The sequence below is a fragment of the Mucilaginibacter gotjawali genome (assembly GCF_002355435.1).
Classification (GTDB): Bacteria; Bacteroidota; Bacteroidia; order Sphingobacteriales; family Sphingobacteriaceae; genus Mucilaginibacter; species Mucilaginibacter gotjawali.
On the sequence record NZ_AP017313.1, the window covers coordinates 228,329 to 285,999 of the forward strand.

General features: G+C 42.4%; 47 protein-coding genes and 3 pseudogenes (2 of these 50 running past the window's edge). 27 read left to right on the plus strand and 23 right to left on the minus strand.

From position 1 onward, the window contains the following. Positions 1-559, plus strand: the end of a protein-coding gene (locus tag MgSA37_RS01175; protein WP_096349453.1) for a putative sensor domain DACNV-containing protein. It extends 587 nt beyond the left edge of the window; only the last 559 of its 1,146 coding nucleotides appear in the window; its start codon lies beyond the left edge, outside the window; it ends in the stop codon at positions 557-559. A 74-nt stretch (positions 560-633) separates the two neighbouring features. On the opposite strand, the gene MgSA37_RS01180 is transcribed toward MgSA37_RS01175, so the two are convergent. Further along, positions 634-999, minus strand: coding sequence for a hypothetical protein (locus MgSA37_RS01180; protein WP_096349454.1), 366 nt, complete (start codon positions 997-999; stop codon positions 634-636). Positions 1,000-1,098: 99 nt separating this feature from the next. On the opposite strand from MgSA37_RS01180, the gene MgSA37_RS01185 reads away from it, so the two are divergent. Next, positions 1,099-1,935, plus strand: coding sequence for a class I SAM-dependent methyltransferase (locus MgSA37_RS01185; RefSeq protein WP_096349455.1), 837 nt, complete (start codon positions 1,099-1,101; stop codon positions 1,933-1,935). Between the two features lie 646 nt (positions 1,936-2,581). On the opposite strand, the gene MgSA37_RS01190 is transcribed toward MgSA37_RS01185, so the two are convergent. The 3 genes from MgSA37_RS01190 to MgSA37_RS01200 all read right to left on the minus strand — a co-directional run bounded on the left by MgSA37_RS01190 (position 2,582) and on the right by MgSA37_RS01200 (position 4,023). Further along, positions 2,582-3,037, minus strand: coding sequence for a hypothetical protein (locus tag MgSA37_RS01190; RefSeq protein ID WP_096349456.1), 456 nt, complete (start codon positions 3,035-3,037; stop codon positions 2,582-2,584). Next, entirely contained in the window at positions 3,037-3,249 is a 213-nt protein-coding gene (locus MgSA37_RS01195; RefSeq protein WP_096349457.1) for a hypothetical protein, read from the minus strand. The genes MgSA37_RS01190 and MgSA37_RS01195 overlap by 1 nt, the downstream gene beginning before the upstream one ends. Before the next feature lie 285 nt (positions 3,250-3,534). After that, on the minus strand, positions 3,535-4,023 hold the full coding sequence (locus MgSA37_RS01200) for a hypothetical protein (RefSeq protein WP_096349458.1): 489 nt from the start codon (positions 4,021-4,023) through the stop codon (positions 3,535-3,537). 48 nt (positions 4,024-4,071) lie between these two features. Here MgSA37_RS01200 and MgSA37_RS01205 point away from each other — a divergent pair, with 48 nt between their 5' ends. The 4 genes from MgSA37_RS01205 to MgSA37_RS01220 all read left to right on the plus strand — a co-directional run bounded on the left by MgSA37_RS01205 (position 4,072) and on the right by MgSA37_RS01220 (position 6,226). Further along, the gene (locus MgSA37_RS01205; protein ID WP_096349459.1) at positions 4,072-4,452 is read left to right on the plus strand and encodes a BLUF domain-containing protein; all 381 of its coding nucleotides are present in this window, start codon (positions 4,072-4,074) and stop codon (positions 4,450-4,452) included. A gap of 236 nt (positions 4,453-4,688) precedes the next feature. Then, the gene (locus MgSA37_RS29500) at positions 4,689-5,156 is read left to right on the plus strand and encodes a response regulator transcription factor (RefSeq protein WP_096349460.1); all 468 of its coding nucleotides are present in this window, start codon (positions 4,689-4,691) and stop codon (positions 5,154-5,156) included. 119 nt (positions 5,157-5,275) lie between these two features. After that, positions 5,276-5,815 carry a DUF4199 domain-containing protein gene (locus MgSA37_RS01215; RefSeq protein WP_096349461.1) on the plus strand — a complete coding sequence of 180 codons (540 nt, stop codon included), beginning with the start codon at positions 5,276-5,278 and terminating at the stop codon, positions 5,813-5,815. A gap of 30 nt (positions 5,816-5,845) precedes the next feature. Further along, complete coding sequence (locus MgSA37_RS01220; protein WP_096349462.1) at positions 5,846-6,226, plus strand: VOC family protein; 381 nt, start codon at positions 5,846-5,848, stop codon at positions 6,224-6,226. A gap of 123 nt (positions 6,227-6,349) precedes the next feature. Here the strand turns inward: MgSA37_RS01220 and MgSA37_RS01225 are convergent, their stop codons facing one another. Next, positions 6,350-6,943, minus strand: a complete 594-nt coding sequence (locus MgSA37_RS01225; protein ID WP_096349463.1) for a hypothetical protein — start codon at positions 6,941-6,943, stop codon at positions 6,350-6,352. A 552-nt stretch (positions 6,944-7,495) separates the two neighbouring features. Here MgSA37_RS01225 and MgSA37_RS01230 point away from each other — a divergent pair. Together MgSA37_RS01230 and MgSA37_RS01235 are read left to right on the plus strand one after the other, a co-directional pair. After that, positions 7,496-8,122: a hypothetical protein gene (locus MgSA37_RS01230; RefSeq protein ID WP_096349464.1), complete on the plus strand. Its 627-nt coding sequence runs from the start codon at positions 7,496-7,498 to the stop codon at positions 8,120-8,122. 224 nt (positions 8,123-8,346) lie between these two features. After that, entirely contained in the window at positions 8,347-10,500 is a 2,154-nt protein-coding gene (locus tag MgSA37_RS01235) for a carboxy terminal-processing peptidase (RefSeq protein WP_096357179.1), read from the plus strand. A gap of 196 nt (positions 10,501-10,696) precedes the next feature. Here the strand turns inward: MgSA37_RS01235 and MgSA37_RS01240 are convergent, their stop codons facing one another. After that, the gene (locus tag MgSA37_RS01240) at positions 10,697-12,289 is read right to left on the minus strand and encodes a toll/interleukin-1 receptor domain-containing protein (protein WP_096349465.1); all 1,593 of its coding nucleotides are present in this window, start codon (positions 12,287-12,289) and stop codon (positions 10,697-10,699) included. A gap of 139 nt (positions 12,290-12,428) precedes the next feature. Here MgSA37_RS01240 and MgSA37_RS01245 point away from each other — a divergent pair, with 139 nt between their 5' ends. The 3 genes and pseudogenes from MgSA37_RS01245 to MgSA37_RS01255 form a co-directional block, all read left to right on the plus strand. Beyond that, positions 12,429-13,220 carry a DUF1835 domain-containing protein gene (locus MgSA37_RS01245; protein ID WP_096349466.1) on the plus strand — a complete coding sequence of 264 codons (792 nt, stop codon included), beginning with the start codon at positions 12,429-12,431 and terminating at the stop codon, positions 13,218-13,220. A 60-nt stretch (positions 13,221-13,280) separates the two neighbouring features. Continuing rightward, the gene (locus MgSA37_RS01250; RefSeq protein WP_096349467.1) at positions 13,281-14,264 is read left to right on the plus strand and encodes a carboxypeptidase-like regulatory domain-containing protein; all 984 of its coding nucleotides are present in this window, start codon (positions 13,281-13,283) and stop codon (positions 14,262-14,264) included. Positions 14,265-14,468: 204 nt separating this feature from the next. Beyond that, positions 14,469-15,410 (plus strand): annotated as a pseudogene (locus MgSA37_RS01255) (IS256 family transposase, variant Zn-binding type); the annotation flags it as partial. Positions 15,411-15,603: 193 nt separating this feature from the next. On the opposite strand, the gene MgSA37_RS01260 reads toward MgSA37_RS01255, so the two are convergent. Continuing rightward, on the minus strand, positions 15,604-17,202 hold the full coding sequence (locus MgSA37_RS01260) for a glycoside hydrolase family 10 protein (RefSeq protein WP_096349469.1): 1,599 nt from the start codon (positions 17,200-17,202) through the stop codon (positions 15,604-15,606). A gap of 329 nt (positions 17,203-17,531) precedes the next feature. Here MgSA37_RS01260 and MgSA37_RS01265 point away from each other — a divergent pair, with 329 nt between their 5' ends. Beyond that, positions 17,532-18,443, plus strand: coding sequence for a kinetochore Spc7 family protein (locus tag MgSA37_RS01265; RefSeq protein ID WP_096349470.1), 912 nt, complete (start codon positions 17,532-17,534; stop codon positions 18,441-18,443). 101 nt (positions 18,444-18,544) lie between these two features. Here the strand turns inward: MgSA37_RS01265 and MgSA37_RS01270 are convergent, their stop codons facing one another. From MgSA37_RS01270 to MgSA37_RS01285, 4 genes are all read right to left on the minus strand, one after another. Next, entirely contained in the window at positions 18,545-22,249 is a 3,705-nt protein-coding gene (locus tag MgSA37_RS01270) for a sensor histidine kinase (protein WP_157750372.1), read from the minus strand. Between the two features lie 103 nt (positions 22,250-22,352). Then, entirely contained in the window at positions 22,353-23,234 is an 882-nt protein-coding gene (gene fabD, locus MgSA37_RS01275; protein WP_096349472.1) for an ACP S-malonyltransferase, read from the minus strand. 153 nt (positions 23,235-23,387) lie between these two features. Further along, positions 23,388-24,029 (minus strand): GTP cyclohydrolase I FolE, encoded by a 642-nt coding sequence (gene folE / locus MgSA37_RS01280; RefSeq protein WP_096349473.1) that lies wholly within the window; start codon positions 24,027-24,029, stop codon positions 23,388-23,390. A 9-nt stretch (positions 24,030-24,038) separates the two neighbouring features. Further along, the gene (locus MgSA37_RS01285) at positions 24,039-24,455 is read right to left on the minus strand and encodes a 6-pyruvoyl trahydropterin synthase family protein (RefSeq protein ID WP_096357181.1); all 417 of its coding nucleotides are present in this window, start codon (positions 24,453-24,455) and stop codon (positions 24,039-24,041) included. Between the two features lie 76 nt (positions 24,456-24,531). Between MgSA37_RS01285 and mqnB the strand changes: the two are divergent. The 5 genes and pseudogenes from mqnB to MgSA37_RS01305 form a co-directional block, all read left to right on the plus strand. Continuing rightward, positions 24,532-25,134: pseudogene (gene mqnB, locus MgSA37_RS28515) on the plus strand (futalosine hydrolase); the annotation flags it as partial. Between the two features lie 141 nt (positions 25,135-25,275). Continuing rightward, entirely contained in the window at positions 25,276-26,136 is an 861-nt protein-coding gene (locus tag MgSA37_RS28520; protein WP_172885382.1) for a menaquinone biosynthesis family protein, read from the plus strand. 148 nt (positions 26,137-26,284) lie between these two features. Further along, positions 26,285-27,004 (plus strand): tRNA pseudouridine(55) synthase TruB, encoded by a 720-nt coding sequence (gene truB, locus MgSA37_RS01295; RefSeq protein ID WP_096349475.1) that lies wholly within the window; start codon positions 26,285-26,287, stop codon positions 27,002-27,004. Between the two features lie 8 nt (positions 27,005-27,012). Further along, on the plus strand, positions 27,013-27,945 hold the full coding sequence (locus tag MgSA37_RS01300) for a bifunctional riboflavin kinase/FAD synthetase (RefSeq protein ID WP_096349476.1): 933 nt from the start codon (positions 27,013-27,015) through the stop codon (positions 27,943-27,945). Positions 27,946-28,108: 163 nt separating this feature from the next. Next, a complete protein-coding gene (locus tag MgSA37_RS01305) occupies positions 28,109-28,522 on the plus strand; it encodes a hypothetical protein (RefSeq protein WP_096349477.1) in 414 nt (137 codons plus the stop codon). Positions 28,523-28,524: 2 nt separating this feature from the next. Here MgSA37_RS01305 and MgSA37_RS01310 read toward each other — a convergent pair whose 3' ends face one another. Then, positions 28,525-29,148 (minus strand): LysE family translocator, encoded by a 624-nt coding sequence (locus MgSA37_RS01310; protein WP_096349478.1) that lies wholly within the window; start codon positions 29,146-29,148, stop codon positions 28,525-28,527. Between the two features lie 100 nt (positions 29,149-29,248). Between MgSA37_RS01310 and MgSA37_RS01315 the strand changes: the two genes are divergently transcribed. Together MgSA37_RS01315 and MgSA37_RS01320 are read left to right on the plus strand one after the other, a co-directional pair. After that, positions 29,249-30,181 (plus strand): cobalamin-binding protein, encoded by a 933-nt coding sequence (locus MgSA37_RS01315; protein ID WP_232010760.1) that lies wholly within the window; start codon positions 29,249-29,251, stop codon positions 30,179-30,181. 86 nt (positions 30,182-30,267) lie between these two features. Then, positions 30,268-30,498 carry a hypothetical protein gene (locus MgSA37_RS01320; protein WP_096349479.1) on the plus strand — a complete coding sequence of 77 codons (231 nt, stop codon included), beginning with the start codon at positions 30,268-30,270 and terminating at the stop codon, positions 30,496-30,498. Positions 30,499-30,502: 4 nt separating this feature from the next. Here the strand turns inward: MgSA37_RS01320 and MgSA37_RS01325 are convergent, their stop codons facing one another. The 3 genes and pseudogenes from MgSA37_RS01325 to MgSA37_RS01335 all read right to left on the minus strand — a co-directional run bounded on the left by MgSA37_RS01325 (position 30,503) and on the right by MgSA37_RS01335 (position 35,748). Beyond that, entirely contained in the window at positions 30,503-32,218 is a 1,716-nt protein-coding gene (locus tag MgSA37_RS01325) for an OmpA family protein (RefSeq protein WP_096349480.1), read from the minus strand. Between the two features lie 4 nt (positions 32,219-32,222). After that, positions 32,223-33,208, minus strand: a pseudogene (locus tag MgSA37_RS29630) (PorP/SprF family type IX secretion system membrane protein). Further along, the gene (locus MgSA37_RS01335) at positions 33,205-35,748 is read right to left on the minus strand and encodes a T9SS type B sorting domain-containing protein (RefSeq protein WP_096349481.1); all 2,544 of its coding nucleotides are present in this window, start codon (positions 35,746-35,748) and stop codon (positions 33,205-33,207) included. Before MgSA37_RS01335 ends, MgSA37_RS29630 begins: the two are co-directional and overlap by 4 nt. Positions 35,749-36,201: 453 nt before the next feature. On the opposite strand from MgSA37_RS01335, the gene MgSA37_RS01340 reads away from it, so the two are divergent. Further along, positions 36,202-37,686: an IS1182 family transposase gene (locus tag MgSA37_RS01340; protein ID WP_096349482.1), complete on the plus strand. Its 1,485-nt coding sequence runs from the start codon at positions 36,202-36,204 to the stop codon at positions 37,684-37,686. A 281-nt stretch (positions 37,687-37,967) separates the two neighbouring features. On the opposite strand, the gene MgSA37_RS01345 is transcribed toward MgSA37_RS01340, so the two are convergent. The 3 genes from MgSA37_RS01345 to MgSA37_RS01355 all read right to left on the minus strand — a co-directional run bounded on the left by MgSA37_RS01345 (position 37,968) and on the right by MgSA37_RS01355 (position 43,841). Then, positions 37,968-41,093 (minus strand): AsmA family protein, encoded by a 3,126-nt coding sequence (locus MgSA37_RS01345; protein WP_096349483.1) that lies wholly within the window; start codon positions 41,091-41,093, stop codon positions 37,968-37,970. 238 nt (positions 41,094-41,331) lie between these two features. Next, complete coding sequence (locus MgSA37_RS01350) at positions 41,332-41,934, minus strand: GIN domain-containing protein (RefSeq protein ID WP_096349484.1); 603 nt, start codon at positions 41,932-41,934, stop codon at positions 41,332-41,334. Between the two features lie 374 nt (positions 41,935-42,308). After that, a complete protein-coding gene (locus MgSA37_RS01355; RefSeq protein ID WP_096349485.1) occupies positions 42,309-43,841 on the minus strand; it encodes a serine hydrolase in 1,533 nt (510 codons plus the stop codon). Between the two features lie 219 nt (positions 43,842-44,060). Between MgSA37_RS01355 and MgSA37_RS01360 the strand changes: the two genes are divergently transcribed. Then, the gene (locus tag MgSA37_RS01360) at positions 44,061-46,241 is read left to right on the plus strand and encodes a S9 family peptidase (protein WP_096349486.1); all 2,181 of its coding nucleotides are present in this window, start codon (positions 44,061-44,063) and stop codon (positions 46,239-46,241) included. A gap of 224 nt (positions 46,242-46,465) precedes the next feature. On the opposite strand, the gene MgSA37_RS01365 is transcribed toward MgSA37_RS01360, so the two are convergent. Continuing rightward, the gene (locus tag MgSA37_RS01365; RefSeq protein ID WP_096349487.1) at positions 46,466-46,891 is read right to left on the minus strand and encodes a single-stranded DNA-binding protein; all 426 of its coding nucleotides are present in this window, start codon (positions 46,889-46,891) and stop codon (positions 46,466-46,468) included. A 23-nt stretch (positions 46,892-46,914) separates the two neighbouring features. Continuing rightward, on the minus strand, positions 46,915-47,961 hold the full coding sequence (gene mutY / locus MgSA37_RS01370) for an A/G-specific adenine glycosylase (RefSeq protein ID WP_096349488.1): 1,047 nt from the start codon (positions 47,959-47,961) through the stop codon (positions 46,915-46,917). A gap of 174 nt (positions 47,962-48,135) precedes the next feature. On the opposite strand from mutY, the gene MgSA37_RS01375 reads away from it, so the two are divergent. From MgSA37_RS01375 to radA, 6 genes are all read left to right on the plus strand, one after another. Next, positions 48,136-48,429, plus strand: coding sequence for an HU family DNA-binding protein (locus MgSA37_RS01375; protein WP_096349489.1), 294 nt, complete (start codon positions 48,136-48,138; stop codon positions 48,427-48,429). A 10-nt stretch (positions 48,430-48,439) separates the two neighbouring features. Next, positions 48,440-49,312, plus strand: a complete 873-nt coding sequence (locus MgSA37_RS01380) for a tetratricopeptide repeat protein (RefSeq protein ID WP_096349490.1) — start codon at positions 48,440-48,442, stop codon at positions 49,310-49,312. 217 nt (positions 49,313-49,529) lie between these two features. Continuing rightward, a complete protein-coding gene (locus MgSA37_RS01385; RefSeq protein WP_096349491.1) occupies positions 49,530-51,080 on the plus strand; it encodes an Rne/Rng family ribonuclease in 1,551 nt (516 codons plus the stop codon). A 9-nt stretch (positions 51,081-51,089) separates the two neighbouring features. Then, positions 51,090-51,269 (plus strand): hypothetical protein, encoded by a 180-nt coding sequence (locus tag MgSA37_RS28960; RefSeq protein WP_157750373.1) that lies wholly within the window; start codon positions 51,090-51,092, stop codon positions 51,267-51,269. A gap of 16 nt (positions 51,270-51,285) precedes the next feature. Continuing rightward, on the plus strand, positions 51,286-51,756 hold the full coding sequence (locus MgSA37_RS01390; protein WP_157750374.1) for a hypothetical protein: 471 nt from the start codon (positions 51,286-51,288) through the stop codon (positions 51,754-51,756). A gap of 165 nt (positions 51,757-51,921) precedes the next feature. Then, positions 51,922-53,391, plus strand: a complete 1,470-nt coding sequence (radA, locus tag MgSA37_RS01395; RefSeq protein WP_096357185.1) for a DNA repair protein RadA — start codon at positions 51,922-51,924, stop codon at positions 53,389-53,391. Positions 53,392-53,522: 131 nt separating this feature from the next. Here the strand turns inward: radA and MgSA37_RS01400 are convergent, their stop codons facing one another. The 3 genes from MgSA37_RS01400 to MgSA37_RS01415 all read right to left on the minus strand — a co-directional run. Then, complete coding sequence (locus MgSA37_RS01400) at positions 53,523-53,978, minus strand: nuclear transport factor 2 family protein (protein WP_096349493.1); 456 nt, start codon at positions 53,976-53,978, stop codon at positions 53,523-53,525. A 743-nt stretch (positions 53,979-54,721) separates the two neighbouring features. After that, positions 54,722-56,149: a chromosomal replication initiator protein DnaA gene (dnaA, locus tag MgSA37_RS01410; RefSeq protein ID WP_096349495.1), complete on the minus strand. Its 1,428-nt coding sequence runs from the start codon at positions 56,147-56,149 to the stop codon at positions 54,722-54,724. Between the two features lie 387 nt (positions 56,150-56,536). Next, positions 56,537-57,671: the 3' portion of an acyl-CoA mutase large subunit family protein gene (locus MgSA37_RS01415; RefSeq protein WP_096349496.1), read on the minus strand. It continues 413 nt past the right edge of the window; the window shows 1,135 of its 1,548 coding nt (coding positions 414-1,548); its start codon lies off the right edge, out of view; the stop codon is at positions 56,537-56,539.

Here is a 57,671-nt window from a genome sequence, read left to right on the forward strand (position 1 = left end):
CGATTCGGTAAATATGCTGGTACAATTGGCTGCTTCTATGCGGGCCCATGGGCACGGTGGCATATTGCTGGTAGTGCCAAAGGATAACGATACCTGGCGCGACTCGATCATTCACCCCATCACCTATCCCGTTACCCCCGCTTTTGATGAGCTCAGAAAATTGATGGAACAAAAAGTTAGCGGCCCCGACCTGGTACACTGGCAGGAGGAAGTTAACCGTACCGTTGAAAATGTAGCGGGCCTTACTGCGGTGGATGGGGCAACCATCATTAACGACGAAATGGAATTGCTTGCCTTCGGCGCTAAAATAGGGCTGTCATCAAATGGGGGCTCCGTTGAACAAATGCTGGTGACTGAACCCGTAATAGGCAACATCGGCGTAATTATTCATCCCTCACAAAATGGGGGTACCAGGCACCTCTCGGCGGCGCAATTTGTGTTTAACCAACGCGAGGCCATCGCCCTGGTTTCATCCCAGGACGGAAGGTTTACCGTGTTTTCATGGTCGCCATGCGAGGGGATCGTGCATGCGCATCATGTAGATGCCCTGTTGCTGTAGGTTAGTTCATGGTTGATGGTTCATAGTTCATGGAAGTAGTTTCCTTGCTATGTTTGATCAACTACCCGCCCCGGTCATATCCCGGCAAACATGGTTTGTGCCATAGCGCCAATAAAAGGAATTGGCTTTTCTTCGCCGTTGATGGCGCCAATGAACCCTATTATCCAAAGAACAAAAAACGCCACGTTTATCAGCCAAAGGAGAGATACTAATGAAAAGAAGCCTCCTGACAGCCACATAGCGCCCAATACAAACCCCAGTCCATACCTTACGATCATAAAAATCAGGTGTAATAGCAAAGTTTGCCGTAATTGGTAACTGCCTAAAGCGGTTTTATTACCCTGGTGAAATCCGAAATAGGCGATGAGCCAGCCTACAATAGTAAGATAACTGATGATACCGGCGGTTTTACCGTTCTCCTGGTTTACTAATGGTTCCATAAAATTAAGATTTACTGGTTGAGAAATTAAATTTAAGGTAATTCATTGAAAACAAGTAAATTGTGCCAAAATATTTAACAAATAAGCTATTTATATTATATGGCCGAAAATACCCTCATTAGCAGCGGGATAGATGCATTTTATGCCGGCGCTGCCGAAGATAAACGATTAACCTATGGCCTCGGCCCTTTGGAGTTGGAACGGAACCAGGAACTGATCGCCAGCCGCATACCGGCAAATGGCGGCGTCATTGTAGACGTGGGCGGCGGCCCGGGCGTTTATGCCGAATGGCTGGCTGGCTTGGGGCATACGGTTTATTTGATCGACCCGGTACATAAACATATCCAGCAGGCCCAAAAACGGGCTGCTAAGCTTAAAAAGCCGTTTAAAGCAACATTGGGCGAAGCGAGGCAGCTGGACTTTCCGGATAATTCTGCCGATGTGTTGATCCTGCACGGCCCTTTATACCATTTACAAAAAAAGGCCGACAGGTTGAAGGCTCTTTACGAAGCTTACCGCGTACTTAAACCCAATGGCGTTTTGCTGGCCTTTGCCATCAACCATACCGTATCCACATTAACAGGCTTATTAAACGGAATGATCCACGACCCGCAGTTTTACGCCATGTGCCAGAGCGAACTGCAAACCGGCATCCACAACCCGCCGGCCAGCTGGCCCGGCATTTTGCCCGAGGCCTTTTTCCATAAACCGGATGAGCTGCTGGATGAAGTAAAGGAAGCCGGCTTTGCCAGCCTGGAGCTGTTTGCCGTGGAGGGAATGATCTGGCTCGACAGTAAATACTTTGAAAGCCGCTCCAACCCCCAAAAGAAGGCCGCCATGATGAACCTGCTTAAAACCAACGAACAAAACCGCGAGCTGCTGGCATTTAGCCCCCACATGATGGTTTGCGGAAGGAAAAGCGCGGGAAACGCGTGAACCACCCGATACAGATGAATAAACGTGGGACACCTGGTACGCAAATAAATTCTGTATTTTGCTTGGATTTTTAAAGAAAAATCCTTATAAAAAGAGCATTTAATTCATTTGTTGGGTATCCCACTGGGTTAGCTACTACCAAGTATAGAAATCGGACATCAAATTCTGTCATGGAAACCTCGGGAAGACATTGAATATTGCATTTAATGTCAGGGTTTCACCGGCTCATATTAACCGCGCCTATATCGCCCCGCGTAGAAGTATAACGCCCTTTCAGGGCTCGCCGGGTGTACCGATACCCGCCGGACTTCGCCCGGCGTTGACGTATAAGGCCCTTTCAGGGCTGATGTAAAAAAAAGTAAGTCCTGAAAGGACGTAATATACCAACGATGGGTGCAGCCCATCGCATAACGACAGGAATAACCCACCTGCCCCCGCCAGTTCAAGTGTCTTTCACTTGAACTTACCATATTTTGAGCGTCCCGCTCAACCCAACAAACTATTCCGATTTACGTAAATATAATTCTATAAAAGGCCTCAAATCATTTTTAAACCAATCCGGATTTTGGCTGCGCAATTCCAGCTTTTTAGTTGCCTTACTATATTCAGCTACGGTAAAAAAATCATTTTCTTCGGTTGCGTTAATTTAAATTAAATTATCAATAGCATCGAAATTAGTTTTAAGCAGCGGAAGGGTATTGTTATACATTTCGGTAATGGTTTCGGGCGTTACCAGGTGCAGGCCACTTTCATACCTTATTTTTGCCCTATCAAGACATAACTGTAAACTATCGGTAAAAAACAGGATAACATTCAGCTGGTTTTCGTTATTGAACTTTTTGGCTGCCAAAGCATATTCATACTGGTGGGGATAGCCCAGGTTCAGTTCAAGGGCAATATCTTCATTGCGGATCAGTTTCCGCCTTATAATCTCGCGCACCCTGTAAATGGAATATTCATTGTAATCGGCAAAACCTTTCGCCTTATACTTAAAACGCATTTCATCTTCGTTCAGGATATCAAGGTCCTCATCGATATACTCAAAACCCTTAGTGCTTTTACCGATACCCGGCGGCCCGGCAATAATTTGAATCGCCGACATTAATGAACAGGTACAATCCTTCCGTCAGCATACTCGGCTATCATTACCCCGTCTTTTTTATAAACAAGCGGTTGCCCTATCGAAAACAGGTAAGCCTTCGCCTCCTTCTGTTTTTGAATTTGCCATTCCTTCTCTTCTTCAAAAGTCATTTTAAAAGGCGATTTGGTCATCGTCCCTTTTCGCATCAACTGTTCTTCGGGTGTTTCAATCATAACAAGATGAATTTACACAAAAATAACGAAATCCCGGCAATCAAAATAATTTTGCATTTGGCATTCCCTGCCGGCGGACGCAATCCGTATTCATTAACAACTGGTTTATAATGGGTGGAAAATGTGGCGTTAAATTGAAGTATTACGGTTTGACGAAACAGACCTGCAATGCGGGTAAAAGCTTTTTCGTGCTTTTGTGCACCCTATAAAATCAAATGATAAAATGAACCCGCTTCCTTTTACCGACTTCAAGCTATTGGAATAAAAAATTCACCCGTGCAAAAATCATAAAGGCAGGTGAAATACTGATTGCGCCGGGTAGCGCCTTTCACTTTTCCCGCACAGCACTATAGCCTCCCTTTCAGGGCTGTTAGGTTGCGCACAAACCCGCCGGACTTCGCCCTGCGTTGACGTATAAGGCCCTTTCAGGGCTGATGTAAAAAAAAGTAAGTCCTGAAAGGACGTAATATACCAACGATGGGTGCAGCCCATCGCATAGCAAACGGGTAACCCAGCTACCCAGCCACAAGACGTATCCTTCACTTCAATTTTCCATATTTTAAGGGTCCCGGTGTATGGCTTTGTTGCAGGGCGTTGTACGTGTAGCAAACGCAACATTTTGCCTTGATGAATTTGGCCTTTGATAATTCCCTCTTTCATCGGGTCTGTCGACCAGGCCTTGTAGCATGAAACCCACGCGCCGCAGCCGGCTAATGAACTTTTTCCGGCTCCCTTTTCCGCAAAAGCCCCTGTATATAAAGTGAGGCAGATCATTTGTTATTAACAACAATTGCATTACATTCAGCTACTTATTTTTTAATCATGAGTCTGTACTACCTTATTTACTCAAGCATACCCACCAGGATTTTAAATGATGCAGAGCTGGAGCAATTACTAGCCACTTCGCGGGCGGAGAATAAAAATCACCGGGTAACTGGTATGCTGGTTTGCCTGGCAGACAGCTATATACAATTAATAGAGGGGGCAGAAGAAGCGATTAAGCGACTTTACCAAAACATTGTTAAAGATGCCAGGCATGAGCAGGTGGTCACGTTAATGGAAGGGCCGGTCAGCGTGCGGTTTTTTCCGGATTGGGCAATGGGCTTCGATAAGGACAAATACACCTTATCAGATTATTCAAACACCTTCCACCTGCTGGACGACGACTTGTCTAAATTATTGGATATTCTTTACCGAAACTAAAAAACTGATCAGCGCTTATAAAACTGCAACATGTTTTTTACCCCGCCCCTTCAATCGTGCGCATTGGCAGATGAAACACAACGTTTTTACTTGTTAGCTGTTTGGGAGGTACATCCGGGTGTGCCTGGCAAAGCAAGCCGCTAATCAGCTAAGGGCATTTCAAATGCTATTTGCCCTGCTTAAATAAAAATTATTTCTTTTAAATTGCATGCAGTAAAAAAACAAAACTTCATTGTATGATCATTGCGGCAATCGTCCGGAACAAGCAAAATATAATCTACGGCTTAGCCCTTGCCCTGTTATTGCTGTTGCTGAATTGGCTGGAGTGGCATTTTGTGATCATTAACCATGCCTTTGAAATTTATGCAGGTGCCATTGCGCTGATTTTTACTGCCCTTGGCATCTGGCTTGCCATAAAACTGGTTAAACCAAAAGTAAACACCGTTGTGATTGAAAAGCCGGTGATTGCCGTTACAGGGTTTATATTAAATGGGGCCGAATTAAACAGGCGGCGCATCAGCAGCCGCGAGCTGGAGGTATTGCAGCTGATGGCCACCGGCCTGAGCAACCAGGAAATTGCCGAACGCTTATTTGTATCATTAAACACTATAAAAACGCATACCTCAAACCTGTTTTTAAAACTGGAAGCCGGACGGCGTACCCAGGCTATTGAAAAAGCAAAGCGATTAAATTTGATCCCCTGATCCCTTCATGCTTAAGGGTGACTGTGGCGTTTTTTTGCAAAATCACCCAAAAGTATGACGGAGAAATGAACATGAAATTTCAATTTTGAGCAGATGTTAAACTTTAAATAATCAGCAAAATGAAAAAGACAGTTTGGGTTTGCGGCTTAATAGCCGGTATGATCAGTATCTCCTGGGCTTTGGTTGGTGAAGGTTGGTTGCACGCTCATTTAAACATGAATACGCGGATGTTTTTGGGCTATGCCACCATGATCCTGGCGTTTTCACTCATCTTTGTGGCCATAAAAAATTACCGGGATACGCACAATAATGGCCAGGTTACTTTTGGTAAGGCGTTGGGTATTGGCCTGTTGGTAACGCTCATCGCATCAACGGTGTATGTGGTGGTTTGGATGATAGATTTTAAATATTTTATACCTGACTTTGGCGAAAAATATACCGCACAGGTAATAGCCGAAATGAAGGCAAACGGCGCAAACGCAGCAGCTGTAAAAAAGGAAACAGCTGAACTGACAGCCACCATGACAAAATATAAAACAAGCGCCCTTTTCAGGATAATGGTTACCTATTCAGAAATTGTGCCGGTTGGCGTGGTGGTTTCCTTAATAGCTGCGCTTATCCTCAAAAAGAAATCGAAACCGCTTGCGGCGACGGCATAATTCAATAAACAAACCAGCTAAATAATTAATATGAAAAAAGTAACAGGTATAGGCGGGGTATTTTTTAAATGCGATGACCCCAAAAGCATGAACGATTGGTATGTAAAAAACCTTGGCCTGCCGGTAGGCCAATACGGAACAACATTTGAGTGGCGGCATAATGATGATCCGTCCAAAACAGGGTCAACTTCCTGGTGCACTTTCGCAAAGGATACCAAATATTTCGATCCCTCGGTGAAGCCATTTATGATTAATTACCGGGTTGAAGACCTCGTCGCGCTGGTGGAAGAACTAAAAAAGGAAAACGTAACCATTGTGGATGAAATTGCTGATTATGACTATGGTAAGTTCATTCACGTACTCGATCCGGAAGGAAACATTATTGAACTTTGGGAGCCGAAGGGGGAGTAGGCAAGGATAACCATAGCAATGGGTTTAAAACCCATCGCTATGGTTATCCTTAATTTGCTGATTCCTGCATGCACCATTGTGCGCACTTTGCCGGATAAGAAAATGGATCGAACTATTCATCCATCACAAACAAACCCCATCATTACATAACTGCTTTTTACATTTGGCACATAAAAACAGCTCTTCCCCATCCACCTCTTTAATGGTTCCCTTTGCATCGTTCATTAAACATCTTTTGTCGCCGCTGGTGCAATGTTCAAGGCCAAGGTTGTGGCCGATCTCATGTAAACAAACTTTGATCAGCCTAAGATGAAAAAGTTGTTTAGTTGCATAGCGTTTTAACCTGAAGGTTGAAATAACACAGGTCGTTCCCGGCATAGCGCCCAGGCCAAACACGCCCCATTCATTAGTATGCCGTTCCGGATTTTTAATAGCGATATCATTTTGAGTTAAAATCAGGGTGATTTCACCTGATCTGTATTTAGCCAATATCCGGTTGGCCTCGTAACGGGTTTTACTGCCGGCAAGGATGTCGTCGCTTAAGCTTACAGCCGGTTTAATAACGCATTTATAATGATAAAAACGTTCCACCGACGACTTCACCAGGCTGATCTCTTCTTTATTTACATTTCCAAGCGGCTGAATGAAGATAATTTTTGAGTGGTCAGCCATTACCCACATCATTACAGCATAAAGCGGGAACAATAATAATCTCATGAAGAAAGATACACATTATAACAATAGTCCGGTACGCCCTACCAGTAATTGCCTTTTTGTTTTGCTGTAAATATAAATAGTTATATATCAATATAACGTGCCGCGGCCATCTGGAAACCCCGCCAGATGGGCTGTGTTTTAGGATCTAAGCGTCAAGTAAAGCGCAACAATTACTAAAAATACGGGCACAAAAACCCGGATACATTCCTTTAAATTATATGATCCGTTAACAAAAACTGCTTTGAAGGCGGATACTTCGGCTTCGATAAAGTGATTCATGGCTTTAGATTTAAAATGTACATACTGGTAGAAATCATTCCTAAACCAGCACCGGATTAAAATGGAATGAATTTACAAACGAATATACCCGGATAAATACTGATAAAAAATGCGTTTGAACAGGTTGAAATGTGATCATCGGCATAAAAAACCGAAGTGGGATCTTCAGGTTTTGTATGCAATATTTGCAAGTGTGCAGCGTTCAGTTAGCAATTGCAATTTTCAGCATATTATATTTAACTTTGCAAGCTGATTAAAGCCCTGAGGATTTAAATGAAACTTTTACTGGTCATTTTTTTTGCCGCCACATGTACTTCGGCCTCGGCCCAGTGGTACCGCGTCGACCAGCTTTTAAAGAAAAGGGCCACCCGTACGCCGTACGAAGATCTTTCAGGCGGCCGGTATATTGCCAGGTTCAAGGCTGAGAAAGCCCCTCATCCAAAAATTTCCCCGGTATTGATCGATCGTTCACAATATAGCCTGGAAGCGTCTGAAAATGTGGTGATGCAATTGGCCCAGCACAATATGCGCTTCCGGATCTACAATGATGCCAGCTATAACTTCAGCGAACTGGCGCGTTTATATGTTAAACAAAACAGGCTGTCAGAAGCTAAATGGTTTTTATTGCAAAGCAATAATATATCCCGCCAGCAAAACGACGATAAACATACCATCGAAAACCTGGTTGAACTGGCCAGCATAAAAGCCACTATGGGTGATGTGCTGCTGGCACGGCAGGACCTTGCCGAGGCGCATGACCTGGCCTATGCAAAAGGGCTAAACCAATACTACGAAACCATCGAACTGGCAACCCAGTATTTGAACCAAAACAAGCAGCCCAAACAGCGGCCCGTGTTAATTTATGCCGACGGGGCACAGAATAAAACCAAAGCCGAATAATAAAGTGGCCTGTAAATCAGTTCTAAACCTGCTTGTTTTGTAACAATATAGTAAAAAGCAAAATGTTTTGTGAAACAATTGAAACATTATTGTATAATTGTTATTCATAAAAAAGAGACAGCAATTCAGGCCGTCTCTTTTTTGTTTACTTTAGCGAAATTATTTATCAGCAGGCACGAGAATTGATGTTTTATTTAGTCCCCGATTTAAAAAGCGTAAAAGATATGTTCAAGAAATTTTATTTATTGCTGGTGGTTGGTGCAGCACTCGCCTGCCATGCAGCTCCGTCAAAGCCTATAAAAGTTGCCGGTTCAAATGATCTGCAGCCCGACGAACAGCAGAGCATTGTTTGTCGCACCGTATCTGAACTGATCACCAATTATAACTATAAAAAAGTTCCCCTTAACGATTCATTGTCTGAGGTGATCTTTAACAGGTATATCAAAATGCTCGACGAAAGCCACAACTATTTACTGGCTTCGGACATTGCTGATTTCAGCAAATACAAAACTGTTTTGGATGACGATGTAAAAACCGGCAACCTGAATGATGTATTTTATATTTTTAATGTTTACCAGAAAAGGTATATCGAGCACATTAACTATTCCATCGCCCAGCTGGATAAGACCTTTGATTTTGACAAAAACGAAAAATTTGTTTTTGACCGCGATAGCCTGCCATGGGTAGCTTCGCAAAGCGAAATGGACAACATCTGGAGTTTACGGGTTAAATACGACCTGCTCAACCTGAAATTGGCTAATCCCGACCTGGCAAAAGATAAAGAGACTTTAAAAAAGCGTTATCAAAACCTGTTGGCGCAAACCAATAAACTGAACAACCAGGATGTTTTCCAGGTGTTTATGGATGCCTTTACCAATGCCATCGATCCGCATACCAATTATTTTACGCCTTCAAACGCGGCAAATTTTAATATCGATATGTCGCGCCAGCTGGAGGGTATCGGCGCAGGTTTAAATATCGACAATGATTATATCGTCATCAAATCCATAGTTCCGGGCGGCCCGGCCGATAAAAGCAAACAATTGGGCGTTGATGACCGCATTGTTGGTGTTGGACAGGGTAAAGAAGGTGAATTTCAGAATGTGATCGGCTGGAGGATTGAAAATGCCATCGCGCTCATCCGCGGTACAAAAGGTACTGTTGTAAGGCTGGAAATTTTGCCGAAAAGCAGCAGCGTTTCATCCAAACCAAAAGTTGTTGAAATGGTACGCGAAAAGATCATCCTGAAAGATGAGTCGGCTAAAAAAGAGATTAAGACCTACGATTATAACGGGAAGACCATAAAAATTGGGGTTATATCAGTTCCCGCTTTTTATATCGACTTTAACGATTATAAATCAGGCAACCCTAACTATAAAAGCACCACCCACGATGTTAAATTGCTTATTGACTCCTTAAAGCAGCAAGGTGTTGACGGTATTGTAATGGATATGCGCGAAAATGGCGGTGGTTCATTAATGGAAGCTATCGAGCTAACAGGCTTATTTATTAAAACCGGCCCTGTGGTACAGGTAAGGAGCGCGAACGACCAGGTAGAGCAGGATAAGGATGAAGACCCCTCAATTGCTTATTCGGGCCCGCTGGCGGTACTGGTTGACAGGTTTAGCGCTTCAGCTACCGAGATCTTCTCGGGCGCTATCCAGGATTACGGTCGCGGTATTATAGTAGGTACCCAAACTTATGGCAAAGGATCGGTTCAAAATGCTATCGACCTTGATAAAGTGATACAAAGCTCATTGCGCGACAGGATTGCCTCCTTAATGGGTAAAAATGGCAAGCCCGTATCAACAGGCAGCCAGAGTGTTTTTGGCCAGTTGAATTTAACCATCGCCAAGTTTTACCGTATTACCGGCAACTCCACCCAGCATAAAGGCGTTGTGCCCGATATCCAGTTCCCTTCGGTTATTCCTATGGATAAATATGGCGAAGATACTGAGCCTTCGGCAATGCCTTTTGACATTATCGAAAAATCAGATTATACCAAAACAGGCGATTTTTCAACTGTATTGCCGCAGTTAAAAGCATTGCACGAACAACGCATGCAAAAAAGCGCCAGTTATAATTTCCTGATGGAGGACATCGCTAACTTTAAGAAGCATGATAGTGAAAAAAGTATTATCCTGAATGAAGATCAGCTTAAAAAACAAAGGGATGCAGATGAAAAGAAATCATTTGCCGACGATAACCAGCGCCGTGTTGCTATGGGCCTGCCGGAATTAAAACAGGGACAGCCAAAACCAAGGAATGAAGACCTTGACTTTTTAAAGAAAGAAGCAGGGCAGATTTTAACAGATTACATTACGCTTGACACTAAGTATACCAATACAACCGGTACCCCCGGCAAGTCAGGCAAATAAATAAAATTGCTGATTAGCATAACAAAAAAATCCTGGCTTCGCCGGGATTTTTTTGTTATGGTGACATTTTGTTCGTTGTCTGTAATACTTATGTTGGATTTATTGGATAGAGGTCGGTGCATTGCAAGAGCCCGAAGAGGAACAAATATGGTTGATAGTTTGAATGTGTTTATAAGAGTGTTAGCACGTAATAGATTTATGGCAGCTTTTTAATTTTTAAGGATTCCTGAAAATGAAATTCTGCTCCTTGAAAGTCATTGAAGTGATCTCCCAACAATATAGCTAATCTAATATGTGTTTGATTGTCATTTGGATTAATTTTAAGAACTTCATTATAATGAAATTTGGCATTCTCGAAATCTGAAAAACGTGAAGCAAGCAGGACAGCTAGGTTGAAATTAGCAAACTCATTTTTGGGGTCAATTTTTAGAGCTTTTTGATAGTTATGCTTTGCACCTTCAAAATCTAAGAAATGCTTTTCAAGAAGTACTGCTAAATTATTGTAAGCATTCGGGTGTTTAGGATCTATCCTAATCACTTCATTGTAATGAAATTTAGCCTTTTTAAAATCTAATAAATGATCTGTAAGGAGCTTTGCCAAATTGAAATGAGCAGCTTCAAAATTCACATCAATTTTTATGGCATTTTCATAGTCAATCTTTGCTTGATCAAAATCTGAAAAATAATTAGTACGAAGTAATCCCAAATTATTGTGAGCGAAGGCGAACTTTGGATCAATTTTGATCCCCTCTTCGTAGTGAAATATTGCGCTTTTGAAATCAGAAAAATGCTTTGTCAAAAGATTCGCTAAGTTGTAATGTAAATTCTTGTCTGAAGGATCTATTTTGATCGCTGCGTTAAAATGAAATTTTGCGCCTTCAAAATCAGAAAAATGCTCTTGTAGATTTAATGCTAAATTATTGTGTGCTAATGTAAACATTTGGTCATTTTCTATTGCTTTCTCATAATTAATCTTAGCACCTTTGTAATCCCCAAAATAACTTTCTAAAAGTATTCCTAAATTGTAGTACCCAGTTGCAAATTTTGAATCCACTTTGATTGCATCCTCAAAGTATTTTTTAGCTTTTTTGTAATGTTTATCGGGTATTGCTAGATAAGCTTTTTGAAATAATCCATATTTATTGTTGGGGTTATTTTTAAGAAAAACATCCAGGGCTAATTCCCGCTCTTCTGCGTCTTCTATATTCCCAATTTGGATGGTCTTTTCTAACAAAAGTTCCTCACTAAACCCTATAATATTTAACAAATCACGATAGTTCCCATCTTTTAGTCTTTTAAAAGACGAAGCGTTAAAGTCAGTAATAATTTGAAAAAACTTTGGAAGATTATCCTCTATGTTTCTGCATTTCTTAAAATACTCAATTGAAACTTCGTTGCCATGCTTGCGATTAAATTTTTCAGCATCTTTTTTTTTATCAGTCCAGTATTCATAATAGGTAGCTTGATTAATAGGCTTAAAAATGCGGGTAGCATTATCAATTATAATAGGCAGAATGCGTTTTTCAAATTCATGCGTATTTAATAGCTCCATAACCTCATACATGCAATTCTCACTTCGCAAATATTCGTCGCTAATAATCATCAGCACAAAATCGCTTTTTCCCACTTGTTGCATAAATTCCTTTATACTGTTGCGGTAAGTCAAATCACGTACATCACGTTTAAACTGTATGCCAATCCTTTTAAAATCATTATCAATTTCGTCAGCGATGGATACATTCGCCCAGCAATAGGATAAAAAGATATTTGGGTTCAGGTTATCTGCCATATTTATAAAGGTGAAAGCAAAAAGCGAAAGGTCAAAGCTTTTTCAATTCACTAAATTAACATGAAATTGTGACATTATAAATCAAACAATACAAATCAACCTTTCTTATCTTTGATAATAATACCTGATATTTCCCTTTATGAGCATCCTCCATATCCTTAACGGCGATTCAACTGCGCTGGGGTTCGAAGAAACCGGCCTTGAAGGCGATGTATTGGTTTGGCGCGAAGTATTATCAGAAGGGCCGCTGGAAGAAAATATTACATCGGCAAGTTTTTGGAAAAAACGTTCGGAGTGGATTTGTGAGACCTTTAATGACACACCTGAAAATTACCAGCAAAATGTGCTGGACCAGCTGGCCAAACTGGATGATTCCTATGACGAGATCAACCTGTGGTTTGAGTTTGACCTGCATTGCCAGGCAAATTTGTTAGGGATAATGACCTACCTGAAACAAAAAACAGATCTTTCCGCCCCGGCTACTTATTTGATCTGCCCGAATGATTACCCGGGCAAGGATAACTTTCGCGGCATGGGGGAGCTAAACGGCGAAGAACTGGTTTATTTGTACGATACCATAAGAATGCAGTTGAGCGAAATTGATTTTGTGCTTGCGGCGGAAGCCTGGGCGGCTTACACCATGCGGGATGCAGAAAAACTCCAGCGCTTTTTAAATAATACCACTTTCTGGGGCAGCCTTCACCTGTTAAAACCTGCCCTATCCGCCCAGCTTAAAAGGCTGGTGGTTAATGACAAAGGCCTCAACTACATTGAACAGAAATTATTGGATATTTATAATTACGGGTACAAAACCTGGCCCGAGATCCTGAGCGTTTTTTGGGAAAAAGAAAAAATATTTGGCATGGGCGATATGGAGATCAATATCTACCTTCAAAAGCTGATCAGCAAAAAATTGGTTGTCCTGAATTAATTAACCTTAAGCCTGCCTGGGCTATCTGTTTTTTTGCTATTTTAGGGGCAACCTTAAAACATGAAAAAAATAATCTCAACCTTACTTTTATTTGCGGCCCCGGTTTTTCTGCTGGCGCAAACCATATCGCTCGCCGGTAGTGTGAGAGATCAGCATGGAATTCCTGTTGTTCACGCCTTTATACTTGACCAACAGCAAAGGAACGCCACCTTTACCGACTCGCTCGGCAATTTTAGCCTGAAAGTTGAACCAACTTCGCAGCTAAATATCAATTGTAATGGTTATCAGGATGATTCGCTGCAGGTTGGCGGTAAAAACCACCTGGAAATTGTATTGCGACAAAACCCGGTGAGTATTTCCGGCGGCGAGAAACTAAAAAACAAAGATCTTGACATTTTGCAGGAGGCGTTTAAAACAAACAGTTCGCAATACATGGAAGGCCACCTTAATGGTATTGGAGCAATGGTTTTTACCGAGATAAGGGAGACTGTTGGCAGCCGGTTTTTGTTTAACCAGTGGGTGCCTGGTTTCGTAATAAAAAAAGATGGCAGCCTGGTGCAAATGAAAGAGGTAACTTTTAATTATGATAAAATGGCTGGTGACCTTTACCTGGCCGTAACCAATGCTTCGGTAATGATGGCAGATAAAGCAACAATTAAATCGTTTTCATTGTTCAGCCCAAAGGGACAGCTGATGACTTTTGAATTGGTTAGCCAGGTCAGCAAAGACCTTTATCTGCAGGTGATCAGCGCCGGGAGTAAATATAAAATATACAAGTTGTTTATTACCAAATTTGTGCCTTCCAATTTTAAAACCGACGGCATTGTGAGCTCAGGGAATACCTATGATGAATATACTGACGAATATGCCTATTTTATTTATAACCTGTCCACTAATACTTTAGCAGTTTTAAATACCAGGAAAAAAGATATTAAGGCTGCATTTGCTGCTGAAGGAAGCAAATTAACCGATTATATGACCGCCCATAACGATAAAATTGACGAAAATTATATTAGGGGCCTGGCAGATGCAATGAACCAGTAATACATTACATTTTTTACCGGCTGCAAGAGATTATCCTTCTTTCTTGATTCTCACTACTTACTTTATGATAATGTGGTCAAAAATGGTTGGTAAAATCATTGTAACTAACAGGCTATCAAATAAATACATTGAGTTAATTGAAAATGGTTTCAATTGACTTTTTTCGTTTATGAAAAGTGTTAAAAAAACGCGTGTTGGGCCTGCGGTAGCCTGACAGTTATTGGCTGGGGTAAACGCAATGACAGGCAGCGGTTTAAGTGCAAATCCTGCGGCATGATGTTTACCCGATCGAACTCCGGGGTCGCTTACAGCAATCAATTTATTTGGTTTGAGAAGTGGGTCAGCGAGCGGCAGGTTTATAAATACCTGGTTCGTGACAGTGGATTATCGCAAAGCAGCATACAGCGCTTGTTCCATTATTACCTGGAGCAGGCACCTGAAGTACGGATTAAAAGCAAGGTAAAGGCACACCTGCTGATTGATGCAACTTACTTTCCAAACGATCTTTGTCTTGTGCTTTACTACGATCATGATATCCGTTATACCCAGCTTTACCGGATGACTGATCAGGAGCGCTATGAACAAATGCAGGAGGATCTGGAGAATCTAAAGAAGCTTGGTGTTAATATAGCTAGTATCACCTGCGACGGGCACAAAGCACTATTAAAAGCTATCCGTAAAGTCTATCCAAATGTATTGATCCAGCGATGCCTGGTACACATTAAACGCCAAAGCCAAACCTGGCTTACAAAGAATCCTAAGGCTCCGGTTGCACAGCAACTGTTATACTTATCCAAACAAATCACTTATTTAAGGACCTATGAACAAAGCAATCAATGGCTGGCAGATATTTACCACTGGTATGAAAGAAGTAAGTTCTATGTTAATGAGAAAGCATTTAACCCGGATACCGGCAGATATTGGTACAGGCATAAGATGCTGCGTCAAACGGCAAGCCTGATTATTAAAGCGATACCCAATATGTTTCACTACCTGGATGATCCGCAAATTCCTTATACTACCAATCGCCTTGAATCATTCTTCGGACATCTGAAAGAAAAGCTCGACGTTCATCGCGGCCTGCGGCCAAAAGCCAAACGAAACTTCATCAAATGGTATCTGCATTTTAAGAATAACGGTAAATGAGTTTTCTTAGCCATTGGAGGAACCAGCCAATAAAAAAAGCCGGTCCGATGCTTCGGAGCGGCTCTGGCTTTATTCCTGTAAATCATATTGCTGACAAGTTGCCCTCCGGCAGCGCCTGTTTCCTCTTCTGATCTACAAGGCCTATTTAATACTTTTTCTGCAAATTATCACCAACCATTTTTGACCACATTACCTACTTTATCGTCGCAGCAATAGTTGGCGAAGGTTCGCTTTCATTTTTTAGCCGGTCAATCGCCGTTACTATGTACAAATAGGTTTTGCCCTTTTCGGCAGTGTCATCGGTATAAGTAGTATTGCTGTTATATTCAATATCCAGGATATTTTTGGGGTCTTCAATATTTACCTGTTCATTGCCATCAAACCGGTAAATAACATAACCATAAATGGGTTCGTTATCTTTCGCAGGCAAAGGGGTGCCCCAATGCAATTCAACCGTGTTTTTTAGGGTGACCGTGGCCGTAAAATTAACCGGTGGATTTGGCGGGATCGAGTCGAGCCAAAGCATTTCGGGCGGAAGGGCCAGGTATTTATAATAATTTTCTTTTAGTGAATCGGTGATGCCAAGCGGGTTGTTTTCAAGCGATTTTGCGCTAAAATAAACGCTTCCCTGTACGCGGGGGTTATTGCGCTGGTATTTGATCTCTTCAGGTATAGCCGAAGGATCGTTTTTAAATTTGCCGGTGCGGTGTTCCCCTAAACGATAGGCAGCCATGCCAATATACAAATGCCTGTTATAGGTATTGTTACTCCACCAGTCGAGCAGTTTTTCAAAGGGGACCGATCTGTCCCCAATCGGGAAATATATTTGCGGGTTAATGTAATCAACCCAGCCTTCTTTTATCCATTTTCTTGAATCAGCGTACAATTCCAGGTACGATGGCAAACCGTGGGTATCAGAACCTTCAGGGCTCTGAAATTTATTAAGCCAAACGCCAAACGGGCTGATGCCAAATTTAATCCGCGGGTTATGTTTATGGATGCTGTCGTTCAGCATTTGTATCAGGGTGTCAACATTATGCCTTCGCCAGTCATTAATGTTATCAAAATGGCCACCATATGCTTTAAATGTTGCGGCATCGTTAATGTGTTGTCCTTCAATTCTATATGGATAAAAATAATCGTCCATATGCACCCCGTCTATATCGTAGTTGTCCACTACATCCAAAAAAACCTTTACAATATAGGCGCGTACTTCCGGTATGCCGGGGTCAAATTGTTTTTTCCCCCCGTAAACAAAAAACCACTCTGGTTTTATCCTGGTCATGTGCTGGGGGCTTATTGCCGCAAATTTGCTGTCGTTAGTGGCCCGGTAGGGGTTAAACCAGGCGTGCAGCTCCATACCACGTTTATGGGCTTCCGTTATGGCAAATTGCAGGGGGTCATATGCCGGGCTGGGTGCCTGGCCCTGTTTTCCGGTAAGCCATTTCGACCAGGGTTCACGGCTTTTTGCATAAAAGGCATCGGCAGCGGGCCTTATTTGCAGCATTACTGCGTTCATACCGGCCTCCTGCAAAAAGTCAAGCAAGTCCGTTAATTCCTTTTTTTGCTGATCAACCGGCAAACCAGGGTGGCTGGGCCAGTCGATGTTTTCCACTGTTGCTATCCATGCGCTCCTGAACTCACGTTTAGGGGCCGGTTTTACCTTAACGGGCAGGGCGGCTGGTTTTATGAGGATGCTATCCGCCTTTGCAGTTGCATTACCCTGTTGGGCATATACCTGTAATGTAGTGATTGCAAAAAAAAGGAAAATTAACCGCTGGCAGATGTACATTAATCAAATTATTTAAAAGTTGCAAAGATATGAACTCAGATTAAAGCTGATTTAGTATTAGACATAATAATTAGTGTCTTTTTGTGTTTTAATCATATTGTGCTTATTTTTAAGCGCACAAGTAACCGGCTTATATTGAATTGTTTTAAATTATTATAAACCTGGAATGATTATTTGTGTTAAGCCAATTATTACGATATTGTTTCATTGATTTGTGTAAATTAAATTAATTTGACCTTTTTGAAGGCCGTCCAAAGTTAATTTTAAATGATTTATCAATTATTAATAAAGTCCGCATCTAAAAAAATCCAAACTAAAAACTAATTGCTATGGAAAACCAAACAGGTCAAACACCTAAAAAAAATTCAAATGTCATTTACTTCCTCATCGTGGTGGTATTGGCTTTGCTTGCTACGGATGTGTACTTGTATCTACAAAAAAATAAGTCTGATACCAGAATAGTTTACCAGGACACCGAGCGCACCCGGCTGCAAACCGAACTGGATAGCCTGGAAGCGCAGATTGAACAGGTAAATTCCGGCAAAGCCAAGCTATCAACCGAGATGCAGGCGAAAAATGACTCATTGCAGTCGAAAATTAAAGTTTTACGCCAGGAACTTGCCAAGGGTAAATTAACACAGGCCGAGCTTAATAAAGCACAGGAAGACATTAAGCAACTGAGGTATTTTGTAACTAATTATACCGCACAGATTGAAGAATTAAAGAAACAGAATACAACTTTAGCAAGTGAACGGGATACATTAAAAACAAACCTGGCTGTCGCCGCAAAAAAAGATAGTACACTAAGTAAGCAAAATGAAGACCTTGGCGCAAAAGTAAAAGTTGGCTCGGCTATTAAATTAGCTACAGCCGACGTTGTTGCTTATAAAATTAAAGGAAGCGGTAAAGAAGTTGATGTGAAAAGAGCATCGCCTGCAAAAAAGATCAAGATCAATTTCACGGTTGCAAGTAACTCACTTGCCGAAAAAGGGATGCATGATATTTTTATCCGCATTATTGATCCTACAGGTAACCTGATCACTGAAACCGATTCCGGAAATTTTAATGCTGATGGACAGGACCTGCAATTTACCTATAAAACATCCATCGATTTTAAAGATGATGGCAGCGTTTATACCATTGACTGGGTAAACCCGGCCGCCTTTCAAAAAGGAACCTATACCGTTTTGCTTTATGCTGACGGTTATACCATGGGTAAAACAAGCTTTATGCTGAAGTAAAGGGAGGTTGATTGGGTTGATTAAGTGAGTCGTTGATCAGGTTATAGCTGTAACTATTCACTTAATCAACTCAGTCCAACTTAATCAACCTGATCAACTAATTATGCCGAAGGTAAACTGATATAAAAAGTGGTCCCCTCGCCTGTAGCCGTCTCAAACCATACTTTGCCGCCTGCATTTTCAATGGAGTTTTTTACAAAGGCAAGCCCAAGCCCGGTGCCCGAACTTTTTGTAGTAAAATTGGGTTCAAATATTTTTTCGCGCAATCCATCCGGTATGCCGTCGCCATTGTCTTTTATAGTCAGCAGCACATTTTTATTGGTAACCATATAATTGATTTCAATCAGCCCCAATTTATTTGAAGGAGTGGCTTCGATAGCGTTTTTAAGTAAATTATTGAAACAACGCAGTAACTGATCACGGTCTGCGAGTATAAAAAATGGCTTATCAGATGCCTGGTTTATGATTTTAATATTGTCCATTTCCTTAAAAATGGTAACCGCCTGGGCCAATATCTCAAAAATATTTAAACGTTCAAGTCTGGTTTCGGGCATTTTTGCAAACGCCGAAAATTCAGATGCAATAGAGGAAAGGCTTTCGATTTGTTCAACAAACGATTTGCTGAACCTTTCAAACTTCTGATCGAACTTTGGATCTTTGTCCTTCCATGATTTATCAAGCAGCTGCAGGCCAAGCTTTAATGGTGTTAACGGGTTCTTAATTTCGTGAGCCACCTGTTTGGCCATTTCACGCCAGGCGCTTTCCCTTTCTGATTGTGCCAGCTTGTGTGCACTGTTTTCAAGCGCGGCTATCATTTTGTTGTATTCTTTAACCAGGGCGCCTATTTCATCGTTCCTGTCCCACTTTATCGGCTCGTTTTTTTGGCCATAAATAGTTTTACTTAAACTATACTGAATAAAGCTTAATGGCGAAGTTATTTGCCGGGCAATAAAAACGGCAAATAAGCCAATGGCCATAAACACTATTGCATAAACATTTATCATAACATTCAGCAACGAACCAATATGTTCTTTATAATCCGATTCGTTCGAAAAATAGGGGAGCTGTAAATAGGCTATCGTTTCGTTGGTTGAATTACGTACCGGCATAAATGCGGCGGTATAATTTAATAAACCAATTTTTTCTTCATTCGTATATTCTGATTTTTGCAGGTTCCTGAGATTGATAAAAGCCCGCGTGTTCATTCGCCTGGCCTGTAAGCCGTATTCGAATATTTTGGGCTGCGTAGTAACCAGCGCTACGCCATCCAGGTCAAATAAAGTAAGATCGGCGGAGTAAGCGTTGGCAAAATTGTCAAAATCAACCTGGGTAGCCTCATTTACGTTTTTAAGGTATTTTGAATACTGGCTATTTTCAAAAGCTGTGGCTATTTTATGTATTTTTTCTCTTATCGTTTTATTTTGCTGTGTTTGGTACTCCGTACTTATGGAGAGGTACGTAATAACGCCAACCATTACCAAAGTAGCAACAACCGCAAAAACCATTGAAAACTGTATCCTGGTTTTGTACAACACCAGGCCAAGGTTTAATCTGAAATTCCAGCTGAAACGATTGTTTTTGATGCTTAATATCCTCAACCTCTTCCAAAGCCAGCGCACTGAAATTATCAAAACACTAAAAATCAGGAACACCACAAAAAAGAAGGTTAAAGAAGCTATGCTAAAAATTAGCGGCTTGTTTTCCTTACTTACTACGATAAGCGTTCTTTTAGTAGGTTTGTAAATTAAGTGGCTGTAAGTGGTAAAGTGCATAAACCACTCGTCACCATTGTATTTTGTGTTTTTGAAAACATATTTGCCTGTTGCCCCTTCAAACTGGGTATTGGAAAGGTCATAAACAAAATTACCGCTTTGGTTAAATAATTTATTATCGCTGTAAAAAGCGTACGAATAACTTTTAAAATCGTCATTATTATCAGGTTCGCCATCAACCAGTAATCCCGGAAACGATGGCGCAATCTGTATTGGTTTTGATTTAAGTTCGATTACCAACGTTCCTGATCGTTCGCCGTTTTGCATCAACGGCAGGATAGCAAAATAACTGAGGAAGCCGAACGATTCGTTTTCCCGGTAAAAATAGTCAGATACCTTATAGGAACTATAAAGCACCATATCTTTAAAAACACCCAGGTCAAAATTTTTGTCGTTCGAAAGCGGCTCGTCTTTTTTATCAAATGCAAATATTTTAAACTCATATTTCGACAGGTAACCGCTAAAATAAAGTTTCTCCAGCCGGATCCTTATAAAATTGTTGTCATGGCCGCTATCCTTAAAGTATTGAACGATAGAAGAATCGGCAATAATTTTCTTCTCTAATCTGTTAAAGTTAAAGTCAGCCTGCGCGTCATCAGGTAATTCAAGTTTTTGTACAAATGTTTTTCGGGTTTGTATTTCTTTAACAGATTCAAAATAGTTTAGTTTAATGGATGAAATTAATGCGCACACCAACACGATGAGGGCAAGAGAGGCTGAATCAAGCTCGCCTCTTTTTGAGCGGTATGCATAAGCCCTTATGGCTACCAAAATGCCCCACAGAATATAAAAAAGAGAAAAATCCTGGTAATAAGTGGATAAGGCGGTGGCCAAAACGATGCTTGCAGCGAAGATCAGCGTTTTATAGTTTTTAGCTATGGATAGTTTACATGAAACCGCAAGAAAAACCTCCACCAACAGGTAAAAGATCATGTAACTAAAGCATAACATTAATATGCCAAGAAAGCTGAAAAACGAAAGATTGAGCACATTGGTTACATCAAAACTGATCTTCGAGTTAATGACAACGCCGTAAAAAAGATTTACAAGAGAAGTTGACACGCCAATAAGCGCGGCAATTAATGTAACATATATAAAGTAGGACCAGGGCGGACCAATTACTTTCTTGATAAGTTTTTTTCGCTGTTCATATACAAAAACCACCAACCAGCACACAAATAAAATGTTAATGCACAAATCGCCCAATGAGGGGTAAACCGCACTTGAACCATACAGCTGCGGACTGAATATTTTAAGTTGGTATGAAAAATCCGGCCAGCCGTAATGAAGGTTAACAAACCTTATTAAAATGATAAAGCTGCCTAAAAATAGTATTGAAAGGAGAACAAAGCCTTTACCGGCAATGAAGCTGCAAATGTTGTGGACTAACAAACAAAGGCTGATCAGGGTTAATAGCCATAAAGCCAGTTGGTAATATAATAATGTAGTATTTAATTCCCCGGGCTTTAGTTTTACTGAAAAAAGGTAGGAATGATTTGTCGTGTAAATTTCAAAAACATTCTTGTCTGTAAAGTCAGCTATATCGATATTGTTGTCCTTTAGGAGATTGGGTGAGAAAGTGTTTTTTAAATATTGATTTTGAAAAGCATAACCAAATTTTACCGGGATAAAAAAGATAGCCGAAAAATCGCCTTCGCTTTTTTTGATCACCTCGTAATAGCCGTTTGATTCGTTTCTGAAAGAATAACCATTCTTTATGGTTTCCGGAAAATCGGGGATTATTTTTACCCCGCTCCAAAAGTTTAAGGCGCCTTTGCGGGTCGTAATAAACCAAATACTTTTGTCGGTAGTAAAATGCTGAACGTATTTAAGCGCTGTGCTAGTGTTTTTGTCAAGACTTTTTAACTGTTCAAATAACTGCGGGTTATTTAGCACTTCATTCACATATCCTTCGTTTTTTTGAAGGTTATGTTCAAGCTTTTTAGCCGTTTGGGCGAGATCGTTTACGGGGGTGTAGGTTTTTTGGACAAGAATTGCCGTAATTAATAAACTGGCACATAATAATGCCAGCATAACGCGTATTTTTCCGGCTGCCCCCAATTTGTTAGTAGTTTAAAACGTAACTAAAAATAAAGCCATCCTGTTTTAAAGGATGGCTTATATATTTATTTCCTGCTTAAATAAAGGCACTTTCAGTGGGTATGTGCCGGTCAACTTTTTTTACAAGGCCCTGCAGAACGCTGCCCGGCCCAACTTCAGTAAAAGAGATTGCGCCATCTTCCAGCATATGTTTAACTGTTTGTGTCCAACGTACAGGCCCTGTTAGTTGCGCTATTAAGTTGTGCTTTATTAAAGCAGGGTCAGTGTATGGTTTGGCATCAATGTTTTGGTAGACAGGGCAAATAGGTGCATTTATTTCTGTATGAACAATAGCATGCTCCAGCTCAACCCGTGCAGCTTCCATTAAAGGTGAATGAAACGCGCCGCCAACATTCAGTTTCAGCGCCCTTTTTGCGCCTGCAGCTGTTAACTCTTCGCAGGCTTTATCAACACCGGCAATGGTGCCCGAGATAACCAGTTGCCCGGGGCAGTTATAATTGGCAGGCACTACAATGTCACTGATGCGGTGGCAAATATCTTCAACGGTAAAATCATCCAAACCTATAATAGCCGCCATGGTTGAAGGTTGTATCTCGCATGCTTTTTGCATAGCATTGGCACGGGCCGCTACCAAACGGAGGCCATCGGCAAATGACAGCGCTTTGCAGGCCACTAATGCCGAAAACTCACCCAGCGAATGCCCTGCGGCCATGCCTGGTTCAAAGGCATCGCCCAATACAGTGGCCAGGATAACGGAATGTAAAAATATGGCCGGCTGGGTAACATTTGTTTGCTTAAGGTCCTCAATGGTGCCCTCAAACATAATATCGGTGATGCGGAAGCCCAGTATTTCATTGGCTTGCTCAAACAGGGCCCGGGCCTGTTCTGATTGTTCGTAAAGGTCCTTACCCATACCCACAAACTGGGCCCCTTGTCCGGGAAAAATGTATGCTTTCAAATTAGTGATTAGTTAATTGGAGATTAGAGATTAGTTTCTTATCGGTTGATTTATATTTTTTCATCCCAAAAATAGTTATTCAGGGCTAATATTGAATATTTAAGATCGATTAAAGATGTTTTTTCCTAATCTCTGGTCTCTAATCTCCAATCACTACCCCAGCTTCGCTGAAATGAGGTTCAAAAATTCAGTACGTGTTTTCTCTTTTAAAAACTCGCCGGTAAAGGCCGAGGTGGTGGTAACCGAGTTTTGTTTTTGAACGCCGCGCATGCTCATGCAAAGGTGCCGGCATTCAATAACTACGCCTACGCCCAACGGATCTAACGCATCCTGGATGCAGTCGCGGATGTCATTGGTCAACCGTTCCTGTACCTGCAGGCGGCGTGCAAAAACATCAACTATCCGCGGTATTTTACTTAGCCCAACCACATGGCCGTTAGGGATATAAGCCACATGCGCTTTGCCAAAAAACGGCAGCATATGATGCTCGCACATCGAGTAAACCTCAATATCCTTTACGATCACCATCTGGCTATAGTCTTCTTTAAAAACAGCCGAAGCCATTATCGCTTTGGCGTCAAGATCATAACCCTGGGTGAGGTATAGCATGGCTTTGGCAATCCGTTCAGGTGTTTTTAATAACCCTTCCCGTTCCGGGTTTTCACCTAACTCTTTTAAAATCTCGTGGTAATGTGTGGAAAGGCTGCTGATCAGCTCCGGGTTATAACGGTCAATTTTTATGTAACCTTCTACATCGTCGTCGTCGGTGTCCTTTATAAAGTTTTCGTTAATCATGTTGCAAGTTTAATCGCCAAAGTATTCAGCTGAATTATTTTCAGTTTCGTACAGCTTTACCGAATGCAAAAACACGCCTTCATAAGCTTCGATAGGTTTTTTCAACTGGTTAAAAATTTCGATACAAAGTAACTCGGTCGAAGCCATTTTTCCTGTCATAAAATCAACATCTTTATTAATGTTTTTATGATCAAGTTTCTCAATTACATAGTCGTTGATAATTATTTTTAACTCCTTAAGGTCCATCAGGTAGCCCGTTGCATGGGTAACCTCACCTTTAACGGTTACAAAAAGGTTATAATTATGGCCATGCCAGTTAGGATTGGCACATTTGCCAAACACTTCTGCATTTTTCTCTTCGCTCCATTCCTCGCGGTACATGCGGTGTGCAGCGTTAAAATGTTCCTTGCGCGTAATAAATATCATCATAATAAATAATGGTGCAAATATACAAAACAAAAACAGGCGTTAAGTTTTATCTTAGCGTCATAAAAATAACGAGATGCGGATATTGGTTGTAGCGGCTACACGCGAAGAAGTAAGGGATTTGATTTACGATTTACGATTTACGGTTTACGATTTTGAAAAAGGGGATAGGCCTGCGATTGCCAAGATCGGAAATATGAAAACCGATATTCTTATTACCGGCGTAGGCATGGTTGCTACGGCTTTTGTGCTAGGCCGACATTTGACTAACAATGATTACGATTTGGCTATTAATTTAGGCATTGCAGGCAGCTTTGACAGGAACATAGCCTTGGGCGAGATGTTGGAGATCACCCAAGATACATTTGCTGAATTAGGTGCTGAAAACGATAATGAATTTTTGCCAATAGATCAACTTGGTTTTGGGCAGGGGACTTATAACCCAGACTACTTTCTCGGCGACCTGGGGGAATTTTTCCCTGCATTGAACGTAAAGCAGGCAACGGCAATAACCGTAAACACAGTACATGGCAATGAGGATTCTATTAGAAAAGTCGCAGAGCGTTTAAACCCGCAGCTGGAAAGCATGGAAGGTGCAGCTTTTTTTTATGCATGCAAACAATTTGATATTCAATCCTTACAAATCAGGGCTGTGTCAAATTACGTGGAAAAACGTAACAGGGGCAATTGGAAAATTGGCTTAGCCATAAAAAATCTGAATACCTTTGCGGTAGAATATTTGAATCTAATGCTGCGTGGCAAACAAAGGACGAAAATAACCACAGTCACCATTGACCCCCCAATATTTGAAATGCCGGTCATGACAAAACTAACCCTGGGTTTTTCGCCCTGCCCCAATGATACTTTTATTTTTGATGCGCTGATTCATCATAAAATTGATACCGAAGGACTGGATTTCGAGGTGTTTTATGATGATGTGGAAACGCTGAACCAAAAAGCCATGCGCGGCGAGCTGGACATTACCAAACTAAGCTACCACGCCTTTGCCTATGTGGCCGATAAATATGTTTTGCTTGATTCGGGCAGCGCGTTGGGTTTTGGCGTAGGTCCAATGTTGATTTGCAAAGATGATCCCGGAAAATTGATCTCAAATCTCAAATCTCAAATCTCAAATCTCAAAATAGGTATTCCCGGCAAGTACACCACCGCAAACTTCCTTTTAGGCCTGGCTTTCCCGAATGCCACCAACAAAGTGGAACTGGTTTTTTCGGATATTGAAGATGCTGTTCTGGAGGGTAGGGTGGATGTCGGCCTCATCATCCACGAAAACCGTTTTACCTACCAGGATAAAGGCTTAAAAAAGATCATCGATTTGGGCGACTACTGGGAAAAACAAACCGGGTGTGCTATCCCGCTGGGCGGAATTGTTGCTAATAGAAATTTGCCCTCAGAAATCCAGCATAAAATTAACCGCGTTTTGCGGCGCTCCGTAGAGTTTGCTTTTGAAAATCCGAAATCCGGGCTTGAATTTATCCGCTCCCATGCGCAGGAAATGAGCGAGGAGGTAATGTATAAGCATATCGAACTCTATGTAAATAAATACTCGGTTGATTTGGGCGAAGAAGGCAAAAGGGCGATTAAACTGCTTTTTGACACCGCCAGGAAAAAGGAAATTATACCGGAATTTAGCGACAATATATTTATCACAGATTTAAACTGATTATTACGATTACGCTGATTAATTTCGCGGCGTTTTTGTATATTTTTGTAAATCAATAATAATCATACAATCAATCGGTGAAATCACCTCAAAACAAATCGGTGAGATCAAAAAAAATCAGTGAAATCATATAAATCAGTACAAATCTGTGATCAACCCATTTACTACCATAGAAGAATTTGCAGAAGGGCGTTTGCTGCTGATCAACAAACCCTATAACTGGACCAGCTTCGACGTAGTTGGAAAATTGCGGAATTCTTTTAAACCTTTAAAACTGAAAGTGGGTCATGCCGGTACACTTGATCCGCTGGCTTCGGGCTTGTTGATCATCTGCACCGGGAAAATGACCAAGCAGATCGATACTTTCCAGTCGCAGGAGAAAGAATATACCGGGACGATGGTTTTGGGTGAAACCACACCATCCTTTGATATGGAAACCGATGCCGATGCGCATTTCGATATCAGCGCCATTACCGAAGAACAAATCAGGGCGGCCTGCGCGCAGTTTATCGGCGATATCCAGCAATATCCCCCGGCACATTCGGCTGTAAAAATTGACGGCGAACGACTTTACGAAAAAGCCAGGCGGGGTGAAGAAGTGGAGCTCCGGATCCGCAATGTTACCATTACTGAATTTGAGATCACCGGCATTGCTTTGCCCGAAGTTAATTTCAGGGTGGTATGCAGTAAAGGTACTTATATCCGTTCATTGGTAAATGATTTTGGGAAAGCCTTGAATAATGGCGCTTATCTGTCCAAATTAAGGCGTACCCGGAGCGGCGAATACCGCATCGAGGATGCTTTTGAAATTATGGAACTGGTTGAAATGATCAGGGATTTGAAAATGAATTTACCGGCTTTTGAATAGAATATAACATGAAGATCTATCATCATATTGATGAATTCGTTCCTTTAAACAATGCGGTGGTTACTATCGGTACTTTTGACGGGGTACATTTGGGGCATCGCAAAATTATTGCCGGGATAAAGGAACTGGCCGAAAGCACAGGCGGCGAAACCGTATTGCTTACATTTTTCCCTCACCCCCGGATGATCTTACACCCGGAGGATGAAAGCCTTAAGCTGATCAATACCATGGCCGAAAAGGCCGAACTGCTGGAAGCTTTGGGCATTGATCACCTGATCATCACCCCTTTTTCAAGAGATTTTTCAAACCAAACGGCTGAAGGATACGTCCGCGATGTGCTGGTGAATAAGATCGGTACAAAAAAGATCGTGATCGGGTACGATCATCGTTTTGGCAAGGACCGCCAGGGAGGCCTTGCGGAGTTGCTTCAATTGGGGCCGGTTTACGGCTTTGATGTGGTTGAAATACCTGAGCAGGATATTAATGAAGTGGCAGTAAGTTCTACCCGGGTGCGGGAAGCTTTAATTGAAGGAGATATAGCGTTAGCCAATACTTTTTTAGGCTACCCTTTTTATATTACAGGCACCGTGGTACGCGGCGATCAGTTGGGCAGGCAAATTGGTTATCCAACGGCCAATATTGTAATTTCAGAGACTTATAAGCTGATCCCGTCTCATGGCATTTTTGCCGCCCGGGTAAAAATTGATGGTAAAATGTACGATGGCATGGCTTATATCGGTTCGCGCCCCACTATCAATGGCTTAACCCGTAACATTGAGGTGAATATTTTTGATTTCGACCAGGATATTTATAACCGCCGTATCCAGATGCAATTCCTCAATTTTGTGCGGGATGATATGAAATTTGATTCACTGGAAGCGTTGAAGTTGCAGATTGCGAAGGATAAGATTGAGGTAGAGAGGCTGTTGGGAAGTTCATAGTTGATGGTTCATAGTTCATAGCCGAAATCATTTTTAACAGCAAACATTTATTTATAATAAATTCGCCACTCCGATGGCACCCTTTGAGGTTTAAGGGGCAAGAGATCTTACTGCTCCTGTTTTTTAATGTTAAACCAAAATAAAACTAAACAGTCACTAAGTAATGATCAATTCCAAATATGTACTTACGTTGATTTTGTTGGGCCTGTTGTCCTGCAAACAGCCAAAACCCCAAAGCGTAAATAAAGACATTTTTTTGATTGGTAAATGGGAGAATTGCCAGGAACTGTTTCTGCAAGGTGACGGGCGGTCAATTCCGATGAGCCGCAACGCTTGCCCTTTTATTATTTTCGATAAAAACTATATGGGGTATGTAAAAATGGGAGATGCAACTATAACTTCTTCCTTTAATTGGTCAGCCGGGAATGATAAACTAATCATCAGGCAATCCAAAAATGCAGGCAGACCGTTTTTTGGCCTCGGGGTATTCAAACTGCTATATAAAAACAATCAAGTAATCAAACAAGTTGTCATGTTTGATACAGTACGGAAAGTAAAATATATACTTGAGAGGTAGCACTACCCCTTAAAAAACACCAGGTAAACCTGCTTAACCACATGGTAAGCCGCGAAGGAAAAAAACAGTATAGCTATCCCTGTATTGATTACCCGCGTGCTTAACGCGAATTTGCTTTGAATAAATTGGGCAAACTTTGCATATAAGTACAGGCACAAAAACGCGCCGGCTGCCGATCCTGCGCTAAATACCACCAGCGCCAGTTTGCCATCCAGTATCCATTCATGCGTAATCAAATAGGTGCCGGTGATCATCCAGAAAGGTACCTGCATCGGGTTTAAAAAACCTAAAAGAATGCCGTATCTGATACTTTCATGCTCCGAATAGTTTGCCTTGGTTGGCTTTTTCCGATGGATCCAGGTGATTGTCCCTAAAGTGGCAAATAAAACTACCATCACCCAATCAATCACCGTATCCAGCTTTACCTGAGTCGACAACCATTTGGCGGCGTGCATGATAAAATAGGTAAAGAAAAATTCAACACTCGAAAAGGCGATGATAAACCGCATGGCCTGTTTAAAGCCGCGGTTAATGGTGATCTGCACCAGGGTAAGGTTAATGTTCCCCGGCGGTATATATCCGATAAAATTGGCGAACAGGCCTAAAAATAGCGTCAAAAAAATCATCGTCCCAAAGTAACAGGTTTTATTTGAAATCCGGTTTCCTCAAAATTGTTTCCGGGTATAAAAAACATAATGGTTATTTAACATTAATTACCTTTGCGCTGTGAATGATCTGTATCCAAAAATAGTTACCCTGTTGCCCGCAGCAACCGAAATTGTTTGCGCTTTAGGGCTTGAAGCAAACCTCGTTGGCCGCTCTCACGAATGTGATTTCCCTGAAACGGTAAAACAACTGCCCGTATGTTCGGAAGCCAATTTTCCGGATAATTTGAGCAGTGACGATATTGATGTTGAGGTAAAGGAAATATTGGCCGATGCCTTATCCGTTTATACAGTTAACCGGGAACAAATAAAACAACTGGCGCCCGATGTGGTCATCACCCAGGCCCAATGTGAAGTTTGCGCGGTATCGTTAAAAGAAGTGGAAGAAGCGCTGGACGATTACCTGGATAAACCAGTCCGCATTGTCTCCCTTCAACCCAACTCACTCAATGATATTTTTAATGATATCACCACCATCGCCAATGCTTTAAATGTAACCGACGCCGGTGTTGTTTTACTGGAAGATTTGAATGAGCGGGTTGATATTATCCGCCACAAACTAAAATACATTGATAACAAACCCACTGTTGCCTGCGTGGAATGGTTGGAGCCCTTAATGATCTCCGGCAATTGGGCGCCTGAACTGGTAACCATTGCCGGTGGAACGCCCATATTGGCCGAAGCGGGTAAACATTCGCCTTACGTTAAATGGGAAGACATTAAATCCCTGGATCCTGACATCGTACTGATCATGCCCTGCGGCTTCCCGATAGAACGCACCTTAAAAGAAATTCATCTATTGCTCCAATTACCCGGTTTTAATGAATTAAAAGCCGTAAAAAATAACCGTGTTTATATTGCCGATGGCAATCAATACTTTAACCGCCCTGGCCCACGGATAGTAGATTCAATCGAGATACTGGCAGAGATCATCCACCCCAAACAATTTATTTTTGGTTATGAAGGGAGTGGGTGGATAAAGTTTGCGGTGTGAGCAGATAAACTTACGAAGTTTTAGAAACTTCGTAAGTTTTAAAAAGAACTCGGTTTTTGTAAATTTGATACGATAAACCGCTTTATATGGCACAGATAGTATTAGAAGTAAATGACGCCGTCGGAAAAAGTTATAATAGTTTAAACCAGAAACAGAAGGAAAAGTATAATCGGGCAATTAGTTTAATGTTGACGAAAGTTTTAAACGATATAACAGATGCTGATTACTCCAGGCTTCTTGACGAAATTGGCAACGAAGCAATAAAAAACGGACTAACCCCCGAAATTCTGGAATCGCTTTTAGCGTCCGACGATTAATACTTCATTCCATCACCCTAAACTCCGTCCTCCTGTTTAACTGGTGCTCAGCTTCAGTACATTTTACATCGTCTGTGCAGCCGTTTACCAAATGCGTTTTGCCATAATACTTTATGACCAGCCGGTCGCCCGAAATCCCTCTATCAACCAAATAAACAACCACCGCAGCGGCCCTCCGTTGGGACAGCGAGATATTATATTGATCTGATGCCCTTGAATCGGTGTAAGATGATAATTCAATTTTAATGGCCGGGTATTGCTTTAAAAGTACCACCAGTTTATCCAGTTCGGCAGCAGCATCCGGGCGGATATCCGCCTTGTCCAAATCGTAATAAATATTGTTAATGACGATGTTAGGCTTGGACTGCGTTTTTGCAGCAACCGGTTCCGGTGTTTTTACTTTAACAATTTGCTTTAAGGGGATCGAATCTATCCGTATAAAACTGTAAATATCATCACCGCCCTGCCCGCCTTCGCGGTTTGATGACAGGTACCCGCTTTTGCCGTCGTTTGTTACCAAATAAAAATCGTCACTGGTGCTGTTAATTGGATATTTCAGATTTACAGGGGTACTCCATTGATCTTTTTGGCCTTTGGCGCAATAGATATCATATCCGCCCATCCCCGGCAAACCTTTGGAGGCATAATATAAATTACCATCCCCGCCAATTACCGGGAAGGCATCTTCTTCAGCGGTATTAATATTTTTTCCGCAATTTATAGGGATGCCCCAGCTGCCATCTGTGCGCTTTTCGCAGTACCAGAGGTCTGTTTTGCCAAAACCGCCCGGCATATCCGAAGTAAAATAAATGGTCTTTCCGTCTTTCGACAGCGCCGCTTCTCCGACAGAATATTTTTCGACATTATCATACGGGAAATCCCCCCCAACCACCCATTGGTCTTTCTTTTTGTGCGCCATCAGTAAATGCAAACGGCGGCTGTAAAGGCTTTTTCCAGGTGTTGAATCTGTGTCCGTGGGTAGCGCCGCGGCTGATCTCGCCGTGGTAACCGTTATGTAAGCGGTATCGGCCGTTTTGTTCAACACTATCGGGCCGAAATGATAATAGTCGTTATAGCTTTGGCCCAGCGAGTTGACCACATCAAAAGCGCCGATCCGGGTTCCGCTGGTATCGCACTCGTATAATTTAAACCAGTTATTGCCGGTCCGGTAATCCAAATCGTTTTCGTCCGCTATCCGGTCCGATGTAAAAAACAAACCCGTTTTGCCATAGTAAGTTAATCCCCAGTCTGAAAATGATGTGTTTAACTTAGTGTAATTCTTTATTTTATAGGCAGATGCCGATCTCATCCATAAAGCAGCCGAATCGCAAAGCGCCAGCTTTCGGGAAAGGCCCACGGCCCCGCCGCCATAATAAAGCCCGAACTGCTGTTTGGCCAAATCAAATTTTTCATCGCGCAGCAAAACTTCGGCATAATAATAATGACTGATCTTACTGGCTTTTAGGTCTGTCGTTGCTTTTGCGTACCACGTTTCTGCATCTTCATAACGATTAATATTCCGGTAACAATCGGCAATTCGCTCCAGAATCCGTATATCGGTTTTCTTCTTTACCAGTTTCAGGTAGAGGTTCAGGCTTTTAAAATATTCATACCGGACATAATAATTATCCGCTTGTTGTTTTATGGATAATTGTTCCTGTGCCCCGGCGTATTTAGCCAGTATGAGCGTGCATAAACCGATGATCATTAATCTCTTCATCCACTTAAAAATAACGCGGACTAACAATCCGCTGTTTTCTTCGACCAAAAGTTAAACTCAAAGAAATCTCATGCGAACCACTCTGGTAGCTGGCCAGCTTGCTCAGCGTGAAATCGTATGAATAGCCGACCCTGAAATGGTCGTTTAAATAAAACTGTGCAATGGCTGATATGGCGTCTGTTTCGTTGAGGCTGCTTTGCAAATTTGCTTTATTAAAACTTATAAACCCTGTTTGGTAGGATGTGCCCAACCAAACTATTTTGTTAAATACCAGGAAAGCCGTCAGATCAAGGTTGGTTGGGCCTTTAAAATCCTCTTTGATCATGAATGAAGGTTTCAGATCCATAAAGTCAGATAAGGGCACCATAGCACCGGAAGTGAGGTAAATGGTTTTAACCTCGTTCACTATCGGCGCGTTGTTGGTAATGTTAACCAGCGGTTTGGCAAGCAAATTAAAAACGGATGCACCCACGTAAAATTTGGCGTATAATAATAAACCCCGAAACGAAAATCCGGGCTTACTTTACTCACTGTTCCGGCGGGGATGCTTCCGTCGGCGGCATCTGTCGCATTAAATTCAGAGCCGTTCAGGCTGTATTGTTTTACGCCGAAACCAATACCAAAACTGATGCGTTTGGTATCCTCCGCATCCAGGCGCAGCCGATAAGCATAATTGGCATAAACAGACGACATATTTTCTGGTCCCAAACGGTCAACGGTGCCGATAAGTCCTATACCCACATTACTGTTCCAGCTATTGGCTATGCCATCTATGGAGGCCGTTTCGGTTTGCGGCGCGCCGTTAATGCCCACCCATTGCAGTCGGCTGCTTAAATTAACGGTCCAATCGTCTTTATAACCGGCATAAGCAGGGTTTACCGCAAGGCCATTAAATACATACTGGCTGAATTGTATGGTTTGCTGTGCGGACGATTTCAGCATAACTAAAACCATCCCTGTAAGCAATAGGTATATTTTCCTCTTTATCATTGCTTACTTCGTTTTAAAAATACCCAGCCTTTAAATGCGGTTAAGCCGCCATTACGGTCACGGCGGTTTAAAATATAATAGTAGGTGCCCTCGGCCAGGCCGCTGCCGTCCCAGTTGTTCAGGTAATTGTCGGCCCGGTAAACTTCGTTACCCCAGCGGTTAAAAATAACCAGCTGCGAACCCGGGAAACTTTCGAGCCCGGCAATTTTAAATACATCGTTCTTGCCGTCGCCATTTGGCGTAAAAATATTGGGGATCGTTATTCCCGCGGCTATAACCGTAACAGCAACGGTATCGGCACAAGCATTTTCATTGGTTAAAATAAAATGATAGACGCCTAAATTATCAAAGCCGGTTACTGCTGTTGAACCGCTTGTGGGGTTGACAATAATTGTGGCTGATGGGTTATTATTTGCCTGCACCCAGGTACTGCCCTCGGTGCCAGAAAGGGTAGCCGTGTCATATTGAACGATCGTTTGATCGGCTCCTGCAGATGGCGCGGGTTTATAAACTGTGTTTATCGTTTTAATATTATTGCAGCCCTCTCCTGATGGCAATGCATTACATTCATCAGCGGGGTCGGTTGGCGGCGTGGCATCCGGGTTAGTGGCATCGGGGTCGGTAACGTCCGGCGGACGCATTATACTTGCCGATACTGGCAGGCTGCCGCTTGCGGTTTGGGCTATGGTGCCGGTTATTGTAAATGTTCTTACCGAACCGCTTGCCATGTCCATTTCCGCGTTATAGGCACCTGGCGAAGTAGTTTCGTTTGATGTTGACGATATACCCGATGTTGATGCACTATTTACAGAAATATCCGTAATTTCTGATGGGAAACTAAACTTAAACTTTGCTCCTGTAACATCGCTTGGTCCATTGTTTTTTACGCTGACGGTATATTGTACCGGCTGGCCACCGCAACCCGCTATTGAGCTGATGCTATCAACAGCAAGGTCAGCCTCCTGCAATTGAAAGGTAACGGAACTTAAAACGGGCGCTGCTGAGATGTACGACCATGTATCGATCCCCTTGTTGTTGCCGAAGTCGTTTTGGTTGACTGAATCTGTAGTCGGCATACCCCATTTATGGCCGTTTACCGTACTTTTTATACCGGTTAGGTTTTTTACAGGGTTAGGCGGTGTTCCCAAAGCGATAATAGGTGAATCGTTCCAGTAAACAGTATCATCAGGGGCATAATTGCCATTGATCCGTGTCAATATAATGCCGTTAACGTTTCGTTCCACATCAAAAAACGGAAAGTGAACTTCCCCGGCCTTGTTTGTCACCATGATATTGGCGCTGTAATTTCCCTGCGGATCGGCAGGCACTTTATTGCTAAGGCCGTCAAGGCCATCCCAATAGATAGTGTTGATACCCGGGTTAACTATCCCGGTAATTTTGCGGTCTATGGCATCAGTAAATACCCCGTTTTTATTTACATCAATGGCTATTAAATAAGTGCCCGCCGCACTTGCCGTAAACGTAAAATTAGCCCCAAGCGGGTTTGTCCCCGCCTTGCCGCTTGTGCCCTCAATACCCGTAAACGCAGCATTGGTGATAGATGGTACAACCGGTGGGCTTAACAACCAGGTAGTAATACCACCGGGTGTTTTGGCTGCTGCGGGCATATCGGATGCCGGCGGATTAAAAAATATTTTTTGGGTGATATCTGTTTGCGAATCAACAGTACGGGGGTCCTGTACATTTGGGTGGGTATCATCATCAATGCTGAGGTATGAGGCGCTGCCATTTGCGTTTCTGAAACCTTTATTATTTACAAAAAAAGTAAAGCCATTGCCTGCCTGCCCATTGTTGTTTAGGGTATATTGATAGCCGTCGCTGGTGAGGATATTAAAGATCCCGTTAAACCCAACATTGAAAGTGCCCAGTATCCCCGAAAATACATTGGTAAATACCCGGCCTTTTAAAAATTTAGAATTATTTACATCGCGGACAGAAACATCAAAAGCAGCGATGTACTGCCCCTGTGGCTGTGTCCATGCAGCGCTGGCCGGTACCGGGGGTGGGTTGCCAAAGTCGATACCGTTGCTTGGCGAAATAAAATCAATTTCCCAGATGCCTTCCTGTGCGGCCTGCACTGTTACAGTATAAGGGGTATAGCCCCCGGCATTTGGCGTCGGGCCTGCAATTTCCTGCCCGCGGTTGCCAATAAGGCCGATGGTAGCTGAGTGGCCGCTGGTATAGGTGGATCCATCAGGGGCACGTAATTCAATGGTGCCTGAATCAACCCCCTGCGCGCTTGAGCCCACATTAATAGTTTCCCCCGCTTTAACGTAAACTTTCATTGTCCCTAAAGTTGGGAAGGGGTAGGATGGGTTGCCCGTTGGGCTTGAGAAAAGAAAAGCCCGGTAACCACCGTTTGCCGATATATCTTTGCTTCCTTCCGCAAATAATTGACCGGCCAAAAGCAAATAAAAAAACAAAATAGGGTAAACGAACCTCAACCCCTTTCTCAGAAGTAGTTTCGGAAAATGTAAATAAGGCGTGTTAAAACTATAGGAATGTACACGTTTTGGCATGCAGCACGGTTTACAGCCTGAAATTAAGCAATTAGGCGTTATAAATGAAAATGATACCGTTAAAATTATAGAAAGGAAGGCTGCATGATGGTTTGCTCAGGTAATTACATCAAATTAATCAACAAATGTAGAATTAAGGATAAAATATCCAGTTAGGGATAACCCATTTGTAGAAAAAATACGGAAAGAGATAGATGCTCTAAATTTATTTTTGCCCTCTTTTTTGCCTGCAAAAGAGAGGGCAGATCAAGCGTAGCGATGATCGGGTGAGTAAACCCCGTCGGACATTACCGCCAATGCAGGGCGGCGAGTCTACTCACCCCGACTGCGCTGCGCTGATCGCCCCTCTCTTCCGCTCGGTGACCGTTGCACAACTAAAGTAAGTCGATGAAGACTCACAATAAAAGTTCTTTGAAATATTGATTAAAATTTTGATTTTTAGTATATTAGCCTATGCAAGGCAAAAAAGATCATCAGGAAAAGCTGTTCATTCAATTTCAGCTTTCAGACTATGTTCCGGCGGATAACTTCTATCGACGGTTAAAAAAACTGCTTAATCTGGATTTCTTATATCGGTCTACTTCAGCGTATTACGGTAAAGAAGGCCAAAAGAGTATTGATCCGGTGGTTTTTATGAAGTTAATGTTAGTTGGTTATCTTGAGAACATTAACAGTGACCGACGCATCATTGCTGCATCAGGCATGCGAATGGATATTCTTTACTTCCTGGGGTATGACCTTGGTGAAGAACTGCCGTGGCATTCTACTTTAAGCCGCACCCGTAAACTCTATGGCGAAGAGACCTTTTTAGACTTATTTAAACAGGTGTTAAAACTCTGTATCAATCACGGCCTGATTAATGGTACACGACAGGCCGTGGACAGTGCTTTAATACCGGCAAACGCCGCAAAGCAAAGCATGGTTGAGCGGCTGGTCATGGAAGATGCTTCCGTTTTCAGCCGGGAGTTGAACGATAATAGTGAAGATGAACCCAAAACGCCGGAAGATGATAATAAAGGCGGTCAGGGTAATCCGGATAAGAAGAACAAAAAATCAGCTCAGGTTAATGAAACCCATTATAGCCCTTCAGACCCTGACGCCCGTTTAACCACCAAACCCGGCAAACCGATGCGGCTGTATTACCGGGCACAAATGAGTGTGGATACAGCCAGCCATTATATCACTTATATACAAGCCTTTAAGGGAAACCAGGCTGATAATACTTCACTGCCGCTAATGCTTCCGCAGATTGCAGGTAATATGGCTGATCAAGCTATTCAGGTAGAAGAAATACTGGCTGATACAGGTTACAGCAGCGGTAAAGCGATACGGGCATTAACAGCCAATGGTATGAAAGGGTTCATTCCCAATCCTGGAAACTATAAATCTTCAAGAGAGATCGAAGGGTTTACCTATGAGGCGGACCATGACCGGTACACCTGTATAATGGGTGTACATCTGCCTTTCAGGCGCATCGAGTCCGCCTATAAAGAGCCAACCGTTCTCAAAAAGATTTATGAGTCCAACATCAGCGACTGCAAAAACTGTCCGTGCAGGGAAATCTGTGCTAACAAAAAAGGGTTTAAAAAGCTGATCGACTCTGCGGATAAACCACTTTATGAATACATGCAGCGGCGGGTAGAAAGCCCCAAAGGCAAACTGATGAAGTTGCTTCGGTCCAGTACGGTCGAGCCGGTTTTCGGTTCTTTAATTAACCACACGGGCTTAAACAGGATAAACAGCAAGGGGCTTAAACAAGCTAACAAATGCATGCTTATGGCCGCTACGGCTTATAATCTCAAAAAACTCCTTAAATATAAGTTCAAGCCCATTCAAGAAACACAAAAACAGATCAGTAATTTCTTAAACAGCATATTTGATACGCTATTAAGCAGCTTTAAACAACAATATGCTATAAATGCATCGTCTTGGTTTTAATCGATATTTCAAAGAACTTTTTATAGTCTCACGACTATAATCCTTCAAACTGGACAAGTTTTTTTAAAACTTAATCCGGTTTGGTTGTGCAACGGCCACCGAGCGGAAAAGAGGGGAAGACAAATAACTTAATGACATTGCCCTACGGGTCATAGAATTCGGTTTGTCAGGCAAAGTATTGTACAACCTCAACAAAGAAAGCGCGAAGTGATGCAAAAAGGATCTCTTCCGGTGACCTATAACTTAGCTTCTGTTGGATGCATTACTGTCGTGACAGCCAATTAATTCCCTGTATCATCTGTTTCCTTTAATTCATCTTCCTGTTTTGCTCTTCCCAAATGAATATTTGGTTTCGCTTGCGTGCCGGTAATGGTCATCGGGATGCCGAAGATGCCAAACGGCGGCAATCCCAGCCTGAAATGCAGGTTAAGGGCATTATCAAAACTTACCTGCCCGTCAAACTTTAACCTGAAGCCTGCCATTTTTATCTTGGTTTGCTTAATGGTGATGATGTTATTGGCAATGGTGGTTTCAATATTCACTTTTGACATATCGCCGGTATCCAATCCGTTATGATCGGTTTTGCTTCCCACTGCCGAGAATAATTTAAAGCCATGCAATTTTATCTTTTTAACAGAAAGCACGCCCCCGCCTTTTATGGAAGGGTAAACCGGCTGCATATTGGCGTTTAACCGCCCGCTTAATTTATAATCCAACGATACCTGGCCCGACGCACTTTTTGCCGAGCTTGCCATGTCACGGAAAATCTTGATCTGGTCATACGCCTTCTTGATATCAAAATCCTTCGCAGTAAGGTGATAATCAAAGGTGGCATTTTTAGGGTTGATGCTTGTATAGGTGGCATCCATCATAACGGGAGCGCCAATTAAATTAAAGCCCGCCTGTTTTAAAACAATGCTGCCGTTATTAACAGCCATTTGTCCCTTAACATCATTCAGCTCAAGCCCGTTGTACTTTACTTTTTTTACATCGGCGCTAAAATTCAGGTTCAAATTACCCGGCACCATAATGACGCCCGACGGGGAGTTTTTTGGCTTGCCGCTCACATTTGGCGAGGGGCTGGAAAATGCCATAAAATCATCGGCAGTAACACTGCTGCTCGAAAAGCTGAAGTTCCCCCGTAGCGTATCTTTTGAGTTGCTGGCATAGCCAAAGACATTGGTAAGCGCGCCGTTCAAAATAATAACCGATTTACCATAGGTAGCTGTAAAGGCATCAAAATTCATCTTGTCCTGGTTAAAGCTAAAGTTGCCGTCTTTAATAATGAACGGTTTTGGGAAAAGATCAGACGTGAGCGCGATATCTTTTACCTGCATTGATCCGCTGTTATTCAATTTGGCATAATGGCCGGCCATAGCATCACTTTGTTTGCCTTTGAGCGACAGGTTAGTGGTGATAAATCCCTTTACGTTGTAATCCTTAACCGCGAATACCTGGTAAATTTTACCAATATCCAAAGTGCCGTGCGATTTGATATTATATTCCAGGTTGTTAAAATTTTTCAGATCGGCGGTAACCGAAAAAGGCTTATCCTCAAAAACCAGTGAAACCGGTTTCAAAACCACCCTCAGGCCGGCAATGGAGGCCGAACTGTTGGTTATATTGGCATTTACCTGTATATTCTGTATGGGATGCGGATAATATTTTGTTTGAATTGATCCGTCCTGCAGGCTGATGTTGGCTTTTGTTTGTGGGAAAATACGTTTTGCAGGGATATATTTACCCTTGGTTTGCAAATTGGCTAGCAAGTTGCCTGATAGCACCAGGCCATCAACCGGGTATATCTTTTTTATATCGGCCATGTTAAATTTTGCCTGTAAGGAGCCATCCATCGGGAAGCCGGGCCCCATACTCATTTTAAAATAGCCTTTAAGGTAATTTTCCAGCACATTGGCATTCAGGTTCTCTATTTCAAAAGTGGCGTGCCGGTAATCATTGTCTTTGCAGGCGGCGTTCATATTAAAACTGATATTTTTAACAGCTTCCTGCACCCCTGCATATTTTATATACCCGTTGCTAAAAGACGATTTAACCGTAAACTTCGGAATACTGGTAATCACCGTATCCACTTTGCGGATCCCGCTGCGTTTTATGCCCGTAGTGAATTTGCCATCAGCCAGCATATGCAGCGAATACCTGCCCTTTAACTCGTACGGCTTTACCCCAAATGCATTGCTCCATTTTTCGAGGTCTATTTCGGTGTTTACCTTGGCGTAGATCTCTGGTTTTTTAACCCCTTTTATCCTTAATACCGATCCGAAATAATCCTTACCCATGTTAAAATAAATAGAATCAAGGTTTAACTGCAAACTGTCGGGGTCAAGGCCGGGAACCCTTGTCTCAAAATTCAGATACAGGTTGCTGACAGGTACCGGCGACTTTTTATTATTAATGTATCCGTTCCGGATATTCACTTTCATACTCAGGTCGGGCAAGGTACTATCCGCAGCGTTATATCTTCCTGCCAGTTGCAATGCGATGCTCCCTGTTCCGCGAACGTCCGTTTGATTGAGCCATTTTAAATATTCGGGTGGAAGCGCTGTAACGACGTCGTGCAGGTTGCTCTCTTTGGAGTTTACTTTAAAATCCATGAGGTACCCGCTTTTCAAAAAGGCGAATTTCCCGATAAAATTTACGGGTAGTTTATTGATCACCAGGTCGTTTTTCCTGAATTCAAAAGCCAGTGATTTGGTATTGATACTGGTCACCAGGTCGGCATCTATCTTTTTTGAAAGTACATAAGCCTTGTTATCATAAATAAAATCTACCGAGGCCATTTGCGTATGGGTGTGCAGGTCGAAAATATCTTTGCTTAAATCGCCGCTTCCGGTATAGTTAACGCCCCTTGCATTAAACTGCATCGGTATTGACCGGTCGTTATAAACAAAATGGCTGTTTTCAATAATAATCTCGTCTATGCCCAATGAAGCGCTGCTGGTATCCGCAGGCGATTTGGGCGTGACATTTTTTGATTTATATACATTGTAATTTACATGGCCCGCAGTATCAGCCTGGATATTGATGAATGCATCACTCAGGAATATTTTATCGATGGTGATCTTGTCCTTGAAAACCGAACTTACATCAATCCCAAAAGAAACATCTTTTGCCGCAATAAGGGTGTCGTTTTGAAAAGGAGCGCTGCCTTTTAGCAAAAAATCATTTAAAGTTAGCGTCAGGCTGGGGAAATGCTTAAAAAAGGATAACCGCGTACCTGAAAATGCCAGCTGGCCATTAATACTGCCGTTGGCCCATTGTTTTATCTTATTGCTTACCGTTTGCGGGAATAGATAAGGCAAAGCAAATAACAGTAAGAGCAGTGTAGCTATGGTAATAATTGTTATTTTAATGCTTTTAAAAAGTGTTTTTTTAATAGAGAAACTCATAAGCGAAGGCTGACCGGCAAAAATTAATCGTAATAATTATAAATATAAAAGTATTAACGGCTAAAATACAGGAAACTGACGGCAATGGGGAAATGATTTGTACTAATTAATAAAAGGTTAATATTAGCACATTCAGCATTTAATTTTTTAAATAGTTAGCAAAAAAAGATTGCGGACAAATAACAAAAATGCCCCTTCAAAATCAATTGAAAGGGCATTTTATTTTACAAGCTGTGTATTACAGGGCTGCAAATTCTGTTGGGTGCATATGAAATGGCCTGTGAGTCTTCACTGATGTTACTAAGTTTGAAACTTCCAGACCGGTAGTATTTAAAGCAGAAGCGTGCGTGTATTGAATGTTCCCGTTAGCGATTTTACCTGTTAGCAGGGCAGTTGTGCAATCATCTAAACTGATACTTGCTGAAAAAGTATCCATATCCAGTTTTGCGGAAGCGTTGTTGAATAATTTTACATCGAGGTCAATAGCAGAAAATTTACCGAATGATTTTACTTCGGCATTGTCATAGGCAGATAGTTTAGCCAGTTGGTTAGCGGTAACCCAAACCACCAGTTTTTCGGGGCTATAAGAGGTAATGCGCAATACGCCGTTCTCGTCCTGTACCAGTGCGTTTTCAGCATAGTAATTGTTGTAAACTTTTACCTGGTTAGTATTTCCTTCTGATAAGTAAACCTGCACATTGCCGTGCACTTCAATTTCGCTGATGTTGCTTACGCCTGATAATTGAGTCACTTGTTGTGTCCCGGTGGCGGCATAAGTGGTTTGGCTGATTCCAAATAGTGTTGAAACTGCAATTGCGATGGTTAAAATTAGTGTTTTCATTGTCTTAATATTTTTTGTGATGTGTGTGTTTGTTATTTTCAATGTCCAAAACAACAACCTTTTTCATCACCAAAAAAATAGAATAGACTACGGGTTTATACTCATAGACAAACCTATTGATAATAACCGATGAAAGGTTAATTGCCTGATTTTCTGTGGGATTTTAGAGATTAATCGACTGTGTTAGAGGTTTTGTCGGGGCTTAAGCCCGCTTCGTCGGTTGAGAATAATTTTGGGGGCGACCACAGGGGGCCGTCCCTACTAATTTATCTTTCTCAGGCGAACTTGCTTTTCGATCTCAAAAGCTTAATGGACTTGAAATCCGAAATCGAACATCCCCACCCGCGGCGGGCAAGCGAATTCCGAAATTATTCTTATCTCACCTTCCTGAACTCATAAGGGTCTCGCTCAACAAAATCGGCTACCTTCACCACCACGCCGGTTACTGCGCCGTTTTGCACGTGAAAGGGGAAGACCGATTTGCCTAAAGTAGGGTCGCTGAAGGTAACTGCAAAACGGTTACCGCCCAAGGGTTTTAAAAGCGCGTACATGCGGGTATGGTGCTCAAAACGCATCTCCAGGTTATTGCCTTCACCCTGCGTTACTTCCATAGTTCCATATAAGGCATTTATATACTTGCCGGTATAGGCAGTAACAGGCAATGCGGGTGGGCGATTCATGGCAATCGTGTCCCTTACCTTTTTATCAATGGCGTCCATTGTTTCCAGGTTAGCCTTAAAATTGCCCAGGTAGGTATCGCTGTAATTCCTGAACGGCATTTTAAAATAGGCATCCATTATTTCCCATCGCAGGGCTTCAAACAAATCGTTCTGGTCGGTATTGGTTAAAATAATGATCCCTAAATGCTCTTTTGGCACCAAAGTAACTGAAGACAGGTAGCCGTTAACCCCGCCATCGTGCATCACCAGGTGATGGCCGGCATAATCCTGTAAAAACCAGCCCAGGCCATAAAGTTCGTAGCTTTCCTCTCCATTGAGATGGCTGACACTGCCCACAATGTCCTGCGGCTCACGCGTGGCTTTAATAGCAGCCAGGGGGATCACCTGTCTTGCCCCAACCTTGCCGTCGTTAAGCAAAGCAAGCACCCATTTGCTCAAATCGTTAACGGAGGAGCTGATAGCGCCGGCCGGCGCCAGGGCATCGATCTGGCAAAAAGGGATAGGCGACAGGCGTCCGTCTATCAGCGTATGCGGTACCGTTCTGTCAAGCGATTTTGGCATGTCGGCACTAAGGGCTAAAGTATTGATCATGCCCAGCGGGGCAAAAATATTTTCTTTTAAAAAATCTTCCCAGGGTTTTCCTGTAACCACCGGAATGATCTGCCCGGCGGTTAAAAAAGCGGCGTTAGTATAACCCCATTTGGTACGGAAAGGATAAGCTGCTTTTTCTTCGCCCAGCTTTTGTACCACCTGCTCGCGCGTAAGGTTGGTATTGTAAAAAGTAAAATCGCCCTGGAAGGTTTGGAAGCCCAGGCGATGGCACAGCAGGTCTTTAATCGTCGCCATTTGGCCGGCCGCAGCGTCGTCCAGCTTAAATTGCGGCAGGTATTTGGTCACTTTATCATCCAACGAGAGTTTGTTTTGCGATTGCAGTATGGCCAGCGAGGTAGCAGTAAAAGCTTTTGTATTGCTGCCGATCATAAACAAGGTGTTGATATCAACTTTAGCTGCCTGGCCCAATTCTTTAATTCCATAGCCCTTCATCCAAACGATCTTGTTATCCTTTACAATGCAAACGGCCGCGCCCGGGATCCGCCAGTTGGTGAGCGCACGGTTGATGTAATAGTCGAGGCTATCTTTAATAAACTTACTCCTGTCCACCTTTTGCGCAAAGCAAAATGTTGTACAACAAAGAAAAATGATGATTATAGAGAGTGTTTTTTTCATATTATTATCGACACGAACTGCACGAATTAATGCGAATTTCGCCAATCGTAGTTTCTTTTTTTGTTGAAACCACAATACAGCATTTTCGGTAGATTAGCTACGATGCCACAATTCGTATAATTCGTATAAATTCGTGACATTCGTGATTTAATTAAAGTGCTAATTTAACGCAAAATTTAAAGTGTGATTACTTATTGAACAACATTAAACTAAAAATTGATGAATATTAAATTTTACCGGCTTGCGGGAACCGGCCTGCTATTTTTTCTACTGTTATTTTCAGGATCGGCACTAAAGGCCCAATTCAACAAAACACATTGGGCTACTGATGGTTACCAGTACTATTCGATGGAGGGCGACCAGCTGGTTGAACTGGACACCCGCGACAGCGCAAAGAAAACAGTATTGTTAACTAAAGAAATGCTTACCCCGGCCGGCAAGCCCGCACTGAGGGTTGAAAACTTTTATATCTCGGACGACGGGCAAAAGGTGCTGATCTTTACCAACAGCAAAAGGGTATGGCGTTACAATACCCGTGGCGATTACTGGGTATATGATCTTGCCGCCAAAACTTTAAAACAATTGGGCACCGCCCGGCCCGCATCGTCACTGATGTTTGCCAAACTATCTCCGGATGGTACAAAAGCTGCCTACGTGAGCGAACATAATGTGTTTGTGCAGGAACTGGGCAGCGGAAGTGAAAAGCAATTAACCACCGACGGCACCAAAAAGCTGATTAACGGCACTTTTGACTGGGTTTATGAAGAAGAGTTTGATTGCCGCGACGGTTTCCGCTGGTCGCCCGACAGCCGGGCAATAGCTTACTGGCAGATTGACGCCAGCAAGATTAAAAACTACGACATGTTGAACACTACGGACTCTATATACCCGTATGTAGTTCCGGTTGAATATCCCGTGGCCGGTGAGGATCCAAGCTCATGCAAAATTGGCGTTGTGGATGTAAGTACAGCCAAAACGACCTGGATAAATGTGCCGGGTGACCCTATTCAACATTATATCCCAAGGATGGAGTGGGCTAAAAATCCCAACCAGCTGATCCTGCAACAATTAAACCGCGCGCAAAACGATAGTAAACTGATCGTCGCCAACGTATCAAACGGCACTACTGCTGTAATTCACGACGAGCAGGCAAAAGCATGGATTGATGCAGGCGATGGCCGCGACCCGATTGGCTGGAACTGGCTGAGCAAAGGGACGAGTTTTTTATGGCTGAGTGAAAAAGACGGCTGGCGCCATATGTATAAAATAGATCTTGACGGTAAAGAGACGCTGATCACCAAAGGCAATTATGACGTGATCGATCTGACGCTGATTGATGATGCAGGCGGCTATATCTATTTTATGGCTTCGCCTGAAAATGCCACCCAGAAATATTTATACCGCATCAAAATAAAAGGCGGCAATGCTGAAAGGGTTACCCCTGCTGAACAGCCGGGAACGCATGAATACGAGATCTCGCCCAACGGCAGGATCGCCTTGCACTCCTTTTCCAACATTTATACCCCGCATACCAGCGAGGTGGTGAGCCTGCCCGATAACAAACATATTAGCGGTAAACTCATTCAACTGAACCAGGCCGCTAAAAACAAGCCGGAGTTTTTTAAAGTAAAAACTGTGGATGGTGTTGAAATGGACGGCTGGATGGTAAAACCAACCAATTTTGATCCTGCCAAAAAATACCCCGTTGTATTTTATGTTTACAGCGAACCTGCAGGAGCAACAGTTACCGATTCCTGGGGCAGCGGACGTAATTTCCTTTATACCGGCAACATGGCCGAGGATGGGTATATTTATATCTCATTGGATAACCGGGGAACCCCCGCACCAAAAGGCGCCGATTGGCGTAAATCCATCTACAAAAGCATCGGTTTGGTAAATATCGAGGACCAGGCCATGGGCGCCAAAGAGATCCTGAAATGGCCTTTTGTTGATTCGACCCGTGTTGCGGTTTGGGGCTGGAGTGGTGGCGGATCATGTACTTTGAACCTGATGTTTCAACACCCTGAAATTTATAAAACCGGTATCGCCATTGCCGCAGTGGGATGGCAGCTAACCTATGATAACATATACCAGGAACGTTATATGGGCGTGCCGATAGATGACGCAAGCCGCCAGGTATTTATAAAAGGGTCGCCAATTACCTATGCAAAAAACCTAAAAGGTAATTTGTTGTACATACATGGCACCGGGGATGATAACGTGCATTATAAAAATGCCGAAATGCTGATTAATGAACTGGTTAAATATAACCGGCAGTTTGAGCTGATGTCGTTCCCTAACCGCTCGCACGGCATATTTGAAGGGCCGGGGACTACTACCTACCTGCGCACCTTATATACAAAATACTTAAGAGAGCATTGTCCTCCGGGAGGAAGATAGGTTTTTTTAAATGACGAATATTGAACGCCCAATTTCGAATGATGAAATATCCTCCTTTATTTCATCATTCGAAATTCAATATTTTTAAGCGTATAAACTATCCTGTTTTAAATCAGTTCTCCTCATTCGCCGGCTAAAAAAGTCCTTTAGGGATAAAACAGGCCCGGTACAAAAAAACGCCAACCTTTTCGGGCCGGCGCTCATTCATAAATTGCAATATAAGGTTAATAGGACTGTTCATCAGGTAATGCGGAATTGGCGCCGAAGCTCTCTCCCGCCCTTGCAGACAGTTTTCCATGGTTGGTTCCGGTTTCAAAATCAGTTTTACGCCCCAGCAGGGTAAAATTCTCAGCCACCACTTCTGTGGTGTATTTTTTTATGCCTTCTTTATCTTCAAATGACCGCGTGCGCAGGCGGCCTTCTATATAAACCAGTTTCCCTTTTTGAAGAAATTTGGCAGCCACGTCCGCCAGGCCACGCCACATTACAATATTGTGCCATTCGGTTTGCTCAACCTTCCGGCCCTCTTTATTAAAAATTTCAGAGGTAGCCAGCGGGAAACTTACTACAGATACGCCGCCATCTAACTGACGCGCTTCAGGGTCTTTGCCCAAATGGCCTACTAAAATTACTTTGTTAACACCAGACATATTTTAAAGCAACAAAAATTATTTTATAAATTAAAAATATTTTTTAAAAATATAAAAATAACTTTTGGTAATGCTAATTTTTTCAAATTATTCCTGTCAGTGATAAACCATTGTTCTTTTAATTCAATATGGTGATGCTGTAATTTAATAAATCGAACAAAAAGCCGCTGGTGGGTAAGCACATGTTTTATAACCGGGAAGATTTCATCGATCTTAATGTCATCCCCAAATAGTGCTTTTAGTTGGGGCAATGCCAGTAACCCGTCGGGCGGGAGCAGTGTATCAGTCTCAATCAAGGGAAGGTCATACATATTGGCCCAGATATCTTTGTCGCCGCGCCTGTTCATCACAAGGGTATGCTCATCGGCCACCAAAAAGTAGTTGAAGTACCGCTCGCGGATCTTGATTTTATTTAGTTTAACAGGCAACAAATTAACCGCATTGTTGGCGAAAGCATAACAACCTTCGCTGACCGGGCAAATGTTGCAGGCCGGGTTTTTGGGTCTGCAAAGCATGGCGCCAAACTCCATCATTGCCTGGTTATGAATACCCGGGCGATGCTTATCAAGCAGCTCATTGGCTGCCGACTGGAATATTTTTATACCCTTTGGACTGTTTATCGGCTCATTGATGCCAAAATATCTTGCTAAAACTCTATAGACATTGCCGTCGACAACCGCTTTTGGCTCATTTGCTGCAAAAGAGGAGATAGCCGAGGCTGTATATTCGCCTATTCCTTTCAGTTTTATCAGCTGGTCATACGCTTCAGGGAAAATGCCGCCGTAGTCGGCCTGTACCATCCTGGCTGTTTTCAACATATTGCGCCCACGTGAATAATAACCCAGGCCCTGCCATAATTTTAAGATGTCATCTTCACTGGCTGCGGCGAAACTGCTTACATCCGGATATTTTTCAAGGAAAGAGTAAAAATATGGAAGTCCCTGTTCAACACGCGTTTGCTGCAGGATTATTTCTGACAGCCAGATCACATAAGCGTCATGGGTATCGCGCCATGGGAGCTGGCGTTTATTGCTTTGGTACCATTGCACCAGGTCGTCACTAAAACTCATTCAGTGCAAATTAACAATGAAAAGGCGTATTTAACGTTTAAATGTTCGTGTTTATACCCCATTTGGCATTGTAATAAAAAAATATGTTAATTATTTCAATCTTACGGAATAAAGAGATACTTTTGCAACCCCAAATCAGTTAAGTAATTATAAAAAAATAAAAGAAAATCAGATATGACTAAGGCAGAAATTATAACTGAGATCTCATCCAAAACAGGGATCGAGAAGGTTGATGTTCAGGAAACGGTTGAGGCGTTTTTTAAAGTAGTTAAAAATTCAATGGTTGGCGGCGAAAACGTTTATGTAAGAGGGTTCGGAAGTTTTGTTGTAAAGAAAAGAGCTAAAAAGACTGCGCGTAATATTTCAAAAAACACTGCAATAATTATCCCTGAGCACTTTGTGCCTAGTTTTAAACCTGCCAAAACCTTTGTTGACAAAGTAAGGACAGGTAACAAAGTAAGCAAATAATTTATAGGTAATGTACAGGAAGCAAATAGTTGTAATCGTAATCGTTGTGATTATTACCGGCTATTTGTACACTTTACCGGTAAAGGGGCTGATAAAGCCGGAACAGGCAGACGGGCATACCACCGCGGCTGCTTCACAAAAGCGACCGGTTGCTGATTTAACCGTTGAAATGGTTTCGGCTGCATCCAAAGCAATTGTTGGGCAAGCCCTGGCAACACAAATAAGCGCTACCGAAGCTCAGTTAAAAAACGCAGGCGGCGGTTCGCAAAAATTGGCATTGCAAAAACAACTTGCCAAACAATGGGACGATGTGAACCAGGCGGCGCCCGCGGCATTTTATTACCAGGCAGTTGCCCGGGAAGAAAATACTTTTGAAAGCTGGTCCAAAGCGGGAAGCCGCTTTAATGACGCTTACAGCGCTGTGCAGGACACCGTACAGCAACCCGCGTTGATAAACAATGCAATAGAGTGCTATACAAACGCGCTTAAACTGCAGCCGGCTAACCTGGATGCCAAAACGGGACTTGGAGTTGCCTATGTAAACGGGTTTAGTTTGGGGATCGGCCAGGATGGCGGCGGCCCTCCAAAAGGAGTAATGCTGTTGCTGGAGGTTGTGCAACAGGACCCGAAAAACATTAATGCAAATTTAAACCTGGGTAAGTTCGCGGTAACTTCGCACCAATATGAAAAAGCGGTGGAAAGGTTTAAAACCGTAATTGCCCAAAAGGCGATGCCGGATGCATATTTTTACCTTGCTGAAAGTTATAAACAGCTGGGCATGAAAAAAGAAGCAATTGATGCTTATCAAAAATGCAGGGCCATTGTAACAGATGCCGCCTTTGATAAGCAGATTGATGAGTACATTAAGGAATTAAAGAATTAGTAACATTTAAAAAAATAAAATTATGCCGAGCGGTAAAAAACGTAAAAGACACAAAATGGCTACCCACAAACGTAAAAAACGTTTGAGAAAGAACAGACATAAAAAGAAATAAGCTGTTACCCCAGGCTTATATCCCTGTTTTAACACGGGTGATTTTGTTTTTTACCCACTTATTAACACGCGGTTATTATAACTGCTTTAAGAAATGGAGTAGCAGTTGATAAAGGAATTAATTATCGATTCATCCCCAGGAGGGACTACTATTGCATTATTACAGGACAAGCAGCTTGTAGAGCTTCACAAAGAGCAAATCAGCAACAATTATACTGTTGGTGATATTTATCTCGGTCGTATCAAAAAGATCATGCCGGGTTTAAATGCAGCTTTTGTTGATGTAGGCTACGAGAAGGATGCCTTTTTGCACTATCTTGACCTTGGCCCGCAGGTACAAAGCCTGTTAAAGCTAACCAAGCAAGTTCGCAGCGGAGGGTATCAGTCAAAGCTATTGGATAATTTTAAGTCCGATCCCGATATCAACAAAGGGGGAAAGATTTCTGAGTTGTTATCCAAAAACCAGCTTATCCCTGTACAAATTGCAAAAGAGCCAATTTCAACCAAAGGTCCTCGTTTAAGTTCGGATATATCAATAGCCGGGCGTTACGTGGTTTTGGTTCCTTTTTCGGAAGTTACTTCAATCTCAAAAAAGATAAAAAGTAATACCGAACGCAACCGCCTGCGCAAGATTGTGGAGAGTATAAAGCCCAAACACTTTGGGGTAATTATACGCACCGTATCTGAAGGTAAAGGCGTTGCTGAACTGCAAAAGGATTTGCTCGACCTGATCGCCAAATGGGAATCATTCATTACCCGTTTGCCGGCTGTTGAGCCCGCAAAAAAGGTTTTGGGCGAAATTGACCGTACGTCGACCTTGTTAAGGGATATCCTGAATCCTGATTTTCAGCACATCTATATCAACGATACCAGCCTCCACGAGGAAATCCGGTCGTATATTCATGAAATTTCGCCCGAGATGGAAAATATCGTGAAACTGCATAAAAACAGCGTTCCGATATTTGAACATTACGGTATTGATAAGCAGATAAAATCAGCCTTCGGGAAAACCGTAAACCTCGCCGGCGGCGCCTACCTGGTAATTGAGCATACAGAAGCCCTGCACGTAATTGACGTGAACAGTGGTAACCGTACAGCCAGTAAAGAAAACCAGGAGGAAAACGCTTTCCAGGTAAACAAGGAAGCTGCAAAAGAAATAGCCCGGCAGTTACGCCTGCGCGATATGGGCGGTATTGTGGTGATCGACTTTATCGATATGCACAAGCCAAACAACCGTAAGGATCTGTTTGATTATTTGCGGGGCGAAATGGCCCACGACAGGGCCAAGCATACCATTTTGCCGCCAAGCAAATTCGGGCTGGTACAAATTACCCGGCAGCGTGTAAGGCCCGAAATGAATATTGTGACCAGCGAAGTATGCCCGGCCTGTAACGGTACCGGCACTATCCGCCCCACCATATTATTGCTGGACGATATTGAAAATAACTTCAATTACATCCTGGTTGAGCAAAACGAAAAAAAGATCACCCTTTGTGTTCATCCTTATATTGAGGCCTACATTAAGAAAGGCTTTTTTAACCGCCAGTGGAAATGGTATTTTAAATACAGCCAGTGGATAAAGGTGAAGAGCAACCCGGCCTACCAGATCACTGAGTTCCATTTTTTCTCAGCGAAAGACGAAGAAATTAAGCTATAATTTGCGGATATGCAGATTACAGATGTGCAGATGTTTTTAGGAGCATCTGCATTTTTTGTTTTAGGCAGGTGTCCCCAAAAAAATGTACCTTGTTTTGATAAAATAAAACAACTACATGAAATACCTGATACCTTTATTTTGCACTTTGCTATTGCTGTCTTGCAAAAAGAGGCTGCAGAAAAGCAATGAGATAACGAAAATTGAGTTGTCACGAAGCGGAGCATGGTCTGACTATGGCGCGACAATTATTATCGATAGCACATTAAATTATAGATACTTTGATGAAAACAAAAAACAGGGTTATACAGGAAGAATTGATGAAAAATTCTTTGATACTTTAAATAGAAAATTCGAGTCGATCAAGTTTAAAACGATGCCGACTTGGGGCTATCACGGCTGCAAGGATTGTGAGGTATTTGAGTTGATAGTCCACTGGAGGGACAAAAAAAGGCGAATAATAAAGGATTGGCCTATTGAAGTGGATTCCACGTTAAAAGTTTTACTTTGGCTAAATGATAGTTACAAGTATGTAAAGTTAGCGCCTACTAACACAGTTTTCCAATTCGAAACGAGTTTTCCTAAAGAGAGTACAAAAGCTCCTGCTTATTCGGTAGCGTTCCCTCCGCCAATAACAAAGCCATCTAAAAAACTTCAACATAAAATATTGACGCAATAGATATTACTAAATATATTAGTATTTAATTGTTTCTTGTCAGATAAAATACGCATATTTGTTTTGGTTAATAGCTTATTGCAATGAGCACATTTGAAATTTGTACAACTGCGTATCTCTCATTTGGACATTGGAATATTTGAACATAAAAAACCGCACACCAACAAATTGGCTAAAACAAGATTCGCATATTTCTGTCAGAGCTGTGGGCATGAGTCAGCTAAGTGGCTGGGCAAATGTCCTTCGTGCAGCCAGTGGAACACTTTTGTGGAAGAAGTGATCGAGAAGGATAATAAGTCCATCCCGAACTGGAAAACGGCATCTACCACGCTGCAAAGGGCCAATAAGCCTGTAAAGGTGGCGGATATTACTTTTAAGGAAGAACATCGCCTCCTGACGCCTGATAATGAGTTTAACAGGGTTTTAGGCGGCGGGATTGTAGCCGGATCGCTGGTATTGATCGGCGGGGAACCGGGAATAGGAAAATCAACACTGATGCTGCAGCTGGCGTTGAATATGCCGGGGATAAAAGTACTGTATGTTTCGGGCGAAGAAAGCGAGCACCAGATAAAGATGCGGGCGGAACGATTGGAAGGAGTCTCGAGTCTTAAGTCTCAAGTCGAAAGTCTGAATGTCCGGTCTAAATCCGAAATCGAACATCCGAAATCCGAAATCGGAGGTTGTTTTATCCTCACAGAAACATCAACCCAAAACATTTTTAAACAAATTGAAGAGCTGGAGCCGGATCTTGTAGTGATCGATTCGATCCAAACCCTGCATTCGGCGCATATTGAATCAACGCCGGGAAGTGTTTCGCAGGTGAGAGAATGCACTGCCGAATTATTGCGTTTTGCGAAGGAAAGCTCGACCCCGGTATTCTTGATCGGCCATATCACCAAGGACGGGATGATAGCCGGCCCGAAGATTTTGGAGCATATGGTAGATACCGTGTTACAATTTGAAGGCGATCGTCATCATGTGTACCGGATCTTGCGTACCGTAAAAAACCGTTTCGGTTCGGCATCTGAATTAGGTATCTATGAAATGCTTGGCGAGGGTTTGAGGGAAGTCTCCAACCCATCAGAAATATTATTATCACAGCGGGATGAACCATTGAGTGGCATCACCATCTCCACCACGCTCGAAGGCATGCGGCCGATGATGATCGAGACACAGGCATTGGTAAGCCCGTCGCCCTACGGTACGCCGCAACGAACTGCCACGGGTTTTGATACCCGGCGGATGAGCATGTTGCTGGCCGTGCTGGAAAAACGTTGCGGGTTTAACCTGGGTGCAAAAGATGTTTTTTTAAATATTACGGGCGGTATCCGCGTGGAGGACCCGGCAATTGACCTGGGCCTAGCGGCTGCCATTATCTCCTCGCACCAGGATATCCCCATCCCTTTTAAAACCTGCTTTGCAGGCGAAATCGGCTTATCTGGTGAGATCCGGGCGGTTAACCGGGTGGAGCAGCGTATTGCTGAAGCGCAAAAACTGGGCTTCGAGCAAATTTTTATTTCAAAATATAATCTTCCTTCAGGTGGGCATGATAAAAAAGGGATTGATTTGTCCCGCTATAAAATTGATATAAAAGTTGTAAGTCGGATTGAGGAGGTTTTTGAGATATTGTTTGGGTAAACTAAATCGACCAATACAATACCCTGCGCCATGCTTGGTGTCCCTTGTGAACCCTTTGTGCTCCTAGTGGTTTATTTTATAACCACAATGGACACTAAGGATTCACTAAAATCACAAAGTTTTAATAACCTTCACGGAGTACAATTTTCCTTCCTCCTTGTATCCACAATATAAATAATCTTCCAGCCATCAGCTGTTCTTATCAGCTGAAAAACATCGACGCCGCAATGGCTGAATTGAGCGCCCAGGTAAAACCTGTAGGGCGCCCAAACACTGGCCAGGTCGCCGTCAATTTTTATCCCGTCAAATACGATGCGTTCATCATAAACGGCCGCATGCGGGGTCCCTATTGCTTTTACAAAGCCATCGGCGTTTTCGGTTGACAGGACGGCTTTTCCATTTTTATCATTGGAGACACTTTGCAGGATCATCTCTTTCGAGAAAACCGATCTTAATAAGGTGCTGTCGCCTTTGCGCATCGCATCGAACATTGTATTGATGGTTTGTTTTACGGCGAGAGTGTCGGTTTTCTGGGCGAACAGGTTATTTGATATGATCAATAAACCGATGATGAGTATCTTTTTCATTTAAATAAGATTTTATACAATTAATTGGGGCCAGATGTTTAATTCTATACTTTCCCCCAATATCTGATTATATCTATAGTTGTTGACAATATAAAGAGGATTCCCACTACCCATATTGAAATTTTGGTGAGCTTTTTTAGTGGGATTGAAAAATCTGATCTTAATTTTTGCTGTTGATCAGCATCATGTATGGTTTTAATCTTATTGGCGACAAATATATTGTTTATGAAGTAGAAAGTAATAAATGCATGTATTAAGAACAGAAATATTATCAACGTACTCCCTGTAAGATCTGCTTTCCTCATGGGGCCGGTATTATATTTAGGATTGTGAAAAGTTAGATGAAGAAATGTAAAATAGCCAACATATACCAAGTAAATTGTCATAAATACCGCTGGAATTATAGCATTCAGCTTAAATATCGTCGACTTGATTCCGGATATAGAATTAAACCCGAGTACCAAATAAGTTTGATATAAAATCGCCATAGATATGCTAACCAAAAATAAAAAATTTGCCATTGCTGCAATTGTTTGGTGCCCATATAATGACGCGTAAGGAAGTCCGATTAATAGAAAACCTATCGAAAAAGGTAGAAATAGTAATATGGTTTGCCAGAAATTTAATTTGATACTCATTGGTGTGGGTTAGCGTATTACTAATGTAGGCTTTTACATTTTAATAGTCACAAAAAAGCCCTGCAAAAAATTACAGGGCTCTCATTGTATTCTTTATAAGATCAGTTAAGACATTTTTAGTTTCTTCTGAATATCGGCTACATAGCCTTTAAATTTTTTATCGGTATCAATTAAATCCTCAACGGTCTGGCAGGCATAGATTACGGTGGAGTGGTCGCGGCCGCCGAAGAAATGGCCGATAGATTTAAGCGAACTTTTGGTATGTGCTTTAGCAAGATACATAGATATTTGTCTTGCCTGTACAATTTCGCGTTTGCGGGTTTGTGATTTTACCATTTCTATCGGCACCTCAAAATACTCGCAAACCAGATTCTGAATATATTCCATGGAGATCTCTTTGGATGAGTTCTTCACAAAATTCTTCAGCATTTGCTTGGCCAGCGCCAGGTCAATCTCCTTACGGTTCAGTGTTGATTGGGCCAGTAGGGATACCATTGCACCTTCCAGCTCACGAACGTTATTGTCGATATTATGGGCAACGTATTCAATTACATCATTTGATAATTCGATGCCGTCCTGGTAGGTTTTGTTTTTAAGGATGGCCATACGGGTTTCCAAATCCGGGACCTGAAGGTCAGCTGAAAGCCCCCATTTAAACCTGGATAACAGGCGCTCTTCCAAACCTGCCAGGTCTTTCGGCGCTTTATCCGAAGTAATGATCACCTGTTTGCCTGATTGGTGCAGATGGTTGAAAATATGGAAGAAGAAATCCTGTGTTTTTTCTTTGCCGGCAAAATTGTGCACATCATCCATAATAAGCACATCAATGGCCTGGTAAAAATTCACAAAATCATTAATGTTATTATGTTTTAAAGCGTCAACAAACTGCTGGGTAAATTTCTCGCACGAAACATACAGCACCAGCTTATCCGGAAGGGTTTGTTTGATCTCGTTACCGATGGCCTGCGCCAGGTGAGTTTTGCCCAATCCAACACCACCATATATCATCAAAGGGTTAAAGGAAGTGCCACCCGGTTTTGCCGCCACCGCGTAACCTGCCGAACGGGCCAAACGGTTGCAATCGCCTTCAACAAAATTGTTGAAAGTATAGTTGCGGTTTAACTGCGGATCGACATTAAGTTTCTTTAAACCCGGTATTACAAACGGGTTTTTGATGTCCTTATTTATTGAAATGGGTATTGGCATTGATTGATTTTTTGCTTCGGCACCGTTACCGTTTGATGGTAGATTTGTGGTATAGGGCTTACTTGATGATGACTGTTCAACAACTATGTTATACTCCAAACGTCCGTCATCACCTAATTGTTTTTTTATTGTTTTTCGCAGCAAGCCTACGTAGTGCTCTTCAAGCCATTCGTAAAAAAATAAACTTGGCACTTGAATGGTTAAAACACTCCCTTCCATTCTTAAAGCTTTTATCGGCTCAAACCAGGTCTTAAAACTCTGGGCCGGTATGTTATCTTTAATGATTTGAAGGCAGCTATTCCAAACATTAGTACAAGTTTTTTCCATATAAATTTCATTAAAATATTGATTTCCAACCTACCAGCGAACTATCTTTTGGCCTGTTTCGGAACATCGAATATTCTAAAAAAAAGCGGATAAAAAAATTATATTTTCACTTTTTGTTGAAATATATTTCAGCCATATTTCATTTTATATAGTGTTTGTTTGACATAAAATATTTATATTTTGCGCAAGGGAATTGCACGAAAATCAGCGGTGTAAGCCATAAAAATTAAACTGAATTTTTATGATCCCTGCTATAAAAATCTGAATTTAAATACTAGTTGCTGGCTGTTTATATTGCACTGCTCAAGGTATTTAGGTGATTTTTAAACAATCCCGGGTAGTCGGGGCAATCATAAAGCATTGAAAAAAGAATGATGGCACGTGTTTTTAATACTCGCCGAACACTGCCCGCAGTGTATCGGCAATTTCACCTAAAGTGGCATACGCTTCTACCGCGTTTAGGATAAAAGGCATCAAATTGCCATCGCCCCTCGCTTCTTTTTCAAGTTGTGCAAGATATTTTTCCACATTATTATTATTCCTGGCTTGTTTAACCTGGTTGATCTTTTCTGTCTGCATTTTGCGGATAGCGTCATCAACACGGAACACGTTTACAGAAGGTTTTTCGGGCTCAGTAAACCGGTTAACACCAACTAATATCTTTTCGCCATTCTCAATCTCGGTTTGGTACTCATACGCCGACCGTGCGATCTCCTGCTGCATATAATCCTGTTCAATAGCTTTTACCGAACCACCCATCGCATCTATCTTTTCTATATAAACCAATGCAGCTTTTTCTATCTCGTCAGTTAGCGCTTCCATAAAATAGGAGCCGGCCATCGGGTCTACCGTATCGGTCACCCCGCTCTCAAACGCAATGATCTGCTGGGTGCGTAAAGCAATTTTGGCTGCTGCTTCGGTAGGTAAAGAGATCGCTTCATCGTACCCATTGGTGTGCAATGATTGTGTACCGCCCAGTACTGCCGCCATTGCCTGTGTACTCACCCGGATGATGTTATTCATGGGTTGTTGTGCGGTTAGCGTTGAGCCGCCTGTTTGCGTATGGAAGCGCAATTTTTGGGCGTCAGCCTCGGTTGCTCCCAGCTCTTTGGTGATATGTGCCCACATCCTCCGGGCGGCCCTGAATTTGGCAATCTCCTCGAAAAAGTTATTGTGGCAGTTAAAAAAGAAGGATACCCTTTTTGCAAAAACGTTGATGTCGAGCCCCTTTTGCAGAGCGGCCTTTAAATACGCTTTGCCGTTTGCCAGGGTAAAGGCAAGTTCCTGCACGGCGGTCGAGCCGGCTTCGCGGATATGATACCCCGATATGGAGATAGTGTTCCATTTGGGTACTTCAGTACTGCAATATTCAAAAACATCGGTGATCAGCCGCATGGAAGCGGCAGGCGGGTATATATAGGTACCGCGCGCGGCGTACTCCTTTAATATATCGTTTTGTATGGTGCCGGATAATTGTTTCAGATCGGCCCCCTGTTTTTTTGCCAGGGCGATGTACATCGCC

What these genes read in the sequence shown, in the direction of transcription:
- MgSA37_RS01180 (WP_096349454.1), bottom strand. Translation starts at nt 999, where the DNA reads ATGGAACCATTAGTAAACCAGGAGAACGGTAAAACCGCCGGTATCATC.
- MgSA37_RS01185 (WP_096349455.1), top strand. Translation starts at nt 1,099, where the DNA reads ATGGCCGAAAATACCCTCATTAGCAGCGGGATAGATGCATTTTATGCC.
- MgSA37_RS01190 (WP_096349456.1), bottom strand. Translation starts at nt 3,037, where the DNA reads ATGTCGGCGATTCAAATTATTGCCGGGCCGCCGGGTATCGGTAAAAGC.
- MgSA37_RS01195 (WP_096349457.1), bottom strand. Translation starts at nt 3,249, where the DNA reads ATGATTGAAACACCCGAAGAACAGTTGATGCGAAAAGGGACGATGACC.
- MgSA37_RS01200 (WP_096349458.1), bottom strand. Translation starts at nt 4,023, where the DNA reads ATGATCTGCCTCACTTTATATACAGGGGCTTTTGCGGAAAAGGGAGCC.
- MgSA37_RS01205 (WP_096349459.1), top strand. Translation starts at nt 4,072, where the DNA reads ATGAGTCTGTACTACCTTATTTACTCAAGCATACCCACCAGGATTTTA.
- MgSA37_RS29500 (WP_096349460.1), top strand. Translation starts at nt 4,689, where the DNA reads ATGATCATTGCGGCAATCGTCCGGAACAAGCAAAATATAATCTACGGC.
- MgSA37_RS01215 (WP_096349461.1), top strand. Translation starts at nt 5,276, where the DNA reads ATGAAAAAGACAGTTTGGGTTTGCGGCTTAATAGCCGGTATGATCAGT.
- MgSA37_RS01220 (WP_096349462.1), top strand. Translation starts at nt 5,846, where the DNA reads ATGAAAAAAGTAACAGGTATAGGCGGGGTATTTTTTAAATGCGATGAC.
- MgSA37_RS01225 (WP_096349463.1), bottom strand. Translation starts at nt 6,943, where the DNA reads ATGAGATTATTATTGTTCCCGCTTTATGCTGTAATGATGTGGGTAATG.
- MgSA37_RS01230 (WP_096349464.1), top strand. Translation starts at nt 7,496, where the DNA reads ATGAAACTTTTACTGGTCATTTTTTTTGCCGCCACATGTACTTCGGCC.
- MgSA37_RS01235 (WP_096357179.1), top strand. Translation starts at nt 8,347, where the DNA reads ATGTTCAAGAAATTTTATTTATTGCTGGTGGTTGGTGCAGCACTCGCC.
- MgSA37_RS01240 (WP_096349465.1), bottom strand. Translation starts at nt 12,289, where the DNA reads ATGGCAGATAACCTGAACCCAAATATCTTTTTATCCTATTGCTGGGCG.
- MgSA37_RS01245 (WP_096349466.1), top strand. Translation starts at nt 12,429, where the DNA reads ATGAGCATCCTCCATATCCTTAACGGCGATTCAACTGCGCTGGGGTTC.
- MgSA37_RS01250 (WP_096349467.1), top strand. Translation starts at nt 13,281, where the DNA reads ATGAAAAAAATAATCTCAACCTTACTTTTATTTGCGGCCCCGGTTTTT.
- MgSA37_RS01260 (WP_096349469.1), bottom strand. Translation starts at nt 17,202, where the DNA reads ATGTACATCTGCCAGCGGTTAATTTTCCTTTTTTTTGCAATCACTACA.
- MgSA37_RS01265 (WP_096349470.1), top strand. Translation starts at nt 17,532, where the DNA reads ATGGAAAACCAAACAGGTCAAACACCTAAAAAAAATTCAAATGTCATT.
- MgSA37_RS01270 (WP_157750372.1), bottom strand. Translation starts at nt 22,249, where the DNA reads ATGCTGGCATTATTATGTGCCAGTTTATTAATTACGGCAATTCTTGTC.
- folE (WP_096349473.1), bottom strand. Translation starts at nt 24,029, where the DNA reads ATGATTAACGAAAACTTTATAAAGGACACCGACGACGACGATGTAGAA.
- MgSA37_RS01285 (WP_096357181.1), bottom strand. Translation starts at nt 24,455, where the DNA reads ATGATATTTATTACGCGCAAGGAACATTTTAACGCTGCACACCGCATG.
- MgSA37_RS28520 (WP_172885382.1), top strand. Translation starts at nt 25,276, where the DNA reads ATGACAAAACTAACCCTGGGTTTTTCGCCCTGCCCCAATGATACTTTT.
- MgSA37_RS01300 (WP_096349476.1), top strand. Translation starts at nt 27,013, where the DNA reads ATGAAGATCTATCATCATATTGATGAATTCGTTCCTTTAAACAATGCG.
- MgSA37_RS01305 (WP_096349477.1), top strand. Translation starts at nt 28,109, where the DNA reads ATGATCAATTCCAAATATGTACTTACGTTGATTTTGTTGGGCCTGTTG.
- MgSA37_RS01310 (WP_096349478.1), bottom strand. Translation starts at nt 29,148, where the DNA reads ATGATTTTTTTGACGCTATTTTTAGGCCTGTTCGCCAATTTTATCGGA.
- MgSA37_RS01320 (WP_096349479.1), top strand. Translation starts at nt 30,268, where the DNA reads ATGGCACAGATAGTATTAGAAGTAAATGACGCCGTCGGAAAAAGTTAT.
- MgSA37_RS01325 (WP_096349480.1), bottom strand. Translation starts at nt 32,218, where the DNA reads ATGAAGAGATTAATGATCATCGGTTTATGCACGCTCATACTGGCTAAA.
- MgSA37_RS01335 (WP_096349481.1), bottom strand. Translation starts at nt 35,748, where the DNA reads ATGCCAAAACGTGTACATTCCTATAGTTTTAACACGCCTTATTTACAT.
- MgSA37_RS01340 (WP_096349482.1), top strand. Translation starts at nt 36,202, where the DNA reads ATGCAAGGCAAAAAAGATCATCAGGAAAAGCTGTTCATTCAATTTCAG.
- MgSA37_RS01345 (WP_096349483.1), bottom strand. Translation starts at nt 41,093, where the DNA reads ATGAGTTTCTCTATTAAAAAAACACTTTTTAAAAGCATTAAAATAACA.
- MgSA37_RS01350 (WP_096349484.1), bottom strand. Translation starts at nt 41,934, where the DNA reads ATGAAAACACTAATTTTAACCATCGCAATTGCAGTTTCAACACTATTT.
- MgSA37_RS01355 (WP_096349485.1), bottom strand. Translation starts at nt 43,841, where the DNA reads ATGAAAAAAACACTCTCTATAATCATCATTTTTCTTTGTTGTACAACA.
- MgSA37_RS01360 (WP_096349486.1), top strand. Translation starts at nt 44,061, where the DNA reads ATGAATATTAAATTTTACCGGCTTGCGGGAACCGGCCTGCTATTTTTT.
- MgSA37_RS01365 (WP_096349487.1), bottom strand. Translation starts at nt 46,891, where the DNA reads ATGTCTGGTGTTAACAAAGTAATTTTAGTAGGCCATTTGGGCAAAGAC.
- mutY (WP_096349488.1), bottom strand. Translation starts at nt 47,961, where the DNA reads ATGAGTTTTAGTGACGACCTGGTGCAATGGTACCAAAGCAATAAACGC.
- MgSA37_RS01375 (WP_096349489.1), top strand. Translation starts at nt 48,136, where the DNA reads ATGACTAAGGCAGAAATTATAACTGAGATCTCATCCAAAACAGGGATC.
- MgSA37_RS01380 (WP_096349490.1), top strand. Translation starts at nt 48,440, where the DNA reads ATGTACAGGAAGCAAATAGTTGTAATCGTAATCGTTGTGATTATTACC.
- MgSA37_RS28960 (WP_157750373.1), top strand. Translation starts at nt 51,090, where the DNA reads ATGCAGATTACAGATGTGCAGATGTTTTTAGGAGCATCTGCATTTTTT.
- MgSA37_RS01400 (WP_096349493.1), bottom strand. Translation starts at nt 53,978, where the DNA reads ATGAAAAAGATACTCATCATCGGTTTATTGATCATATCAAATAACCTG.
- dnaA (WP_096349495.1), bottom strand. Translation starts at nt 56,149, where the DNA reads ATGGAAAAAACTTGTACTAATGTTTGGAATAGCTGCCTTCAAATCATT.